Raw genomic sequence first — 41,604 nt, 5'->3', positions numbered from 1 at the left:
AATCACACCAAAACGGAATCCCATACGATTCATTCATCGCGCCTGATGCTCTAGGCGATGTCTTCAAGCATCAGCATCATTTAAACCTTGCAAACTATTTTTTCTCTTAGAGAAAAAATCTCTGGCGGCTGTTCGGGAAAAGCAGCAGTTTAGCTGTACGGTACCTGTATTGTTGCTATTTTCGCCGTGGGAGACGTTCCGCCTGCCCAACGATACCAGCGAAAATTGGCCTCTCATTGGTGGAGAGTGGGGAAAACCCCGATATTTTTTCGATCTAAAAGGAAAAAATACCTTTTTATGCGACAGAGTATAAGCACTGCTCTATAAATATGGGTGCGCCGGAACTGATAATCCCGTCGTGCGTACCTAATCGAAAGTCTTGAAGCTAAAAAAGAGGCCTTCTCTTATGAACCTAATGGCTTACGTTACGGGTCTGTTATTGAAGTTGCAGCTTCAGTGGCAAATTTAGAGCCCGGTGCGCAGAGGAACACTCTGTATGAATATGATCATCGTTTTACTTATGGTTGCGCAGCTTGCTGTTGCTATCTACGCAATTCAAAAGTCCCGATAAAGGGGCTTAAGCTCCTTTAGGAGGAACGAGGGACGTTGGAAGGCCTGACGTCCCTCAATTCTATAAAAAATCGGCCTCAGTTTTGCAGAACTGAGGCCGATTGGATTCAAAGTACACTCCTTTGATAAGAGTGACCCTCTGTATGTATGATCACCCTAGATATATATATAGAATTTGGGCCCGGTCAACCATTTCCGGTCGTTTTGGCGCAGTTTGGCGCAGTTTGCATCATCGTTCTCTTCGAAGCAAGCATGACTGGTGGCGGCAAATAAATCGCAATAGTTTTGGTTGGTTCTGTGGCGAGTGACCAAAAATAAGTTTAGCGGATTGGCGGGCCCGCCAACCCGATTTCCGCCCCTCCGCAGGGCTTTTCCTTGACAAAATGGCCCCGTCATGCGCTTTTCCGCGCGAATTCATGATACGGGGCCGTTCCGCGCGCCCGAAAACCCGTTACGGAAAAGATTATGCACCGCTACCGCAGCCATACCTGTGCCGCCCTCAACAAGTCCGACGTTGGCCAGACCGCCCGCCTTTCCGGCTGGGTGCACCGCGTGCGCGACCATGGCGGCGTGCTCTTCATCGACCTGCGCGACCACTACGGCATGACCCAGGTGGTCGCCGATCCGGATTCGCCCGCCTTCGCCACCGCCGAGAAGGTGCGCGGCGAATGGGTGATTCGCGTCGACGGCAAGGTCCGCGCCCGCACCGAAGACACCGTCAACAAGAACATGGCGACCGGCGAGATCGAACTCTATGCCGAAGAAATCGAGGTGCTGTCGGCGGCGAAGGAACTGCCGGTTCCGGTGTTCGGCGAGCCGGACTATCCGGAAGACGTCCGCCTGAAATACCGCTTCCTCGACCTGCGCCGCGAGACGCTGCACGCCAACATCGTCAAGCGCACCAAGATCGTCGCCTCGATGCGGTCGGCCATGGCCGATGCCGGCTTCGGCGAATATTCGACGCCGATCCTGACGGCCTCTTCGCCTGAAGGCGCGCGCGACTTCCTGGTGCCGAGCCGAATCCATCAGGGCAAGTTTTACGCGCTCCCGCAGGCCCCGCAGCAGTACAAGCAGCTTCTGATGGTCGCCGGTTTCGACCGCTATTTCCAGATCGCGCCGTGTTTCCGCGACGAGGACCCGCGCGCCGACCGGCTGCCGGGCGAGTTCTACCAGCTCGATGTCGAGATGAGCTTCGTGACCCAGGAAGATGTCTGGGAAACGATGGAACCGGTGATGACCGGCGTCTTCGAGAAATTCGCCGATGGCAAGCCGGTCACCAAAAAGTGGCCGCGCATTCCCTATGACGAGGCGATCCGCAAATACGGCTCCGACAAGCCGGACCTCAGGAACCCGATCGTCATGGAAGCGGTCACCGAGCATTTCGCCGGCTCTGGCTTCAAGGTGTTCGCCGGCATGATCGAAAAGAACCCGAAGGTCGAAGTCTGGGCGATCCCGGCCAAGACCGGCGGCAGCCGCGCCTTCTGCGACCGGATGAACTCCTGGGCGCAGGGCCAGGGCCAGCCGGGGCTGGGCTATATCTTCTGGCGCAAGGAAGGCGAAGACCTGACGGGTGCCGGCCCGCTTGCCAAGAATATCGGACCGGAGCGCACCGAGGCAATCCGCGCGCAGCTTGGCCTCGACGAGGGCGATGCCTGCTTCTTCGTCGCGGGCGAACCGTCGAAGTTCTACAAGTTCGCCGGCGAAGCCCGCACGCGCGTCGGGGACGAACTGGGGCTGACCGACAAGGATCGCTTCGAGCTCTGCTGGATCGTCGACTTCCCGTTCTACGAATGGCTGGAAGACGAGAAGAAGGTCGATTTCTCGCACAACCCGTTCTCGATGCCGCAGGGCGGTCTCGAGGCGCTGGAAAACCAGGATCCGCTGACGATCAAGGCCTACCAGTATGACGCCGTCTGCAACGGCTACGAGATCGCCTCGGGCTCGATCCGTAACCAGCTGCCGGAAGTCATGGTCAAGGCGTTCGAGATCACCGGCAAGAGTGCGGCTGACGTGGAAGAGCAGTTCGGCGGCCTCTACCGCGCCTTCCAGTATGGTGCGCCGCCCCATGGCGGCTGTGCCTTCGGCATCGACCGCATCGTGATGCTGCTTGCCGGCGCCAAGACCGTGCGCGAGGTCGCGCTGTTCCCGATGAACCAGCAGGCCCAGGACCTTCTGATGGGCGGCCCGTCCGAGGCCGAACCGGCCCAGCTCCGCGAACTCGGCCTGCGGCTGATACCGCAGAAGAAGGACTGAGGCCTTCAGGTAGCGCAATTTTTGAGAAGCCCCGGCGAGCGATCGCCGGGGTTTTTTCGTTTTTGGGCGAAAGGTCTCGCGTCCGTGTTGGCGGGGCGAAGCGCGCCCTGTCTTTCCGCGCCCGCCGGATGAGCTTGTTATACTTTATGCTAATGCCCACCCGTGCAAAGCATAAAATGGCAAATAAATATTGAAGTGAAAAAGAATGGAATATAAATTCTTTTTCATGCGGCACGGGGAGCGGGCCGCGTTTGGGAAAAAGCCGGTCGGCCGTGAGGAGATGGCCCCGGTTTTGAACGGGAGGAATCCATGAAGAAGCAATTACTGGCCCTTGCGGCCACAGCGCTGGCGTTTGGCGCCATGCTGCCCGCCGCGGCCCAGGCCGAAGGCGAGCGTTTCGTGCTGATCTCGCACGCGCCGGACAGCGACAGCTGGTGGAACACCATCAAGAACGCCATCAATGTGGCGGGCGATCAGATGGACGTCGAAGTGGAATACCGCAACCCGGCCACCGGCGACCTTGCCGACATGGCGCGCATCGTCCAGCAGGCAACCGCCTCGAACCCGGACGGCATCATCGTCACCATCGCCGATTATGACGTGCTGTCCGGCCCGGTATCGGACGCCGTCGCCAAGGGCATTCCGGTGATCACGATCAATTCGGGCACCGAGGAGCAGTCCAAGGAACTCGGCGCGATGATGCATATCGGCCAGCCGGAATATACCGCCGGCAAGCTTGCGGGCGAGCGCGCCAAGAAGGAATCGGGCGCGGAAAGTTTCGTCTGCGTCAACCACTACATCACCAACCCGGCCTCGGTTGAGCGTTGCCAGGGCTTTGCCGATGGTCTCGGCGTTGAGCTCGGCGACCAGATGATCGACAGCGGCATGGACCCGTCCGAAGTCAAATCGAAGGTGATGGCCTATCTGAACGCGCATCCCGATACCGGCGCCATCCTGACGCTCGGCCCGAACTCCGCCGAGCCGACGCTCGCAGCGCTTGAAGAAATGGGCCAGTCCGGCGAAATCTATTTCGGCACGTTCGACCTGTCGACTGCGATCGCCGATGCCATCAAGGCCGGTACGATCAACTTCGCGATCGACCAGCAGCCCTATCTGCAGGGCTATCTGCCGGTGGTTCTTCTGACGAACTACGCCCGCTACGGCGTCATGCCGTCCAACTCGATCAATTCGGGTCCCGGTTTCACCACCAAGGACAATATCGAGCTGGTTGAGAAATACGCCGGTCAGTACCGCTAAATGACAGGCGCCGCGGGCCCCTTGCGGGCGCGCGGCGTTTTCCTGCCAACACGCAATGAGGGTCGCGCGCCGTCGCGTTGCCGCCTGTTTGCCTGCCAGAAGGAATGATCGAGCCCATGTCCGAAACACCCAAGCCGATCGAGGAAATGGTCGCCGAGGAGCGTATGCGCGCCGTCCCGCGCTGGCGCAAGGCGTTGGTGCGCCCGGAACTCGGCAGCATCTGCGGCACCATTCTGGTGTTCGTGCTGTTCATCTTCATTGCCGGCGACAGCGGCATGTTTTCCGCAGAGGGGTTCATAAACTGGGGCACGGTCTCGGCCCAGTTCGCGATCCTCGCCGTCGGCGCATGCCTGCTGATGATCGCCGGCGAGTTCGATCTCTCCATCGGCTCGATGATCGGCTTTTCCGGCATCATCATTGCGCTTTTGACGGTGCAGCTCGGCGTGCCCGCCTGGCTCGCGATCCTCGCCGCCTTCGCGCTGGCGCTCGCGATCGGCGCGCTCAACGGCTATCTGGTGATCAGCACCGGACTTCCCTCCTTCATCGTCACGCTCGCCTTCCTGTTCATTTTGAGGGGGCTGACGATCTATATCGCGATCGCCACCACCTCGAAGACCATCATCGGCGGCGTGCGCGAGGCGGCCGAGGGCGACTGGCTGGCCGCGCTTTTCGGCGGCACGGTGCTGAAGGGGTTGTTTTCCTGGTTGGCCGAGCACGACATGATCGGCACCTTCGTCGCCGGCCCCCGCGCCGGCCAGCCGGTGGTCGAGGGCATTCCGATGCTGATGGTCTGGGCGCTGGCGCTGATCATCATCGGCCATTTCATTCTGGTGCGCACCAAGTTCGGCAACTGGATCTTTGCCGCCGGCGGCGATGCCCAGGCGGCGCGCTATGTCGGCGTGCCGGTGAACCGGGTGAAGATCCTGATGTTCATGCTCACCGCCTTCTGCGCCACCGTGTTCGCCACCTGCCAGGTGATGGAATTCGGCTCGGCTGCGGCCGACCGAGGCCTTCTGAAGGAATTCGAGGCGATCATTTCGGTGGTCATCGGCGGCGCGTTGCTGACCGGCGGCTATGGCTCCGTCATCGGGGCGGCGCTCGGCGCGCTGATCTTCGGCGTGGTCCAGCAGGGCCTGTTCTTCGCCGGCGTCGAAAGCTCGCTTTTCAGGGTGTTCCTCGGCGTCATCCTGCTTCTGGCGGTGATCCTCAACACCTATATCCGCCGCCGCATCACGGGAGAACGCTGAGATGAGCGAACCGCTGATCGAACTCGTCGATATCGAAAAACATTTCGGCCCCGTCATAGCGCTTTCCGGCGTGTCGCTCTCGGTCTTCGCCGGAGAGTGCCATTGCCTTCTCGGCGATAACGGCGCTGGCAAGTCGACCTTCATCAAGACCATGTCCGGCGTCCACAAGCCGAGCGCCGGGCGCATTCTCGTCGATGGCAAGGAGCGCAGCTTCAACGATCCGCGCGATGCGATGGCGGCGGGCATCGCGACCGTCTACCAGGACCTCGCCATGATCCCGCTGATGTCGGTGACCCGCAATTTCTGGATGGGCCGGGAGCCGGAGAAACGCTTCGGCCCGGTCAAGGTCTTCGATCACAAGAAGGCCGGCGCGATCACCGTCGAGGAAATGGCGAAGATGGGCATCCACCTGCGCTCGGCCGATCAGGCCGTCGGCACGTTGTCGGGCGGCGAGCGGCAGACCGTGGCGATCGCCCGCGCTGTCTATTTCGGCGCGCGGGTGCTGATCCTCGACGAGCCGACCTCGGCGCTCGGCGTGCGCCAGACCGCCAATGTACTCTCCACCATCGACCGGGTGCGCAAGGCCGGCGTCGGCGTGATCTTCATCACTCACAACGTCCGCCACGCGCTCGCCGTGGGCGACCGCTTCACCGTCATCAATCACGGCCACACGCTCGGCACCGCCAAACGCGGCGAGATCGGCACGGAGGAGCTACAGGACATGATGGCCGGCGGCCGCGAGATGGTCGAGCTGGAAAGCTCGCTCGGCGGCACTGTGTGAGCTCCGGCCACGCATCAATCGTGCCCGGTTCGCCGCCGCAAAGCCCCCAATCTTCTCGCCCCGGCGGGGAGAGATGTCGCGAAAGCGACAGTGAGGGGAGTCTATCCCCGCGAAAGCCCTCACGAGACGAAAAGCCGCGCCACCCTCACTGCCCCTGTCGGGGCATCTCTCCCGCCAGCGGGAGAGAGTATTGGGGGGCTATGCGGTGAGACCATGCGCGATGGCCTTGCCCGCAATGTTCCAACCTGATGCCGTCAGATACGCTCGCCGGTCTCGGCGTCGAACAGATGGATCTTGTCGAGATCCGGTCTGATGACGAGGCGGTCGTGGGAGCCGACGGTCAGCCACTCGCGCTGGGCCACCATGATTTCGTCCTCGCCGATGCGGCAGATGATCTGGGTTTCGGCGCCGGTCGGCTCGACCACGACCACCTCGACATCGATCCCGCTTTGGTCGAGCAGGATGTGCTCCGGACGAATGCCGTAGATCACCTTCCGACCGCGTTCGACCGTGCAATCTGCTGGCAAGGGCAGCCGTCCGCCGCCATTGCCGACAAACTCAAGCGGACCGTCCGCGTTGATGCGGCCCTCGATAAGGTTCATGCCCGGCGAGCCGATGAAACCGGCCACGAACACGTTCTTCGGGGTCGCGTAGAGTTCGAGCGGCGTACCGTACTGTTCGACATAGCCATCGCGCATCACCACGATCCGGTCGGCCATGGTCATGGCCTCGATCTGGTCGTGGGTCACGTAGACGATGGTGGTCTTGAGCCGCTGGTGGAGCTGCTTGATCTCCGAGCGCATCTGCACGCGCAGCTTGGCGTCGAGATTGGACAGCGGCTCGTCGAACAGGAACACCTGAGGCTGGCGCACGATCGCGCGGCCCATGGCGACGCGCTGGCGCTGGCCGCCGGAGAGGTTGCGGGGATAGCGGTCGAGCAGATTTTCCAGCCCGAGAATCTGGGCGGCCTCGCCGACCCGGCGCTTGATCTCATCCTTCGGCGCCTTGGCCAGCCTGAGCGAGAAGCCCATATTGGCCTCAACCGTCATATGCGGATAGAGCGCATAGGACTGGAACACCATGGCGATATCGCGCAGCTTCGGCGCGACATCGTTGACGACCTTGCCGCCGATTGCGACCTCGCCGCCGCTGATTTCCTCAAGCCCCGCGATCATGCGCAGGAGCGTCGATTTTCCGCATCCGGACGGGCCGACAAGAATGACGAACTCGCCTTCCTGAATGTCGATATCCACGCCATGCAGGACTTCCACATGTCCGTAGCTCTTGCGGACCTGTCTTACGTCTACTGAAGCCATATCGGTTTCTCACTTGCCAGTTTGCGGCGCGTAGCACCTGTCATGTTCATGCCGCCTGCCTCGCCTGGGCCCCGGTGGCGCGCGAATAGGGCAGCAGCGCCGCGTCGATTGCGGCAAGGCACAGATCGCGCGCGCGCGGCGCGACCCTGCCGTTCACCACGTTCGGATAGATCCGCGCCATGTGCTGGCTGATCAGCGTTTCGGGAATGTCGCCATCAAGGCGCGCAAACAGCGTATCGATCGCGGTCGCCGCTTCCTTTTCCGGCCAGTAGTAGCGGATCCGGTCGCTGTAGCTGAAATGGCGCTGCAGCCGCTGCTCCGCATCCGAGCCGGTATAGTGGGAGCGCCAGTGGCCGGGTTTTTCCAGCATCAGGCTCTCCATGGCGGTAAACAGCGAGCCGTGGCCATCCGTGCCCGCAAGCGTGGCGGCTATCGCGTCGAGGCCGTAAAGCGCCTCGCGGAGCGCAAAGGTCAGGCCGGGACCGACCTTGAGGATCGCGAAGCCGTCATCGACGAGTTGCGTCAGCGCCTCCACCGGCTGGTAGTCGGTGGAGTGGGCCTCGTAGACCAGGCCGGGCAGGTCACTGAGCGCCCCGACCAGCGCGCGGGCCCGCTCGGGCTTGTAGATCGCCACATTGGCGTTGCCGAACTCGACGCCCGGCTGAACGACGATGCCCACCACGCGGTCCAGCGCTTCGGCAATGCCGGCGCCGGCGAAAGCATCGCGGTGAACGGCATAGGTGTTCTTCACGGCCTCGGCATCGGTCGGCTCGATGTCGTCAAGGGCGTGGGTCGCCCCGCCCGGCGGCGGCACCTCTGTGCCGATGATATAGACCGGCGGCCGGTGGCCGGCGTCTTTGGCTGCCTGTTCGGCGACCTTCGCCAACCTCGCGGCGCGTTTCGCCGTCAGCTCGTCGGCAAGGGCTGTCGGTTCTCCGGCGCAACCCATCGAGGTGTCGAGGTGGAGCTTTTCGAAACCCGCCGCAGCGTAGGCGGCGATCATGGTTTCGGCCCGCGACATTGCCTCTTCGGCGGGGAGGGTTTTCCACGGATTGGGACCAAGATGATCGCCGCCGAAAATGATGCGCTCGACCGGAAAACCGATCGTGCCGGCGATCTTTTCGACAAAGGCGCGGAAATCCGCCGGCGTCATGCCGGTATAGCCGCCGTCCTGATTGACCTGGTTGCAGGTGGCTTCGATCAGCGCGACCGCGCCATCGGCAGCGGCGCGCCTGAGTGCTGCCTCGATCACCAGCGCGTGGGCGGAACAGACCGAGGTGATGCCGCGCGGGAGGTTGCCGCTGCGCTCGCCGAAAAGACGGGCGAGCGCAGCATGGCGGTTTTGTTCGCGAGGCTCGGTCATGCGAGCTTCACCACCTTGGTGAGATGGCGCGGGGAGACGGTGTCGAGACCTTTCATCTGCGCCACCCGCTCACCGAGGATCTGCAGCGCCGGCAGCACGGCAAGCCCCGCAAGCGAAAGCCCGGTGTCGAGATCGAGCGAGAGATCGCCCGGACCGCCAAGGCCGATCACGACCGCGCCCTTGTCCTGAAGCTCCTTGACCACCTTGGCCTCCTCGGCCTTCTGGTCGGAATAGAGCATGACGACGGCGGTTTCCTCGCTGACGAGGCTGATCGGGCCATGGCGGTATTCCAGCGGGTGGAAGGCCTGGGTCACGGTCTGGCTCATCTCCATCAGCTTCAGCGCGCCTTCAAGCGCGATGCCGTAAAGCGGCCCGCCGCCGAGGAAGACGAAATGCGAGCGGTTCTCGATGAGCTGCGGAAGCGCTGCGTCGAGGTCGTCCATCAGCTTGCGGGCGGTGTCGATGATGCCCGTGGTCATGTCCTGGCCGATCATGCGCTGGCCGAGCAGCAGCATGAGGCTGGCGGACACCGACATCACGATGCCTTCGTCGGGATGGGATGGCGAGACCACCAGCGTATCGCAGTTCTTCGCAAGCGGGCTTTCCGGCTCGACGGTGATCGCCGTGACATGGGCACCGGCGGCGCGGCTCGCCTTGGCGGCGGCGACCGTCTCGGTGCTTTCGCCGCTGCGCGACAGGGCGATGACATGGGTATTCTTCCAGTCGGGATAAAAAGCGTCCGGGCGGCTCAGCCATTCGGCGCCCGGAACCGCGATGGCGGCGCGGCCGGCGAGGTTGAAATAGGCCGCAAGCGACAGTGCCAGGTTATAGGATGTGCCGCAGCCGACGATGACGGTAAGCGCTGCGTAATGCGAACCGGGTTTCCAAGTGATCGCCTTTTCCCAATAGGGGAATTGCTCGAAAATCACTTTTTCAGTCGTGTTCATGTTGTCTCCGGTTTATTTGACCGAGCCTGCCAGCAGACCGCTGACGAGGTACCGGTTCAGGAAAATGACGACGAGGGCGGGGATGATGATGGCAACGGAACCGCTTGCCGTGATCAGGCCGTAGTCGACGAAGTTTTTTGTGACGAATTCAGGGATCAGCACCGTCAGCGGCTTGGTTTGCGCCGGCGAGAAGATCAACGGAATGAGGTACTGGCCCCATGCGCCGAGGAAGGTGAGGATGGCGGTTGCCGTCAGGCCCGGTCCCGCCAGCGGCAGCACGATGTTGAAGAAGATATAGAGCCGTCCCGCGCCATCGAGCTGGGCCGCTTCCTCGAGCGCGATCGGAAGCGACTCGAACACGCTTCGAAGCAGCCAGAGCGACAGCGGCAGATAGGCCGACACGTAGATCAGCGCGATGCCGGTATAAGTGTCGATCATGTGCAGGCTGATCAGGATCCGGTAAAGCGGGATCAGCACCGCATAGGCCGGGATCGCAAGCGTCGCCACCACCAGGATGAACAGGGTCTTGCGGCCGGGAAATTCAAGCCGGGTGAAGGCATAGGCGCCGAGCGCGGAGATCGCCACGCACAGCACCGTCGCCAGCGCCGAGGTGACGATGGAGTTGAACAGCGCCGCGCGGAACTGCGCCCAGATCTCGACGCCGCCGATGCGATCGATGCCGATGCCGAAAATGCGGGCGAAGTGATCGAAGGTGATGTTTTGCGGGAAGAAATGGATCGGGCGGGCCGAGAAATCCTCGGTCGGCGTCAGTGCGCTGGCGAAGGTCCAGTAGACCGGTCCCAGCGACCAGATCAGCAGCACGGCCAGGCCGACCCAGATCATCATACGATAGGCAAGAGACTGTTTCATCAATCATACCGTGTGTTGCGATAGACGCGGAGGACATAGACCAGCGACACCAGAAGGGAGACGAAGGTGATCGTCAGCGAAAGCGCCATGCCGTAGGAGAAGCGCAGGTTCTGGAAGGTCTCGAGATAGATCTGCACCAGCACGGGCCGGGTTTCGAGGCTCGCCCCGGCCAGCACCCAGGCCTCGTCGAAAAGGTTGAAGGCCTGCACCGTCGCGTTGGTCATGGAGACCGCGATCGCGCTGCGCACCAGAGGAAGCGTTACCAGCGTCAGCATCTGAAAATTGGTCGCACCGTCGATGCGGGCGGCCTGATAGAGGTGGTCGGGAATGCTCTGCATGGCGGCGAGAACGATCACGATGGTGAGCGGCATCATCCGCCAGACATGGACCACGGTGACCGCCATGATCGCGCTGGTGCGGTCGTTGAACCAGATGTGGTTTTCGAAGGGCAGGCCGAGGGAGGTGAGGATGCCGTTCAAAAGGCCGGCGCCCGGCTGGTAGATCCAGAGCCAGATCACCGCGTTGACCACGCCGGGCAGCGCCCAGGGCAGGATGACGGCGGCAAGGATCCACTGACGTCCGACCTTGACCTGATTGATCAGGGCAGCGGCCAGCACGCCGAAGACGGTCTCTGCCAGCACGGCGAGGATCACGTAGGAAAATGTGTTCATCCAGCTCATGCCGAGCTGTTTGTCGGAGAGCATGCGGGTGTAGTTGGCAAGGCCGACGAACGGGGTCCCCGGCTGCATCGGATTGACCCGGTGCAGGCTGTCCCAGCTCGTGACCAGCATTGGGTAGAAGACCAGCGACGCCATGGTGATCAGGATCGGCGCGGCCAGCAGCAGGCCGAGCATGGTATCGGCATTGAAGCCGATACCGCGCTTGCCTCGCATTGTGGAGGCGGCAGATGTCATTGGGCCATGGCCTGCTCGGCGGCGTCGGCAATGTTCTGCATTGCTTCCTCAACCGTGATCTGGCCCTTGGCGGCGCTGTTGATCGATGTGTTCACGGCGCTGGAGAACTCCGGATACCACTGCGGCGTGCCCTGCGGGAACAGTGGTTCGACCGTGGTCGACTGTTCCACGAGCACGTCGCCCGAATGCATTACGCCGGTCTCGTTGACGGCGGCGAGCACCGAGGTGCGGGTCGGCAGGAAGCCGTTCGTGTAGTTTTCTTCCTGGAAGTCCTTGGAGGTGAACCACTTGATGAACTCGACAGCGGCTTCCTTGTTCTGCGAACTTGCGGGAATGCCGAGCGCTTCCGGCAGGCCGAAGCTGCGGGTGTCGCCGCTTTCCGTAGGCACCAGAATGGCCTCGACCTCGCCGGCGACCTTGGACTGATCCGGATCGTTCATCTGGCCGAGGCGGCCAGGCTCGCCCGAAATCATAACGCTGGTCTGGCCCTGGGAGAACATGCTGTCATTGATCTGGCTGTCGGTGAGACTGACCGATGCGGGATCGACGAGGCCTTCCTCCAGCAGCATCAGTTCGAATGCCAGCGCCTTGTAACCGGCCGAATCCGGCGATGTGAACAGCGGCTTGAAATCGGCATCGAACAGCTCGCCGCCAAAGGCCTTGGTCAGCAGATACCAGCTCGTGGATGCGCCTTCGGTTGCCGAAAGCGGCAGGCCGATCGGGTATTCGACGATGCCGGCGTCCTTGATCTTCTTGGCGTCGGCGACAAGTTCGTCCAGCGTCGTCGGCGCTTCGGTGATGCCGGCTTCCTCGAACTGCGCCTTGTTGATCAGCATGACGCGGAAGTCGTTGGTATAGGGAATGCCGAGGACTTCGCCATCAACGGTGAAAATCTTGGAAACGCCGATATCTTCAATCGTTTCGGCGTCAATCACGTCGTTCAGCGGTGTGTACCAGCCGGCGGCGGCGAACTGGCCGGTCCAGGACCAGTCGAATTCGGTCACATCGGCGGGCGCGGTGCCGGCAACGAGGCCGGTAACGAGCTTCAGGCGGATATCGTCCCACGAGAGCGTCTGCAGGTCGACATGGATGCCGGTGTCTTCCTCGAAATCGGCGGCGATATTGGCGCCCTGCGGGGAGGGCAGAAGCACAGTGATGGATTCGCCGGCAAGCGGCTTGGCGTCATCGGCCATCGCCGGAATGGCGAGCAGCATGGCTGTCGAGGTTGCGAGTGATAAAAGCAGTCTGTTCATGTTCCCGTCCTGTCTGGTTTTTGGAGAGTTCAATCCGTCCCGTTTCGGGCGGAGGCGATTTGCCCGACAAAGCCATCTTCGAGCGGCCAGCCGAGACATTGGGCGGCCGCCAGCAGCGCGCCGCCAATGGGGAGAAGTCGGGGTGGAACCGGCGCGCGGCCGATCCGGCGCGTCAGCGCTTCAAGCAGCACCGGGCTTGCGAATGTGCCGCCGGCATAGGTCCAGTCGGCATCGAGCGCGCAATGCGGGGCGATGGCCGTGAAATGCCGCGCAAGATCGTCGGCGGCCTGTTCCATCAGCGCATTTGCGCCGGTATCGCCGGTCCGGGCGACGCGGTCGACTACTTCGGCAAGGGCCGCGATTCCGGCGCGCGGACGTTCAAGGCCGGTCACCCAGCCGCCGAGTGCGTTCATGGGGTCGGTTCTGTCGAGCGAAAGGGCATCGAACACCGCGTCGGTAAGCGCGGTCGGCTGCCGTCGACCATCGATCGCCTGGCTGACGAGGCTGAGCGCGGCGCGGCCGATGGCATAGGCGCTGCCTTCGTCGCCAATCATGTCGCCCCAGCCGCCGACGCGGGCGGAGCGGCCTTCGCCATCGCGCGCCCAGGCCATGGAGCCGGTGCCGGAAAGGATGAGGATGCCCGGACGACCGGACAGCGCGCCGAAATGGGCGGCTTCCACGTCGTTCAGCACATGTCGTTTCGCAGCCGGGAAGGTCTCGGCAATCGCCTGTTCCTGAAGGGCGGAGAGGCGGGCCACCTCGCCATAGGCCGGCAGCGCTGCCGCCACCGCCTTGATATCGGCGATCTCGGTGAAGGGCTGCAGCACGGTGTCGAGCATCGCGCGCCAGCCGGGGTTGTCCATCGGATTGACGCCGCCGCCGCGGGCCTTCTTCACGATTCGCCCCGTCCTGTCGGCAAGCGCCGCCAGCACCTTGGTGCCGCCGCCGTCAATGCCGAGGATCAGGCCGTCGGTCATCCGTTCGCTCCCGCCTCGACGATCGTGTTCTCGATCCCGTTGTCGCCGAAATGCGCGCGCCACTTCTGCGAAATGGCGGAATCGGTGATGACGTGGGCTTCGGTGAGGGGGGAAACCTTGTAGGTCGCCATCGTGTCGAACTTGGTGGCGTCGGCCAGCACGAAGCAGCGCGCCGAGCGGGTCAGCATGCGCCGGTTGAGGTGGGCCTCGCCATTGTCGATGCTGTAGATCGCGCCATCGGAGCCGATCGCGCTCGCGCCCAGGAAAAGCTGATCGAACCAGATAAGATCGAGCATGGCTTCCGCCTGCGGGCCGACCAGCGAGGCGTTTTCGCTGCGCAACTGGCCGCCGAGCAGCGTGACTTCAAGGTTCGGAATGTTCAGGAATTCCTGGGCGACAATCAGCCCATTGGTGAAGATGCGCAGCGGGATCGGGCTGATGCGGATCAGCCGGGCAAGCTGCAGAACCGTGGTGCCGGCATCGAGAAAGATCGCGGAACGGGGCTGCAGCGTCTCATAGGCCGCCGTGGCAATCGCCCGCTTGGCGGCGAGATTGCGCTTCTCGCGGGCCTGGAACGCCATTTCGACCGAGGACCCTTCGGCGATCCGCGCGCCGCCATGGACCCTGACGATCGAGCCTTCCTGCTCAAGAATCTGCAGATCGCGGCGGACGGTGGCGAGCGAGGCGCCGATCGCATCGGCCAAGTCCTGGATCGCGGAAAACCCGTTCACATAAAGATGGCTGCGTATCGCTTCGAGACGATCGACCTTGACGCCCTGTGGCTGTGACATCCGCATTCCCCTGTTATTTTCGATCACAATGATGATCGAAACGATCATTGTCAATCAATTTTGTGATTTATTATGATCGAAAAAGCCGGCGACATTGCTGTCGCCGGCTCAGACTGCTGACAAAGCCCCAAGCTTTGACCATCGTCTGTCATCGGCCCTTCGTTCTTGGGTCATGCTCGGACTTGATCCGAGCATCCAGGCGGTTAAGCTACTGAATTTGCTAAACTCTATAACCAGCCCTTGCCGGGCGGCCTGGATCCTCGGGTCAAGCCCGAGGATGACCCGGACTATGGGAGACGTTTCTCAAGAAGCTGAGCCGGCGACATTGCTGTCGTCGGCTGCGGGAACCGAATGGAATGGTCGTGAATAGCGATATCGCGGCATCGCCTCCCACTCTGCCGTCATCCCGGCTCAAGGCCGGCATGACGGAGGTGAGGAGGGCGCAGCCAGTGTGCACGAGTCTAGCTATAAGCCGGCAGCAGGTCCCCGTGCCGCTCGATCAGCCCATCCACCAGCTTCCAGATTTCATCCGGGGAAAGCTCGGCCGATGTGTGCGGGTCGAGGAGGGCGGCCTGGTAGATGCGGTCGCGGCTTTTGGTCAGCGCGGCCTCGACCGTCAGTTCCTGCACCGAAATGCTGAGTTTCATCACCGCCGCGAGCGGGGTCGGAATCCGGCCGATCCGGATCGGCTGAATGCCGTTATGGTCGACATGGCAGGGCACTTCGACGATGCATTCGTCCGGCAGGTTGGAGATCAGGCCGTTATTGGGCACGTTGCCGTAGATCAGCGCCGGCTTGCCGGTGACGGCGGCGTGGATGATGCCGGCGGCATATTCATTGCTGCGGCACACCTCGATCGGCTTGTCGCCCTCAAGCTCCTTGCGCAGCGCATGCCATTCGGCGATCTGCTCCTTGCAGCGGCGAATATATTCGTCCAGCGGAATATTGAAACGATCGATCAGGTCGTCGCGGCCATCCTTGATGTACCAGGAGGTATATTCCGAGAAATGCTCGCTGGACTCGGTGACGAAATGACCGAGCCGTTTCAGCGCGTCGAAGCGCACCCGGTCGTCGGCGGGCACCTTGCCGTCGGCGAGAAGCTTGCGCAGGCGCGGATAGAGGTCTTCGCGCGAACCGTCCGCATGCAGCTTTTCATACTTCAGGAAGAACGCGATGTGGTTGATGCCGGCCGAGAGGTAGTTGATGTTCGCAACATCCTCGCCGAGATAGGAGGCGAGCTGGCCGGCGGTGTGCTGCACGCTGTGGCAAAGGCCGACCGTGCGGATTTCCGGCGCGATCTCCTTGATCGCCCAGCAATTGATCGCCATCGGGTTCACATATTGCATCAGAAGCGCGTTCGGGCAGACATCCTCCATGTCGCGGCAGATCGCCTCCAGCACGGGTATGGTGCGCAACCCCCGGAAAATGCCGCCGATGCCGAGCGTATCGGCGATCGTCTGGCGCAGGCCGAACTGTTTCGGCACGTCGAAATCGGTGACGGTCGCCGGCTCATAACCGCCGACCTGCATCATCAGGATCACGAAATCGGACCCCTTCAGCGCCTGGCGCCGGTCCAGCGTCGCCTCGACGCGGATATCGGCAAGGCCGAGCGCCGCGCAGATGCGGCGGGTGACGATTTCGGAGGTCTTCAGCCGCTCGGAATCGATGTCGAACAGGCTGATGGCGATTTCGCCGGGGAGATCGGAGGACAGTACATCGCCGAGAATGTTCTGGGCGAAGACAGTGCTGCCGGCGCCGACAAGGCAGATTTTGGTCATGGTGGGTTCCTTTCTTTCCCGCGAAGCTATATCTCCAAAACAAGATTTTCCTCCGGTGTTCATATCGATTAATCCGGGATTGGAGTGGCGAGCGATGAGCGCGGACAATAATGAGGTGGATGACCTGACGCTGGCGCGCGGCGATTTCCTGATCGAGCGCCATATCGCGACCGCCATGCCGGCGGCCCACTGGCACGATCACGTCGAGCTCAACCTGCTGCTTGAAGGTGAGATGACCTACCTCTTCAACGGGCGGCGTGAGGAGGTGGAGGCCGGCAGGCTGGTGTTGTTCTGGGCCGCGATCCCGCATCAGACCATTGCGGTCACCGACAATGCCGCCCTGATCGTCATCTACCTGCCGCTTGCCGATTTTCTGGCGCTGCCGGTTGATCGCGACGCGCGGCGCTTCACCATGCAGGGCGGCTTTCTGTCCGATCCGACGTCAACGCGCCATGACGGCTTCGTCGCCGCGCGCTGGGTGGAGGAGTGGAACAGGGGCGGGCCGCAGCGCCGGAGCCTGCTGCGAGAGGAAATCGCGCTGAGGGTGCGCCGCTTCATCCTCGATTGCGTCGAAACCGGCCGGCTTTCAGGCGGGGAGGCGGGGACGGCAGCGGTCGCTGCCGCCGTCCGCCATGTCGAGGCGCTGACCGATCTGGTCAACAGTCATTACGGCGAGCCCGTTTCGATGCCGGATCTCGCCGCCCGCGCCGGCATCCATCCGAGCACCGCCAACAAGGCCTTCCGCGACGTGCTCGGCCTTTCGGTGAACGAATATCTCACCCGCTACCGGGTGGCGCGCGCCATGCAGAGGCTGGTCGACACCGAGGACCCGATCCTCACGATCGCCTATGATTGCGGGTTCGGATCGAGCAGCCGGTTTTACGAATTGTTCAAGGCGCGCACCGGCCAGACCCCGCTTGCCTTCCGCAGGGCGCTGTCGCGCAAGGGGTGAGACAGGCGTTGAAAAGCCCCGGCAGACGTTCCGCCGGGGCCAGTTACGAAGGTCTTGTCTTACTGATTGGCCTTGATCTCGAGATTGAGAAGCTGGGGGATGGCCTTGGGCGCGGCGGCGCCCGCCATCACGACGGCCAGCACCGGCATCTGCATCTGCGGTTTGATGCTGATGGAGAAGTTCTGCGGATCGGCCAGATAGGCATCGACCGCGGACGAGACGGAGGCGGCTAGGTCGGGCATTTCCAGCCCGGCGAGGCCCGCCGTCATCTGCCCCTTCCACTCGGAAATCAGCGCATCGGACGAGATGTTCTTTTCCTTCGCGATCGTCTGGATCAGTCGGTTGGTGATGCTGTCATCGGTGAACTTGATCGACAGTCCGCTGACGCCGATGGTCTGGCCGAGCTGCATCAATTCAGCTTGGTAGGGATTTTCCTGTTCCGATGAGGTGCCGTCCGCAGGGGCCTCCTCCATCTCCTCGCTTTGGGCGATCTCTGAAATCTTCTGCAGCGTTTCCAGCGTTTCCAGCGTGACGCCGGTCAGTCCCATGCCGAAGTCGAGCGTGCCGACATTTTCCGTGGCGAGGCTGTAGGTGGCGACATTGAGATCGCCCGTTTCCAGATCCCAGTTCCCGCTGATCGTGAATGTGGATGTGGTCTGCAGCAGATCGAGCTCTTCCAGCGTCGCGCGGGCGTCGGGCTTCAGGTCGTCGACCTGCGAAAGGTCGAGCGAAATCCCGGTGACATCCGCGAGATAATCGGCCTGGGTCCGCGCGTCGTTGAAATGCTGCTTGGCGGAAGCATCATCGATCGTCAGCAGCTTGTTGCCGTCGAAGGTGACGGTGATGTTCTTGACCTCGGTGTTCTCGCCATAACCCCAGCCGGAAAGAACCGCGAGATCGGCGCCGGCGGGCACATGGATATTGGTCTCGGTGATCGAGGCGATGGCGATTTCCGCGTCTTCCATCATGAAGGCCATGTCGGACGCCATCGACTTGCCAATCAGGTAGCTGCCGTCGGCATTTTCCTGAACGTCCTGAAGGTTGAGCGTGATCGGCGCCTTCTGCTTGAACTCGTCCATCTCCTCGCCCGCTCCAGGCAAGGGCGAAAATTCCATGCCCGAGATCGTCACGCTGCCGTCCGAGCCTTCCTCGACGCTGTCATAGGTGAAGGTCATTTGCGACTGTTTTTCGGTGACGGCTTTCAGCTTGGCCATCAGATCGTCGGTATCGAGGGCAAACGCGGGAGCGCCCGATGCGGCCATAAAACTGCCTGCGAGAAGAAGCTGCGTGAGACGTGATGTGGGCATGAAGTGCTCCCTGAAAATGAGATGTTGCGCTACGGTTTATTGGCCATATAAGGCCGAATTGCAATTTTGCTATGAATGCCCGGTGAATGCGGCGCGTTTTCCCTTGTTTTCAGGGGATTGCGGGCGTCCCCGCCTTGCGGGCGAGGGTTGTATCCTCTAACAGAAACCCATGGGAAAAGAAATTACGCCGCCTGAAAATGGCGATGGACATACGGATGCCGTGGACCTGCGCAAGGCCCTTGAGGAACGCTACCTCGCCTATGCGCTGTCAACGATCATGCACCGGGCGCTGCCGGATGTACGCGACGGGCTGAAGCCCGTGCACCGCCGCATCATCCACGGCATGAGCGAGATCGGGGTGCGCCCGAACGCCGCCTACAAGAAATGCGCCCGCATCGTCGGCGATGTCATGGGTAAGTTCCACCCCCATGGCGACGGCTCGATCTACGATGCGCTGGTGCGCCTGTCGCAGGATTTCGCCCAGCGTTATCCGATGGTCGACGGACAGGGCAATTTCGGCAATATCGACGGCGATAGCGCGGCCGCCATGCGCTACACCGAGGCGCGCATGACGGATGTCGCCGCGCTGATGCTGGAAGGCATCGGCGAGGATGCCGTCGATTTCCGCCCGACCTATAACGAGGAGGACGAGGAGCCGGTGGTGATGCCCGGAGCCTTCCCGAACCTGCTCGCCAACGGCTCAACCGGCATCGCCGTCGGCATGGCGACCTCGATCCCGCCGCACAATGCCCATGAGCTGTGCGAGGCGGCGATCTACCTGATCAAGCATCCCGACGCCACCGTCGAGGACATCATGACGCTGCCGGACGCCGACGGGTCGAAGGCGAACATGATCCAGGGGCCGGACTTCCCGACCGGCGGGATCATCGTCGAGGATTTCGCCTCGATGGTCGAGACCTACAAGACCGGCCGCGGCGGCTTCAGGCTGCGCTCGCGCTGGGAGAAGGAAGACCTCGGACGCGGCAACTATCAGATCGTCGTTACCGAAATTCCCTATGGCGTGCAGAAATCGCGGCTGATCGAGAAGATCGCCGAACTCCTGATCGCCCGCCGCCTGCCGCTTCTGGAGGATATCCAGGACGAATCGGCCGAGGACATCCGCGTCGTTCTGGTGCCGAAATCGCGCGCGGTCGACCCGGCGCTGCTGATGGAATCGCTGTTCAAGCTCACCGATCTCGAACAGCGCTTCTCGATGAACATGAATGTCCTGTCGCAGGGCAAGGTGCCGAAGGTGATGGGCCTTGTCGACGTGCTGAAGGAATGGCTCGGCCACCGCCGCGAAGTGCTGCAACGCCGTTCCCGCCATCGTCTTGCCGCGATCGACCGCCGGCTTGAAATTCTCGGCGGCCTGCTGGTCGCCTATCTGAACCTCGACGAGGTGATCAAGATCATCCGCGAGGAGGATGAGCCGAAGCAGGTGATGATCGCCCGGTTCGAGATCACCGATGTGCAGGCCGAAGCGATCCTCAACATGCGGCTGCGCGCTCTGCGCAAGCTGGAGGAAATCGAAATCCGCAAGGAATTCGATGCGCTGACGGCGGAAAAGGCGGAGATCGAGGCGCTGCTCGCCTCCGAGGAAAAGCAGTGGCAGACGGTCGCCTGGGAAATCGGCGAGGTCAAGAAGACCTTCGCCAAGGCCACCGAACTCGGCCGCCGCCGCTCGACCTTCGATATCGCGCCCGATACCGATGTCGAGGCGATCCAGCAGGCGATGATCGAGAAGGAGCCGATCACTGTCGTCATCTCCGAAAAGGGCTGGATCCGGGCGCTGAAGGGCCATGTCGACACCTCCGGCGTCTCGTTCAAGGAGGGCGATGGCCTGAAGCTCGCCTTCCCGGCCCAGACCACGGACAAGCTTTTGATCATCACCACCGGCGGGCGGGCCTTCACGCTCGGCGCGGACAAGCTGCCCGGCGGGCGCGGCCATGGCGAGCCGCTCAGGATCATGGTCGATATCGATGCCGACCAGGACGTCGTCACCGCCTTCGTGCATGAGGCCGGCCGCAAGCAGCTGATCGCTTCCACCGCCGGCAACGGCTTCATCATCGAGGAAGACCAGATGGTCGCCAACACCCGCAAGGGCAAGCAGGTGATGAATGTGTCGGCCAAGGACGAAGTCAAGCTTTTGACGCCGGCAGCGGGCGACCACATCGCCGTCATCGGCGAAAACCGCAAGCTGATCGTGTTTCCGATGTCGCAGGTCGCCGAGATGGCCCGCGGCAAGGGCGTGCGCCTGCAGCGCTACAAGGATGGTGGCCTGTCGGATGCCAAATGCTTCGCCATCGCCGACGGCCTTAGCTGGACCGACAGCGCCGGCCGCACCCATATGCGCACCGCCGATGAACTGCTGGAATGGCGCGGCGACCGCGCCATGGCCGGCCGCATCGCGCCCAAGGGCTTTCCGAGGAACGGCAAGTTCAGGGGGTAGGGGCCGTCACACCTTCGCCGTCAGCAGTTTCACGCCGGCGAATACGAAGAAGCCGCCAAGCGCGGCTTCCACCACGCGGCGGAAGCGGGTGAGGCCGGCGCGGACCATGGCGCTGGAGAGCAGCAACGCATAGGCGCCGTGGCCGGTGAAGGACATGAGGAATGATCCGGCGACGAACAGCACGACGATATGGGCGGGGGCATCGCCAACGCCGCCGACGCCGGCGATTGCCAGCCAGAACATGATGGCCTTCGGGTTGGAGACCTGCAGCAGATAGCCGCCGGCGACCTGCCGCCGGAACGAGCGCAGCCCTGGCGTGAGCGGCGCAAGCGGCGGCGGATTGAGCATCTTGCCGAAGGATTTGAACGCCAGGAAGAACAGATAGCCAGCGCCCACAAAGCGCACGATCTCCATCGCATGGGCGAGCTCTGCGAAAATGATCGACAGGCCGAGCACGGTGGCGATCGAAAGCGTCATGCTGCCGCAGGCGACCCCCAGCGCCGTCGCCACCGCAGCGCCGCGCCCCTGGCCCATGGCGACACCCAGGATCAGCATTACGCTCGGCCCCGGCGAAAACACGCCGACGAGCAGGATGGACCATGCGAGCATGAGTTGTGGCAGATATTCACTGAGCATGAGACGACGCTTTCAGCTTGCTGCGCCGGCACGGAGGGCGGATCGAGACCTCATGCCGTCCTGCGGTTGAAGACGGGGTTAAGTGTATGAACAAATCAAGAACAAGGCAAGCACGAATTTTCGTCAGCTTGCCACGCGTGGTTGCTTCTTCACATCCGCTCGAACTGACCCGGCACGCCATCCACGGAAAACAGCTCAATCTCGAGCATCTCGGCCTCGCCACCACCGCCGGTGAACGTTGCCATCGAGCGAGAGGCGATCGCGGCGTTTTCCGTTTCGATGTCGAAGACGAAGGTGCTGCCGTCCCAGTGTTTCAGGGGGAAGGCCATGTCTTCAGGGCCTGCGTAGAGAGTGAGCTGGCCGCTCGTTTCGCGGATTTCGACCGTGCCGAAATAGGCGTTGCCATAGGTCCCGGTCAGGGTTTCGAAGGCCGGGGCGGGCGCGGCGGCTTCCGGGAAGGGCATGCCCGCGGTATGGCCGAGCGGTTCGTAAAAGCTCATGAACAGCGGGTTATACCCCGAAAACCAGTCGCGCTCGATTGCGCCGGTCTGGGCGATATCGGCGAAGGCGGCGTTGATCGATTCCGGCACGCCGACCGGCGAGGCGTTGGTGAGCGTGATGATGCCGAGATCGAGCGAAGGGATCAGGGTGAAGGCCGTGGCCGCGCCCATGATGAAGGCGCCGGAATGGCTGAGCACCACCCGGCCGCTGGAGGAGACGCCGGTATTGAAGCCGTAGCCGTAAAAACCCGGGCGTTCATCGGCCACATGTGGTCTGCCGGAAAAGGCCTGCGGGCTGAGCGCCGGCATCAGCGCGTCGGGGTCGATCAGGTCGCCGCCTTCGTTAAGCACCATCTTCATCCATTTCGCCATGTCTTCCACCGAGGCGCTCATGCCGCCCGCAGGCGACTGCGCATCCGGGTTGCGCTGGAACAGCGGCGCGAAGCTGCCCGAGGGCTGCAGCGCCTGCGGCACGGCCCGGTTGTCGCGGGCCATGAAGTCATCGAACCGCGCGCTGGCGGTCGCCATGCCGAGCGGTTCGAGAAGCGACTGTGATACGAGGTCGCTCCACGCCATGCCGGAAGCCTGCGCCACGCCCTCGGCCGCTGCCGTCAGGCCGAAATTGGTATAGGCGTAGCTGGTGCGGAAAGGGGTGAGCGGCAACTGGGCGAGGCGCTCCAGAATGATCTCCCGGCCGAAGCCGAGATCCTCGAGATCGTCGCCGGCATGGTCCGGCAGGCCGGAGCGGTGGGAAAACAGGTCGCCAACTGTTACCCGCGCGGTGATTGCGGGATCGGAAAGCCTGAACCAGGGCAGCAGGTCCTGCATCCGGCTGTCCCAGGAGACCACGCCCTCGCTCACCTGCCTGGCGACGACGGTGGCTGCGATCGATTTCGACACGGAAGCGATCTGGAACACGGTTTCGGCGGTCACCGGCGCATCGCCCTCGCCACGAAGCCCAAAGCCCTTGGCATAGAGGGTCTCGCCATCATGAACGACGGCGACCGCGATGCCGGGAACGCCGCTGCGCTCCTGGATCTCCGCGACGATGCCATCCAGCGACTCCACGGCCCTGTCGATCTGGCCGGGCGGAACCGGCAGTGCTGAAGTGCGCGAGGGCGGCAGGTCATCCGCTCCGGCGGCAAGCGGCAGGAGGGCGAAAACGGTCGCCGTTGCGACGAGGCGGAAGGTGGACATGCGGCTTTCCCATTGCGGGGAGCAACCAAGGCACCGCGGCGGTCGTCCCCCTCGACCGCGCGACGAAAGCCGCTTTCGCGGCCTTCATTCAATAAGCAATAGCTTATATTCTCGGAAACGGACTGCGTTTGCAAGCCGCGCCTTTGGCGCGAAACCGCGTTTCACGATGCGGTATTGGCGTCCCGCTTTCTCAGCTCGTCGCGGATTTCGAGCAGGACCTGGAGTTCGCTCGGGCCGGGCGGCGGGTCGGCCACGGCGGCCTGCTCCTCGGCGGCCTTCCTGTGGGCCTCGGCGGCCGCGCGCATGCGGTTGATCGCCTTGACCAGCATGAACACGACGAAGGCGATGATCATGAAGTTGATGACCGCGGTGATGAAGGCGCCATAGGCGAAGATCGCAGCTCCTTCCTCGCGCGCGGCCGCAAGGCTCGCGCCGTCCGGCACGCTGCCGCTCAGAACCACATACATGTCCGAGAAATCGATGCCGCCGATAATCAGGCCGATGACCGGGTCGATCAGGTCGGAGACTACCGAACGGACGATCGCGGTAAAGGCGGCCCCCACGATAATGCCGACCGCCATATCGACGACATTGCCTCTTGCGATGAAATCACGGAACTCTTTCAGCATGCGTTCTGACCCCTGTTCGGCGATGCGCTGGCGCATCGCATTGATAATCGTCAGGGAATTTAGCGCAGGGACGCGCCGGCTTCTACATGGGGCGGGCGAAAAATACGGAACGGCGTGACGGGCTAGGCTTCGAAATCGCCCGGGTCGGCGCGTTCCCAGCCTTGGCCGGTCAGATGTTCCTGCGGCTGGAAGCGTTTCTTGTAGTCCATCTTCCGGGAACCCTTCACCCAATAGCCGAGATAGACGTAAGGCAGACCCATCGTCTGGGCGCGTTCCACATGGTCGACGATCATGTAGCTGCCGAGCGAGCGTTTCACATAGGCCGGGTTGAAGAAGGAATAGACCATGGACAGCCCGTCGACCATGAAATCGGAAAGCGCGACGGCCACCAGCTCGCCTTCCTCCTCCAGCAGGCCGGTCGCCACGCGATACTCGATAAGGCGGGTCTCCACATGGGTTTCCTCGACCATCACCTTGTAATCATCGAGGCTCATGTCGGCCATGCCGCCGCGCTGGTGGCGGCTGTCGAGATAGGTGCGAAACAGGTCGAACTGCTCGGCGGTGGCAAAGGCAGGCCGCTCGGTGCCGACGAGATCGGCGTTTCTGGCCTGGGTCTTGCGCAGCGAGCGGCCGGGGACGAATTCACCGGCGACGATGCGCACGGAAACGCAGGCGCGACAGTGTTCGCAGGCCGGGCGATAGGCGATGTTCTGCGAGCGGCGGAACCCGCCCTGGGTCAGAAGGTCGTTCATCTCGCCGGCGCGCGGGCCGACGAGATGGGTGAACACCTTGCGCTCGCGCTCCGCCTCGAGATAGGGGCATTGCGCCGGCGCGGTCAGATAGAACTGTGGCGACTGAGTGGTTTGCGTATTCATGCCCGGCGCACCATGCAACGAAACTTAATCACAGGATGGCGCAATTCGCGGGAACGTCAACCTTTCTGATTTGCGGGATGAGCGTTTCCCGCAGTTCAATAGCGCGCTTCCTCGCGCACCACGACGGCGCCGATCAGGAAATCATGCAGCAGACGCTTGCGGTCGGTGAAGAGACCGACCAGCAGGATCAGCGGCGTCAGCAGCGAGTTGAACAGCCAGAACAGCGCCAGATGCACCAGCGCGGTCAGGAAATCGATCTTCAGCCCATCAGTGCGCAGCATCCTGAGGCCCATCGCCCGCATGCCGGGCGAAGCCTGGGCCGAGCCGCCGAGGCTGAAGCCGAAATAAAGCCCTGCCACGATGAAATAGAGCACCGGATAGAGAAAGAAGGCGAGGCCGAGTGTCGCGATGCCGACGAAGAACAACACCACCGCAGCCGGCACCCAGAGGATGGCAATGATGATGTAGTCGCAGATGAACGCCAGAACGCGCCGCGACAGCACGCCGGAATAGGCGTCGCTGGCCGGCGGGGCCGAATAGGTCATGTCGCGTTCGAGGCTCATCGATGTCTCCGTTGTCAATCGTGGTTCCAGACCCGATGTGGGGATTGGCCGGGGGAATGCAATAATTCAGCCCCTCGAGACTATGATTTCGCCAGCTTTTCCGCGACCTCGATCGCGAAATAGGTCAAAATTCCGTCGCAGCCGGCGCGCTTGAACGACAGCAGCGTTTCCATCATCACCCGGTCGCCGTCGATCGCACCGCGCTCGGCGGCCATCTTGATCATCGCGTATTCGCCGGAGACCTGATAGGCGAATACCGGCAGGCCGAAGGCCTCCTTGATGCGCCAGCAGATGTCGAGATAGGGCAGGCCTGGCTTCACCATCAGCATGTCCGCGCCTTCCTCGACGTCGAGCGCTGCATCGCGCAGCGCCTCTGTGCCGTTGGCGGTGTCGATGTAATAGCTCGCCTTGTCGCCCTTCAACAGTCCCTTGGTCGAGATTGCCTCGCGGTAGGGGCCGTAGAAGCCGGAGGAGAATTTCGTCGCATAGGACATGATTCCTACGTTCTGAAATCCCGCCATGTCGAGGCGCTCGCGGATCGCGCCGATGCGGCCGTCCATCATTTCCGAAGGCGCGATGATATCGGCGCCGGCCTCGGCCTGGGCGACGGCTGCCTCGCAGATATGGTCGACGGTCGCGTCGTTGACGATCTCGTCGCCGGTGAGGATGCCGTCATGGCCGTGGCTGGTGAACGGGTCGAGCGCGACGTCGGTGATCACGCCGAGAGAAGGAGCGGCCTTCTTCAGCGCCCGCGTGGCGCGGTTGATCAGATTGTCGGGGTTGAGGATTTCCGACCCCGACATGTCGCGCTTTTCAAGCTCGATATTGGGGAAGGTGGCGATTGCCGGAATACCGAGACCCTCGGCCCTCTTCGCCGCCTCCGCCAGCCGGTCGACGCTCATGCGGGAAACCCCCGGCATGGCCGGGATCGGTTCCTCGATATTGTCGCCCGGAATGACGAAGACCGGCCAGATCAGATCATCCACCGTGAGCCTGTTTTCGCGCACCAGCCGGCGGGTCCAGTCGGCCTTGCGGATGCGGCGCATGCGGCGGTGACCGGTGATCCTGTCCACGAGATGGGTCTTGTCGTTCGGCTCGCTCATTGTCTTCTCCGGCGCTTTCCTGTTCAGGTCCGGCTTGTAGCATGTCGCACCGCCCGGACAAACACGCCATTTTGTCGCTTCACGGTGCTACGTCAGGGTTTGTAACTTCGATTTTTGAAGCGTATAAGGCGGCGATGAATTCCGAGCAGAACCGTCCGCCACAACCCAGTTTTTCGCAGATGGCCTTCATGGTCTTCAAGCGCTGCGTGGCCGCGTTCTTGATGGCGATCGCGCTTTACAACTGGGCGGAGCTGATCGGCCTTGCCGGCACGGGCCGGTTCGATCTCGTCAGTTCCAACGAGCGCATCGTCGAGGTCGTGCTCGCGGTCGCCTATCCCGCCGCCGCGGCTGGGCTCTGGTTCGGCGTCGGTTGGGGGCTGGTGCTCTGGGCCATCGGAGCGGCCGTCGAAATGTTCCTGGTCGGGACCGCCGCCGCGCTCATCGGCATTCACGTTTTGTTGTTTGGCCTCTACGCCGCTTTCTGGATTTACCTTGCCTTCATTCGTCGGCGCTAGAATCTGCCGAAAATGCCGTCGGGATCGATTTGAAACCCGACAACAATTGGCCATATTGATGTGCAAGGCACATCCATAGAGGCGTCCTCGACGCCCGCGGGACAGAAGAGAACTGGATTCTATGACAAAAGACCTGAACAAGACCGTCAGGACCGTGTCGCGACGCGGTTTCATCGCCGCCGCTGCGGGCGCTGTGGCGCTGCCGAAGCTTGCCGCCGCGCAATCGGCCGTCGACGCTTTGATCAACACGCCCGGTCGCGGCAAATGGGACGAGCAGTTTGACGCCGTCACCTCGCGCGCGCAGGCCGCCGTCAGCTCCAACCAGCCGATCCTCAGCCCCAACGCGCCGATGAACATCATGCAGGCGATGGCGGAATATCAGCGGATCAACGCCAATGGCGGCTGGCCGGAAGTGCATCCCAATGTGCCGCTTCAGTTCGGCGTCTATGATCCGTCGGTGCGCCAGTTGCGCCAGCGCCTGATCGTCTCCGGCGACCTGCCGCAGGAAGCGGGCATTTCCGATTCCTACGATTCCTATGTGCAGGGCGCGGTGAAGCGGTTCCAGGCCCGTCACGGCCTCGCCGAAACCGGCTATATCGACGAGTACACGCTGAAGGCGCTCAACGTCAGCGCCGCCGTGCGTCTCGCCCAGCTTGAAACCAATCTGGCGCGCGTCGAGGATCTCGGTTCCGATCTCGGCCAGCGCTACGTTCTGGTCAATATTCCGGCAGCCTATTGCGAAGCGGTGGAAAACAATGTCGTGGCGCTGCGCAATGTCGCCATTGTCGGACGTCCGTCGCGACCGACGCCGCTTCTGAATTCGAAGATCTTCGAAATCATCTTCAACCCGCCCTGGACCGTGCCGCGCTCGATCATCCAGAAGGATATCATGCCGCTGATGCGCGAGGACCCGAACTATCTGGTCGACAACAAGATCCGGCTCTATGACAACAAGGGCCAGGAAGTCGATCCGCTGACGGTGGACTGGAATGCCGAAAAGGCGCCCAACCTGACCTTCCGTCAGGATCCGGGTCCCAACAGCGCCATGGCCTCGACCAAGATCAACTTCCACAACAAGCATGCCGTCTACATGCATGATACGCCGAGCCAGTCGCTGTTCAACGACATACTGCGCTTCGAATCATCGGGCTGCGTCCGCATCGAGAACGTTCGCGACCTCGACGTCTGGCTGTTGAAGAACACGCCCGGCTGGAACCGCCAGAAGATCGAGGAAACGATCCATGCCGGCATTTCCACGCCGGTGAACCTTGCCGATCCGGTGCCGAACCATTTCGTCTACATCACCGCATGGTCGACCAAGGACGGGATCGTGCAGTTCCGCGACGATATCTACAATCTCGACGGCGCGCCGGAACTGGCGCTGCAGACCACGACCGGCATCGAATAAACCGTTCCGGCCTATCCGACGTATTCGGTTACGAAAATGCCGCCGCTGAGCGATGCTTGGCGGCGGCATTCGTCTATTGCACGTTTTGAAGGCCGGCGTTAGAACGCAAGCGCCTTTACGGAATGCTTCCGCGATAAACCCTGAGGAGCCCGCGATGACCAGTCAGACCGCGTTTACCGAGAACTTCTTCAACCGTTCGCTTGCCGACACCGATCCCGATATCTTTGATGCGATCGGCAAGGAACTCGGTCGTCAGCGTCACGAGATCGAGCTGATCGCGTCGGAAAACATCGTTTCGCGCGCCGTGCTCGAGGCTCAGGGCTCGATCATGACCAACAAATATGCCGAGGGCTATCCGGGCAAGCGCTATTACGGCGGCTGCCAGTTCGTCGATATCGCCGAGGAACTGGCGATCGAGCGCGCCAAGAAGCTGTTCGGCGTCGAATATGTCAACGTCCAGCCGAATTCCGGCTCGCAGATGAACCAGGCCGTGTTCCTGGCGCTGTTGCAGCCGGGTGACACCTTCATGGGTCTCGACCTCAATTCGGGCGGGCACCTGACCCATGGTTCGCCGGTCAACATGTCGGGCAAATGGTTCAACGTGGTCTCCTACGGCGTTTCCAGGGAAGACAACCGCATCGATATGGATGAGGTCGCTGCCAAGGCGGAAGAGCATCGTCCGAAGCTGATCATAGCAGGCGGCACGGCCTATTCGCGTATCTGGGACTGGAAGCGTTTCCGCGAGATCGCCGATTCGATCGGCGCCTATTTGATGGTCGACATGGCCCATATCGCTGGTCTGGTCGCAGGCGGCGTGCATCCGTCTCCGTGTCCGCATGCCCATGTGGTTACCACCACAACCCACAAATCGCTGCGCGGCCCCCGCGGCGGCGTTGTGCTGACCAATGACGCCGATATCGCCAAGAAGGTCAATTCGGCCGTGTTCCCCGGCCTGCAGGGCGGCCCGCTGATGCACATCATCGCCGCGAAGGCCGTTGCCTTCGGCGAGGCGCTGCAGCCGGAATTCAAGCAGTATGCCGAGCAGGTGGTGAAGAACGCCCGGGCGCTCGCCGCCTCGCTGATGGAAGGCGGGCTTGATGTCGTCTCCGGCGGCACCGACAACCATTCCATGCTTGTCGACCTGCGCAAGAAGAACGCTACCGGCAAGCGCGCCGAGGCCGCCCTTGGCCGCGCCTACATCACCTGCAACAAGAATGGCATTCCCTTTGACCCGGAAAAGCCGTTCGTGACCTCCGGCGTCCGTCTCGGCACCCCGGCCGGCACCACGCGCGGCTTCACCGAGAAGGAATTCGCCGAGATCGGTTCGCTGATCGTCGAGGTGCTCGACGGTCTGAAGCAGGTCAACTCCGACGAGGGCAATGCCGCCGTCGAGGCTGCGGTGCGCGACAAGGTGGTGAACCTCACCGCGCGCTTCCCGATGTATGGCTATATGGGCTGATGCGCTGCCCGTTCTGCAATTCGCCTGATACCCAGGTCAAGGATTCGCGCCCGGCGGAGGACAACACGTCCATCCGCCGCAGGCGCGTCTGTCCGGATTGCGGCGGGCGCTTCACCACGTTCGAGCGCGTGCAGTTGCGCGAGCTCGTCGTGGTCAAGAAGAATGGCCGCAAGGTGCCGTTTGACCGCGACAAGCTGGTGCGCTCCTTCGAGATCGCGCTGCGCAAGCGCCCGGTCGAGCGCGAACGCATCGAGCGGGCCGTCTCCGGCATCGTCCGGCGTCTGGAAAGCTCGGGCGAGCCGGAGGTGCAGTCGGAGGAAATCGGTCTTCTGGTGCTGGAAGCGCTGAAGAACCTCGACGATGTCGCCTTCGTCCGCTTCGCCTCGGTCTACCGCGATTTCTCCACCACGGAGGATTTCGAGGAGATCATTACCGAGTTTTCGGCGAAGATCGCCCGCGAAACTGGCGTCCAGCACGACTGAAATTTGCCAAAACACTTGCAAGCCGCTTGCGCCCATGGTTTAGCGGCACAACGAGCGCTGTCGCGCGAAAATACTGACCGCATCCTGACAGGATTGCGAGGAGCATCATGACCACGGAAAAGACCGCCAATCAGCGGGGCGCAGCACGCCTCGCCGCCGTTCAGGCCCTCTATCAGATGGATATCGGCGGAACCGCGCTTGCCGATGTGCTGGCCGAGTATGAGGTCTACCGTCTCGGCAAGGAAGTCGACGGCGATACCTATCTGAAGGCCGACCCGGCCTGGTTCCGTTCGATCGTCACCGGCGTCGTGAAGGACCAGAAGAAGCTCGACCCGATGATCGCCGGCGCGATCTCGGAAGGCTGGACCCTGTCGCGCCTCGATTCGACGCTGCGCGCCATCCTGCGGGCCGGCGTGTTCGAGATCGTTTCCAAGCCCGACGTCCCGACCGCCGTCATCGTCACCGAATATGTCGAGATCGCCACCGCCTTTTTCGAGGGCGAGGAGGGCAAGCTTGTTCACGCCGTGCTGGACCGCATAGCCCGCCGCGAACGCGGCCAGCCCAACGCCAACTGATCCTGACAGACTGCGTATCATCTCCGCAAGCGGCGCCGCAAAGCCCCCCAATCTTCTCGCCCCGGAGGGGAGAGATGTCGCGAAAGCGACAGTGAGGGGGGAGACTATCTCCTCGAACGCCCTCACGGCTTGAAATGCCGCGCCACCCTCACTGCCCCTGTCGGGGCATCTCTCCCGCCAGCGGGAGAGAGTATTGGGAGCAAGGTTCGGGGGCACGTATTCAATCGTCGACGCCGGCTGGCAGGGCGTCGCTGTTACTCCCCGAGCGCGATGCCCTCGCGTCGTGGGTCGGCGCCGCCGTAAAGCATGCCGTTCTCGATCGCAATCGCCTGCAGGCCGGACGTCTGCGGCCCGATCTTCACCTCATATCCCATCGCCTCTAGCGGCCCTGCCATCGCCTCCGCATCGGTTCCGGCCTCGATGTCGTAAGTTCCGAAGCGGTTGAGGAGGTGCGGCATGGCGGTGGCTTCCTGCACGTTCATGTCCCAGTCGAGATAGGCGATGACGGCCTGGGCCACATAGCCGATGATCGAGCTGCCGCCCGGCGAGCCGATCACCAGCGCCGGCTTGCCGTCCTTCATCACGATGGTCGGCGCCATCGACGAGCGCGGCCGCTTGCCGGGTTCGACGCGGTTGGCGATCGGGTAGCCGGCATCGTCGTGTGTGGCGAAGGAGAAATCGGTAAGCTCGTTGTTGAGAAGAAAGCCCGACTTGGTCATCAGCCGGCTGCCGAAGCCGTTTTCGATGGTGGAAGTCATCGAAAGCGCGTTGCCATCGGCATCGACAATCACGATCTGGGTGGTGGAGGGGAGTTCGATGGCGGTGCCATCGCCATAGCGGATCATGGCATGGTCCCAGGCGGGCAGGCCGGGCTCGACCGTCTCCAGCGCGCGGTCGCTGTCGAGTAGTTTGGAACGCATCCTCAGATAATCCGGCGCGACCAGGCCCTTCAACGGCATCGGCACGAAATCGGTGTCGGCCATGTAGCGACCGCGATCGGCGAAGGCGAGGCGCGAGGCATCGCCGATCAGCCGCCAGCTTTCCGGGTTGTCAGGCCCCAGCGATGCGAGGTCCTTGTCGGCGGTGAGGCCGAGGATCTGGCCGACGGTGAGCGCGCCGGAGGAGGGCGGACCCATGCCGCAGACGTCATAGTCGTGATAGGCCACGCACACCGGGTCGCGTTCGATCACCCGATAGGCGGCAAGATCCTCCAGCGCGAGAAGCCCCGGATTGCCTTCGGCCCCTTGCACGCTCTCGACGATATCTTCGGCGATCGAACCGGAATAGAAGGCCTCGGCGCCATTTGCCGCGAGCGCCGTCAGCGTCTCGGCATAGGCCGGGTTCTGGAGTTGATCGCCGGCGGCAAGCGGCTCTCCGCCCGGCAGGAAATAATCGGCGGTGGTGGTGAAGCGGCCGAGGCGTTCGCTGTCATCGGCGATTTGGCCGGCAAGGCGGGGCGAAACGGCGAAGCCGTCTTCGGCAAGCGCGATCGCATCATCGAACAGGCCCTGCCATTCGAGTTTGCCCCAGCGCTCATGCGCCGCTTCCATCAGCATCGGGGTGCCGGGCGTGCCGACCGAGAGACCGCCGACCACGGCATCATAGAACTGAAGCGGTTCGCCATTGTCGTCGAGAAACAGTTTCGGCGTTGCCGCGCGCGGCGCGGTCTCGCGGCCGTCCAGCGTCGTCAGCCGGTCGGTTGCGGCGTCGTACCAGACCAGAAACGCGCCCCCGCCCATGCCGGAGGATTGCGGCTCGACAAGGCCGAGAACCGCCTGCACGGCTACCATCGCATCGGCGGCGCTGCCGCCCTCGGCAAGCACGCGCGCGCCGGCTTCCACGGCCAGCGGATTGGCGGCGGCGACCATCCATTTCTCGGCCTCGACGGGCCTGCCCTCAGCCTTGGCGGCAAGGGCCGCTTCGACCTCGGGCGAGACGGCGGAAAAGCCGGCCTCCGTCGTGCCGATTTCCGGGGCAACCGAGTCGGCGGCCTGCTGGGCCGCGACCGGAACAGTCAACAGCGCCACCAAAGCGCTGCCCGCGATCAATCTCACCATTCCCCTGTCTCCTCTTTTGCCCCGCTAGCGCGCGAGCTTGAGCAGAGTGCGCCAGAAATACTCGGCCGCGTCAAGGAAAGGCAGTGGCATTGTGACAAAACTGATGGGCGGCTCCGCGGCGACAAGATCGACTTACTGTCCCTAGACAGCCCGCTTTACCGCCGCATCGATAAGCTCGATCCCGCGCGGGATATCGGACGAATCGATCGAGCCGTAGCCGAGCCGGAACAGCGGGCAGGGCTCGGGCGGGTTTTCGAAGAACACCGCGCCGGGTTCGATCAGCACGCCGTCCGCTTTCAGCTCCTCGGCGAGCCTTGCGCTGTCGAGCCCGTCCGGGCCTCTCAGCCACACGCTCGCCCCGCCGGCCACCGCAGCGCTTTCAAGCGTCAGGCAGCTTTTTGCAAGCGCCTGGTCCAGCACCGCGCGCCGCTTCACCATCGCGCCACGCAGCCGCACGATGTGGGCGTCATAATGTCCGAGTGCGAGGAAATAGGCGGTGATGCGCTGCAGGTGGCCGGGCGGATGGCGCAGCAGCATGGTTCTCAGCGCCCGCGCCTTGGCGATCAGCGGGGCGGGCGCCACCAGATAGCCGATCCTGAGGCCGGGAAACAGCGACTTCGAGAAACTGCCGATATAGAGAACGCGGCCCTCGGTATCGAGCGATTTCAGCGCCGGGGCGGAGGGGCCGAGATAGGACATCTCGAAATCGTAGTCATCCTCGACGATCACGAAATCCTGGGCGGCCGCGCGGTTGAGCAGATCCTGGCGGCGGCCGAGCGGCATGGTCGAGCCGGTCGGAATGTGGTGGCTGGGCGTGATCATCACCAACCGCGTATCCTCCGGCAGCGTTTCCGGGTTCAGGCCGAGCCCGTCGACCGGCAGAAAGGTGACCGGGCTTTGCGAGCGGCGCAGCGTTTCGGCGATATCGGGATAACCCGGCTCCTCGGTGACGGCCGGCCGATCGGGCCGGCACAGGAGTTCGACCACGATATAGAGCGCGTTCTGCGCGCCGAGCGTGACCAGAACCTCGTCCGGCCGGGCATGAATGCCGCGCCGCGGCAGGGTGTTGGAGCAGATATAGTCGATCAGCAGGGGGTCGTCGTTGCCGTAGCGATCGGTGGAAAGATCGCCGAAATCGCGGCTGCCAAGCGCGCGGCGGGCGCAATCGCGCCAGGCGTAGTGATCGAAGAGCCGCGGATCGGGCTGGCCGTAGATGAAGGGGTAGCGATAGCTGCGCCAATCCGCCGGCTTGCGGATCACCCGCCGTGGCGGCGGATGGTCGGCAAGCCATTGCGACCAGTCGAGCGAAGTGTCGCCCGCCGTCGCGCCGGCGACCTTCAATCCGCGATGGGGCGCGGTGGCGGCGACCGCGACGCCCGAGCGCGGCAGGGTTTCGAGATAACCCTGGCCGACCAGCTCCTGATAGACCAGCGTTACCGTCATGCGCGACAGGCCAAGCGCTTCGGCAAGTTTGCGGCTCGACGGCAGGCGGGTGCCGGGCCGCGCGCCGCCTTCCAGGATCGCGCGCACAAGGGCGGCCGCGAGCCGCCCCTGCAGGGTCGAGGCGTCGGCGGCGCGCAGGAATATGCTCTCGGCTGCGATCGTGTTTTTCATCTGGACCTAACGAAGCTGCAAACTGGACATATCGCGGAACCGCGCTTGCTGCAATCTTGACGGCCGTCAAGCGACCGCGATCTCAATCAAGCGGCGTACCAATCCAAAAGTAGGGGACTACACATGACCATTCTCACCCGTTTTGTGACCGGCGCCGTGGCCGCGCTCGCGCTGAGCCTGCCGGCTGCCGCCACCGAATACCGCATTGCCGTGGGCGACGGCGCGGGCGGCACCCAGGAAGCGCTCGGCAAGGCCTTCATCGCGGCGCTGGAGCAGGAGTCCGGCGGCGAAATGACCGGCAAACTGTTCCTCAACGGCCAGCTCGGCGACGAGCAGGACACCGTGACGGCCGCCGCCACCGGCACGCTCGATTTCTCGATCCTGGCGATCAACAACATCACCCCGTTCTCGCCATCGGTCGGCACGCTGACGCTGCCTTATGTGATCCTCAGCCAGGAAGATGCCGAACAGCTTACCCAGGGCGAGATCGGCCAGCAGATGATCGAGCAGACCATCGAGGATGCCGGCGTGCGGATCATCGGCTGGGCCTATTCCGGCTTCCGCGTGCTGACCAACTCCAAGCGGCCGGTCTCCACCGTGGAGGACCTGCAGGGCCTGGTGATCCGCGTTCCCAAGAACGAGATCATGATCGAGACCTACAAGAGCTGGGGCGTGAACCCGACCCCGATGGCCTGGGGCGAAACCTTCGCGGCCCTTCAGCAGAAGGTCGTCGACGGCCAGGACAATCCCTACATGACCGTCTATGCTATGAAGTTCGACGAGGTGCAGAAATATATCACCAACCTGCACTACATCTTCTCGATCGAGCCGCTGATCATCTCCGAGGCGCTGTTTGAAAGCCTGTCGGAGGAAGAGCAGAAGCAGGTGCTGGCAGCGGGCGAAGCCGCGACCAAGGCCTCGTCGGAATTCCTGAGGGCCGAAGAGTCCAAGATCAAGGAAGAACTCGTCAGCCGCGGCATGGAGATCACCGATCCGGCCAATGACGAGCAGGAATTCATCGACCTCGCCACCACCGCGGTCTGGCCGAAATTCTACGACCAGATCGGCGGCAAAGAAGTGCTCGACAACGTGCTGACCTCGCTCGGCCGCGAACCGGCGAAGTAATGGGTGAGGGGCGCCGGGCGCTGTCCGTCGCCTCCAAGGCTCGCCTTCCTCTCCGCGTCATGCTCGGGCTTGACCCGAGCATCCAGGCCACTCGGAAAGCATTGCCTGGACCCTCGGGTCAAGCCCGAGGGTGACCCGAGGAGGGGGATGCGCCTGAGCAACTGCCGCTGTCATGCCTCGCGCCCCTCCCGCCATCGCCGTCCACGCCAATCCTCCCGAGGTTGCCATGTCCGCATTCTGGTCATTTGTCGACAAGTTCGAAAGCCATGTGTGCCGTGTGCTGCTGGCCGTGTTCGTGACGCTTCTGTTCGTCCAGATCGTCGCCCGCCAGTTGTTCGGTTTCTCGATCACCTGGATCGAGGAACTGTCGGTCATCCTGTTCGTCTGGTTCGCCTATTTCGGCGCGTCCTATGCGGCGCGGATCGCCGCGCATAACCGTGTCACCTTCCAGTTGAACGCGATGTCGCGCAAGAAGGCCCGCATTGTCGAGGCGATCGGCGATGCGTTCTGGATCGCCTTCAACATTGTTTTCATCATCGAATCGATCGATTTCATTGGCCGTCTGAAGCCGTTCGTGAAGGCCCAGACGCTGGGCTGGGAGATGCGCTACATCTATTTGGCGCTGCCGATCGCCTTCACGCTGATGACGATCCGCATCCTGCAGGTCAACTACATGAAACTGGTCATGGGCATCGACCCGGCCGATCCGGACAAGGCGAGCGTCGAGGCCACGATGGAATTCGCCGCCGACGAGCAGCGCGCCTATGCGCGGAGGCACCCCTGATGGACGGCCTGCTGATTGAAATACTGTTCGGTTCGTTCTTCGGACTTCTGATCCTCGGTGCGCCGATCACCGTGGCGCTTGGCGTTGCCTCGCTCGCCGCCATGCTCTATCTCGGCGATAACCCGATCAAGATGGTGCAGATGGCGTGGTCGTCGGTGGGCTCCTTCCCGCTGATGGCGCTGCCCGCCTTCATTCTGGCCGGTGCGCTGATGGAGGCGGCGGGTCTTTCGCGCAGGCTGATCGCCTTTGCCGAAAGCCTTGCCGGTCCGTTTACCGGCGGGCTGGGGGCTGCGACCATCATGGCCTGCCTGTTCTTCGGCGCGATCTCGGGCTCCGGCCCCGCAACCACGGCCGCCGTCGGCATGCTGATGATCCCGGCGATGGCGCGCCAGGGCTACGGCCCGGGCTATGCGGCCTCCGTCACGGCGGCGGCGGGCGGCCTCGGCATCATCATTCCGCCCTCGATCCCGATGGTGATCTTCGGCATTTCGGCAATGGGCATGCAGCCGCCGCCGGAAGCGATCGAGGCGCATGGCGTGTTCCAATCCGTGTCGATCTCGAAGCTGTTCATCGCCGGCGTTCTGCCCGGCGTGGTGATGGCGGGCGGTCTTTTGACCATGAACTATATCCGCTGCCGGATCCGCGGTTTCCACGGTTCCGACGAGCCGTTCTCGCTGCGCCGCGTCTTGAGCGCCGGCTATCACGGCTTCTGGGCGCTGCTTGCGCCGGTGGTGATCCTCGGCGGCATCTATTCGGGCTATTTCACGCCGACCGAGGCGGCAATCGTGGCGATCTTCTACACGCTGTTCGTGGGCGCGGTGATCTATCGCGAACTCGATGTCCGTCAGGTGATCAAGGCGCTCGACACCACGACCTGGCTTGCCGGTCGCGTGTTGCTGGTGCTGTTCGCGGCCACGATCTTCGGCCGGATTCTGGTCGAAAACGACGTGCCGGGCGTGATTGCCGGCGGTATCCTGTCGCTGACCGACAATCTTTATGTGATCTGGGCCATGGTCATCGGCCTGCTGCTGATCATCGGCATGTTCATGGAAACGCTGGCGGCGATCATGATCCTGGTGCCGGTCATGCTGCCGGTCGCCTACATGATGGGCATCGACCCGGTCCATTTCGGCATCGTGATGATTTGCACGCTGTCGGTCGGCTTCCAGACCCCGCCGCTTGGCGAGAACCTGTTCATCGCATCCGGCATTTCCGGGATCTCGATCGAGCGGATCAGCCTGCGCGCAATACCGTTCGCGATCGCCTCGGTCATCGCAATCTTCATCATCGCAAGCTTCCCGGCAATCTCTCTCTGGCTGCCGAGGATGATGGGCTACTAGGGCAAGGAAAACTCCCATGACTGCAAATAACAAGAAACTGTCCGCCGACGATCTGAAGGCCACGTTCGACGCCTTCAACCGCCACGACATCGACGGCGTGATGACCCATTTCGCCGATGACTGCGTGTTCTTCACCGTCGCCGGCGATCATGAATACGGCAACCGGATCGAGGGCAAGGAGGCGATCGCCAAGGCCTTTGTCGGCGTCTGGACCGCGATGCCGGATGTCCAGTGGGCCGATCACAGCCATTTCCTGTCGGAGGACGGCACCCGCGGCGTCAGCCAGTGGACCTTCCGCGCCACCAATCCCGACGGCACCCGGACCGAGGTTCAGGGCGTCGACCTGTTCCGGATCAGGGACGGCCAGATTGTCGAAAAGCAGGCGATCCGCAAACAGCGCCCTGCCATACCCGCCAAGTGATGTGAGACGATCATGCAGGTCAATGCAAAACGCCTGGGATCGAAGCCCTTCGATCCGCATTATGATCCCCTGACCGACCGCACGCTCGGCCCGGGCAGCGATTACGCGCCGACCTACTGGATCGGCACGGCCGGTGATTTGCCCGAGGACGACGGACCCGTGACCTCCGACATGGATGTCGACGCGGTGGTGATCGGCTCCGGCTATACCGGGCTTTCGACCGCGATCCACCTTGCCAAGATGCACGGCATCAAGGCGACCGTGCTGGAGGCCAACGGCGTGGCCTATGGCTGCTCCACCCGTAATGGCGGGCAGGCGCAGATCAGCGCCGGTCGGCTGAAGCGCAGCCAGTGGATCGAGCGCTGGGACCTTCCGACCGCACGCGCGCTGCATGACGAGATGGTCGAGGCCTTCGACCTGTTTCGCGGGCTGGTGCGCGACCACGCAATCGCCTGCGAGCCGCAGGATGGCGGTCATTACTATATCGCCCACAAGGCATCCGCCATGCCGTCGCTGGAGGCCGAGACGCGGCTTTTGAACGACAAGTTCGGCTATGGCGCGCGGATGCTCTCCCGCGAGGAACTGCATGAGATGGTCGCCCGTGACATGGAGGCCCATGGCGCGATGTGGGAGCCGGATGGCACCGGCATCCATGCCGCCAGGCTCGCCTTCGGCTATCTGCGGGTTGCCCGCGAACTGGGCGCCAAGGTGCATACCGACAGCCCGGTTCAGGTGTGGGAGTACAAGGATGGTGTCCACCATCTGAAGACCCCGCGCGGCACGGTGCGCACGAAGCGCGTGGCGGTCGCCACCGCCGCCTATGCACCGCGCGGCTTGCATCCACGGGTCAAGGACCGGCTGCTGCCGATCATGTCCAACAGCGTCGTCACGCGGGTTCTGTCCGAGGACGAGTTGCAGTCCGTGGGCATCAAGAAGCTTTCGCCGCTGACCGACACCCGCACGCTGCGCAACTATTACCGCCTGCTGCCGGACAACCGGCTGCAGATCGGTTCGCGCGCCGCGATCACCGGGCGCGATGCCTCCAACCCGGCGCATCTCAAGGGGCTCTGCGACGCTATTGCGCGCAAGTTCCCGGCGCTGGCCGATGTCGAGCTCGACTATAGCTGGTGGGGCTGGGTCGATGTCTCCCACGACATGATGCCGCGCATCACCGGCATGCCGGACCTGCCGGGTGCCTATTATTCGCTCGGCTATGGCGGCAACGGGGTGATGTATTCAGCCATGGCCGGCCGTCGCATGGCGCAGCTTGTCGCCGGCGAGCCGATCCCCGATCTGCCGATCTACGGCAACGAACTGAAACACGAGGGCTGGAAGACGCCCTTCCGCCGGCTCGGACAATGGGGCCTCTATCAACTCTATCATTACCGTGACGAGCGGAAATAAGGAAGAATACCGATGAAAATGACGACCGAGGAAGCCTTCGTAAAAGTTCTGCAGATGCATGGCATCGAGCATGCCTTCGGCATTATCGGCTCTGCCATGATGCCTGTCAGCGACCTGTTTCCGAAAGCCGGCATCACCTTCTGGGACTGCGCCCACGAGACCAATGCCGGCCTCATGGCCGACGGCTTCACCCGCTCCACCGGCAAGATGTCGATGGCGATCGCCCAGAACGGCCCCGGCGTCACCGGTTTCGTGACCCCGGTCAAGACCGCCTACTGGAACCACACCCCGCTGCTGCTGGTGACCCCGCAGGCTGCCAACAAGACCATCGGGCAGGGCGGTTTCCAGGAAATGGAGCAGATGCGGCTGTTCGCCGATTGCGTCAGCTATCAGGAAGAGGTCCGCGACCCCTCGCGCATTCCCGAAGTGCTGAACCGGGTGATCATGGAAGCCTGGCGCAATTCCGCGCCCGCGCAGATGAATATTCCGCGCGACATGTGGACCCAGGTGATCGATGTCGATCTGCCGCAGGTTGTCGCCTTCGAACGACCGGCGGGCGGCGAACAGGCGGTTGCCGAGGCTGCGAAACTGCTTTCGGAAGCGAAGTTCCCGGTGATCCTGTCGGGCGCTGGCGTCGTGCTTTCCGGCGCGATCCCGGATCTGATCCAGCTTGCCGAGCGGCTCGATGCGCCGGTCTGCAGCAATTACCAGCACAATGACAGCTTCCCCGGCTCGCACCCGCTGGCCATGGGCCCGCTCGGCTATAACGGCTCCAAGGCCGGCATGGAGATCATCGCCAAGGCCGATGTGGTGCTGGCGCTCGGCACCCGCCTCAACCCGTTCTCGACCCTGCCGGGTTACGGCATCGATTACTGGCCGAAGGATGCGAAGATCATCCAGGTCGACATCAATGCCTCGCGCATCGGGCTCACCAAGAAGGTGACCGTCGGCATTCAGGGCGATGCCGGCAAGGTGGCGCGCGGCATTCTGGCCGGACTTTCCGCCAATGCCGGAGATGCCGGGCGTGAGGACCGCAAGCATCTCGTGTCCCAGACCAAGTCGCGCTGGGCGCAGGAACTGACGAGCCTCGATCATGAAGACGACGATCCGGGCACGGAATGGAACGCGGGCGCGCGCGAACGCGATCACGATCTGATGTCGCCGCGTCAGGCCTGGCGCGCGATCATGCAGGCGGTGCCGAAAGAGGCAATCGTTTCCTCTGACATCGGCAACAACTGCGCGATCGGCAATGCCTATCCGACCTTCGAGAAGGGCCGGAAATATCTCGCACCCGGCCTGTTCGGCCCCTGCGGCTACGGTTTCCCCGCGATCCTCGGCGCCAAGATCGGCAATCCGGATACGCCGGTGATCGGCTTTGCGGGTGACGGCGCGTTCGGGATTTCCATGAACGAGATGACCGCCTGCGGGCGCGAGCACTGGCCGGCGATCACCATGGTGATCTTCCGCAACTATCAGTGGGGCGCGGAAAAGCGCAACACGACGCTGTGGTACGACAACAACTTCGTCGGCACCGAGCTCGACCGCGACACCTCCTATGCCGCAATCGCAAAGGCCTGCGGCGCGCACGGCGTCCAGGTCCGCAGCCAGCAGGAGCTCACCGAGGCGCTTGCAGCAGCCGTGGAGCGCCAGCTTGCCAACAAGGAAACCACCTTCATCGAGGTGCTCCTCAACCAGGAACTCGGCGAACCCTTCCGCCGCGACGCGATGAAAAAGCCCGTCGTCGTCGCCGGCATTGACGCCAGCGACATGCGCCCGCAGAAAGGCGCTGCGTAAGCGGCAGGCTGAGGCCAAGCAGAAAACAATCTCTCCCCTCAAGGGGCAGGGGAATCGCGTATGGCTTTTAAGCTATTGAATATTTGACGCAAATCGAT

At 62.9% G+C, this 41,604-nt stretch carries 35 protein-coding genes; 17 read left to right on the top strand and 18 right to left on the bottom strand.

Annotated features, from left to right (window positions below; genetic code table 11):
- Positions 1-1,035: 1,035 nt before the first annotated feature.
- The 4 genes from aspS to V6766_RS23215 all read left to right on the top strand — a co-directional run bounded on the left by aspS (position 1,036) and on the right by V6766_RS23215 (position 6,108).
- A complete protein-coding gene (gene aspS / locus V6766_RS23230) occupies positions 1,036-2,823 on the top strand; it encodes an aspartate--tRNA ligase (protein WP_448470647.1) in 1,788 nt (595 codons plus the stop codon).
- A 309-nt stretch (positions 2,824-3,132) separates the two neighbouring features.
- A complete protein-coding gene (locus V6766_RS23225; RefSeq protein ID WP_448470646.1) occupies positions 3,133-4,080 on the top strand; it encodes a sugar ABC transporter substrate-binding protein in 948 nt (315 codons plus the stop codon).
- Between the two features lie 146 nt (positions 4,081-4,226).
- A complete protein-coding gene (locus V6766_RS23220) occupies positions 4,227-5,327 on the top strand; it encodes an ABC transporter permease (RefSeq protein WP_448470649.1) in 1,101 nt (366 codons plus the stop codon).
- 1 nt (position 5,328) lies between these two features.
- Positions 5,329-6,108, top strand: a complete 780-nt coding sequence (locus V6766_RS23215) for an ATP-binding cassette domain-containing protein (protein ID WP_448470645.1) — start codon at positions 5,329-5,331, stop codon at positions 6,106-6,108.
- 254 nt (positions 6,109-6,362) lie between these two features.
- On the opposite strand, the gene V6766_RS23210 is transcribed toward V6766_RS23215, so the two are convergent.
- The 9 genes from V6766_RS23210 to melA all read right to left on the bottom strand — a co-directional run bounded on the left by V6766_RS23210 (position 6,363) and on the right by melA (position 16,317).
- On the bottom strand, positions 6,363-7,424 hold the full coding sequence (locus V6766_RS23210; protein ID WP_448470644.1) for an ABC transporter ATP-binding protein: 1,062 nt from the start codon (positions 7,422-7,424) through the stop codon (positions 6,363-6,365).
- 46 nt (positions 7,425-7,470) lie between these two features.
- Positions 7,471-8,787, bottom strand: a complete 1,317-nt coding sequence (locus V6766_RS23205) for a D-tagatose-bisphosphate aldolase, class II, non-catalytic subunit (RefSeq protein ID WP_448470643.1) — start codon at positions 8,785-8,787, stop codon at positions 7,471-7,473.
- The gene (locus tag V6766_RS23200) at positions 8,784-9,734 is read right to left on the bottom strand and encodes an SIS domain-containing protein (RefSeq protein ID WP_448470642.1); all 951 of its coding nucleotides are present in this window, start codon (positions 9,732-9,734) and stop codon (positions 8,784-8,786) included. The genes V6766_RS23205 and V6766_RS23200 overlap by 4 nt, the downstream gene beginning before the upstream one ends.
- Positions 9,735-9,746: 12 nt before the next feature.
- Positions 9,747-10,580, bottom strand: a complete 834-nt coding sequence (locus tag V6766_RS23195; RefSeq protein WP_448470648.1) for a carbohydrate ABC transporter permease — start codon at positions 10,578-10,580, stop codon at positions 9,747-9,749.
- Positions 10,581-10,603: 23 nt separating this feature from the next.
- Positions 10,604-11,518, bottom strand: coding sequence for a carbohydrate ABC transporter permease (locus V6766_RS23190; RefSeq protein WP_018067625.1), 915 nt, complete (start codon positions 11,516-11,518; stop codon positions 10,604-10,606).
- Complete coding sequence (locus V6766_RS23185; protein ID WP_448470641.1) at positions 11,515-12,771, bottom strand: ABC transporter substrate-binding protein; 1,257 nt, start codon at positions 12,769-12,771, stop codon at positions 11,515-11,517. Before V6766_RS23185 ends, V6766_RS23190 begins: the two co-directional genes overlap by 4 nt.
- 29 nt (positions 12,772-12,800) lie before the next feature.
- Positions 12,801-13,748, bottom strand: coding sequence for an N-acetylglucosamine kinase (locus tag V6766_RS23180; RefSeq protein WP_448470640.1), 948 nt, complete (start codon positions 13,746-13,748; stop codon positions 12,801-12,803).
- Positions 13,745-14,539: a DeoR/GlpR family DNA-binding transcription regulator gene (locus V6766_RS23175; RefSeq protein WP_448470639.1), complete on the bottom strand. Its 795-nt coding sequence runs from the start codon at positions 14,537-14,539 to the stop codon at positions 13,745-13,747. The genes V6766_RS23180 and V6766_RS23175 overlap by 4 nt, the downstream gene beginning before the upstream one ends.
- Before the next feature lie 461 nt (positions 14,540-15,000).
- Positions 15,001-16,317, bottom strand: a complete 1,317-nt coding sequence (melA, locus tag V6766_RS23170; protein ID WP_448470638.1) for an alpha-galactosidase — start codon at positions 16,315-16,317, stop codon at positions 15,001-15,003.
- Positions 16,318-16,411: 94 nt separating this feature from the next.
- On the opposite strand from melA, the gene V6766_RS23165 reads away from it, so the two are divergent.
- A complete protein-coding gene (locus V6766_RS23165; protein WP_448470637.1) occupies positions 16,412-17,269 on the top strand; it encodes a helix-turn-helix domain-containing protein in 858 nt (285 codons plus the stop codon).
- 59 nt (positions 17,270-17,328) lie between these two features.
- Here the strand turns inward: V6766_RS23165 and V6766_RS23160 are convergent, their stop codons facing one another.
- Positions 17,329-18,576 carry a hypothetical protein gene (locus tag V6766_RS23160; RefSeq protein ID WP_448470635.1) on the bottom strand — a complete coding sequence of 416 codons (1,248 nt, stop codon included), beginning with the start codon at positions 18,574-18,576 and terminating at the stop codon, positions 17,329-17,331.
- 169 nt (positions 18,577-18,745) lie between these two features.
- On the opposite strand from V6766_RS23160, the gene parC reads away from it, so the two are divergent.
- Complete coding sequence (parC, locus tag V6766_RS23155; protein ID WP_448470633.1) at positions 18,746-21,025, top strand: DNA topoisomerase IV subunit A; 2,280 nt, start codon at positions 18,746-18,748, stop codon at positions 21,023-21,025.
- Positions 21,026-21,031: 6 nt separating this feature from the next.
- Here the strand turns inward: parC and V6766_RS23150 are convergent, their stop codons facing one another.
- The 6 genes from V6766_RS23150 to hemB all read right to left on the bottom strand — a co-directional run bounded on the left by V6766_RS23150 (position 21,032) and on the right by hemB (position 26,528).
- Positions 21,032-21,661 (bottom strand): LysE family translocator, encoded by a 630-nt coding sequence (locus V6766_RS23150; RefSeq protein ID WP_448470631.1) that lies wholly within the window; start codon positions 21,659-21,661, stop codon positions 21,032-21,034.
- 149 nt (positions 21,662-21,810) lie between these two features.
- Positions 21,811-23,358, bottom strand: coding sequence for a serine hydrolase (locus V6766_RS23145; protein ID WP_448470629.1), 1,548 nt, complete (start codon positions 23,356-23,358; stop codon positions 21,811-21,813).
- Positions 23,359-23,519: 161 nt separating this feature from the next.
- Positions 23,520-23,987 (bottom strand): large conductance mechanosensitive channel protein MscL, encoded by a 468-nt coding sequence (gene mscL / locus V6766_RS23140; protein ID WP_448470627.1) that lies wholly within the window; start codon positions 23,985-23,987, stop codon positions 23,520-23,522.
- A 122-nt stretch (positions 23,988-24,109) separates the two neighbouring features.
- Complete coding sequence (locus V6766_RS23135; RefSeq protein ID WP_448470625.1) at positions 24,110-24,862, bottom strand: arginyltransferase; 753 nt, start codon at positions 24,860-24,862, stop codon at positions 24,110-24,112.
- Between the two features lie 95 nt (positions 24,863-24,957).
- Positions 24,958-25,425: an RDD family protein gene (locus V6766_RS23130; protein WP_448470623.1), complete on the bottom strand. Its 468-nt coding sequence runs from the start codon at positions 25,423-25,425 to the stop codon at positions 24,958-24,960.
- Positions 25,426-25,505: 80 nt separating this feature from the next.
- Positions 25,506-26,528: a porphobilinogen synthase gene (gene hemB, locus V6766_RS23125; protein ID WP_448470621.1), complete on the bottom strand. Its 1,023-nt coding sequence runs from the start codon at positions 26,526-26,528 to the stop codon at positions 25,506-25,508.
- A 134-nt stretch (positions 26,529-26,662) separates the two neighbouring features.
- Between hemB and V6766_RS23120 the strand changes: the two genes are divergently transcribed.
- The 5 genes from V6766_RS23120 (at position 26,663) to nusB (ending at position 30,967) form a co-directional block, all read left to right on the top strand.
- Positions 26,663-27,043 (top strand): DUF6163 family protein, encoded by a 381-nt coding sequence (locus tag V6766_RS23120; RefSeq protein ID WP_448430966.1) that lies wholly within the window; start codon positions 26,663-26,665, stop codon positions 27,041-27,043.
- A gap of 121 nt (positions 27,044-27,164) precedes the next feature.
- Positions 27,165-28,451, top strand: a complete 1,287-nt coding sequence (locus tag V6766_RS23115) for a L,D-transpeptidase family protein (protein WP_448430964.1) — start codon at positions 27,165-27,167, stop codon at positions 28,449-28,451.
- 154 nt (positions 28,452-28,605) lie between these two features.
- On the top strand, positions 28,606-29,910 hold the full coding sequence (glyA, locus tag V6766_RS23110) for a serine hydroxymethyltransferase (RefSeq protein ID WP_448470619.1): 1,305 nt from the start codon (positions 28,606-28,608) through the stop codon (positions 29,908-29,910).
- Entirely contained in the window at positions 29,910-30,392 is a 483-nt protein-coding gene (gene nrdR / locus V6766_RS23105; protein WP_018067664.1) for a transcriptional regulator NrdR, read from the top strand. Before glyA ends, nrdR begins: the two co-directional genes overlap by 1 nt.
- A 107-nt stretch (positions 30,393-30,499) precedes the next feature.
- Positions 30,500-30,967, top strand: a complete 468-nt coding sequence (gene nusB, locus V6766_RS23100) for a transcription antitermination factor NusB (RefSeq protein ID WP_448470617.1) — start codon at positions 30,500-30,502, stop codon at positions 30,965-30,967.
- 254 nt (positions 30,968-31,221) lie between these two features.
- Here nusB and ggt read toward each other — a convergent pair whose 3' ends face one another.
- Together ggt and pdxR are read right to left on the bottom strand one after the other, a co-directional pair.
- Entirely contained in the window at positions 31,222-33,024 is a 1,803-nt protein-coding gene (gene ggt / locus V6766_RS23095) for a gamma-glutamyltransferase (protein WP_448470615.1), read from the bottom strand.
- A gap of 141 nt (positions 33,025-33,165) precedes the next feature.
- The gene (gene pdxR, locus V6766_RS23090) at positions 33,166-34,638 is read right to left on the bottom strand and encodes a MocR-like pyridoxine biosynthesis transcription factor PdxR (protein ID WP_448470613.1); all 1,473 of its coding nucleotides are present in this window, start codon (positions 34,636-34,638) and stop codon (positions 33,166-33,168) included.
- Between the two features lie 123 nt (positions 34,639-34,761).
- On the opposite strand from pdxR, the gene V6766_RS23085 reads away from it, so the two are divergent.
- The 6 genes from V6766_RS23085 (at position 34,762) to xsc (ending at position 41,506) form a co-directional block, all read left to right on the top strand.
- Positions 34,762-35,763: a TRAP transporter substrate-binding protein gene (locus V6766_RS23085; RefSeq protein WP_448470611.1), complete on the top strand. Its 1,002-nt coding sequence runs from the start codon at positions 34,762-34,764 to the stop codon at positions 35,761-35,763.
- Between the two features lie 226 nt (positions 35,764-35,989).
- Entirely contained in the window at positions 35,990-36,547 is a 558-nt protein-coding gene (locus tag V6766_RS23080) for a TRAP transporter small permease (RefSeq protein ID WP_448470609.1), read from the top strand.
- Positions 36,547-37,887, top strand: coding sequence for a TRAP transporter large permease (locus tag V6766_RS23075; protein ID WP_448470607.1), 1,341 nt, complete (start codon positions 36,547-36,549; stop codon positions 37,885-37,887). The genes V6766_RS23080 and V6766_RS23075 overlap by 1 nt, the downstream gene beginning before the upstream one ends.
- A gap of 37 nt (positions 37,888-37,924) precedes the next feature.
- Complete coding sequence (locus tag V6766_RS23070; protein ID WP_448431503.1) at positions 37,925-38,308, top strand: nuclear transport factor 2 family protein; 384 nt, start codon at positions 37,925-37,927, stop codon at positions 38,306-38,308.
- A 12-nt stretch (positions 38,309-38,320) separates the two neighbouring features.
- Positions 38,321-39,712 (top strand): NAD(P)/FAD-dependent oxidoreductase, encoded by a 1,392-nt coding sequence (locus tag V6766_RS23065; protein ID WP_448470605.1) that lies wholly within the window; start codon positions 38,321-38,323, stop codon positions 39,710-39,712.
- 12 nt (positions 39,713-39,724) lie between these two features.
- Positions 39,725-41,506 carry a sulfoacetaldehyde acetyltransferase gene (gene xsc / locus V6766_RS23060; protein WP_448470603.1) on the top strand — a complete coding sequence of 594 codons (1,782 nt, stop codon included), beginning with the start codon at positions 39,725-39,727 and terminating at the stop codon, positions 41,504-41,506.
- Positions 41,507-41,604 lie beyond the last annotated feature (98 nt).

The organism is Martelella sp. AMO21009 (assembly GCF_053484295.1).
The sequence above is the reverse complement of the archived record's forward strand: the minus strand, read 5'-3'. Positions and strand labels throughout refer to the sequence as shown.

Coding starts and splice junctions, on each gene's coding strand:
- aspS (WP_448470647.1), top strand. CDS start 1,036: ATGCACCGCTACCGCAGCCATACCTGTGCCGCCCTCAACAAGTCCGAC.
- V6766_RS23225 (WP_448470646.1), top strand. CDS start 3,133: ATGAAGAAGCAATTACTGGCCCTTGCGGCCACAGCGCTGGCGTTTGGC.
- V6766_RS23220 (WP_448470649.1), top strand. CDS start 4,227: ATGGTCGCCGAGGAGCGTATGCGCGCCGTCCCGCGCTGGCGCAAGGCG.
- V6766_RS23215 (WP_448470645.1), top strand. CDS start 5,329: ATGAGCGAACCGCTGATCGAACTCGTCGATATCGAAAAACATTTCGGC.
- V6766_RS23210 (WP_448470644.1), bottom strand. CDS start 7,424: ATGGCTTCAGTAGACGTAAGACAGGTCCGCAAGAGCTACGGACATGTG.
- V6766_RS23205 (WP_448470643.1), bottom strand. CDS start 8,787: ATGACCGAGCCTCGCGAACAAAACCGCCATGCTGCGCTCGCCCGTCTT.
- V6766_RS23200 (WP_448470642.1), bottom strand. CDS start 9,734: ATGAACACGACTGAAAAAGTGATTTTCGAGCAATTCCCCTATTGGGAA.
- V6766_RS23195 (WP_448470648.1), bottom strand. CDS start 10,580: ATGATGATCTGGGTCGGCCTGGCCGTGCTGCTGATCTGGTCGCTGGGA.
- V6766_RS23190 (WP_018067625.1), bottom strand. CDS start 11,518: ATGACATCTGCCGCCTCCACAATGCGAGGCAAGCGCGGTATCGGCTTC.
- V6766_RS23185 (WP_448470641.1), bottom strand. CDS start 12,771: ATGAACAGACTGCTTTTATCACTCGCAACCTCGACAGCCATGCTGCTC.
- V6766_RS23180 (WP_448470640.1), bottom strand. CDS start 13,748: ATGACCGACGGCCTGATCCTCGGCATTGACGGCGGCGGCACCAAGGTG.
- V6766_RS23175 (WP_448470639.1), bottom strand. CDS start 14,539: ATGTCACAGCCACAGGGCGTCAAGGTCGATCGTCTCGAAGCGATACGC.
- melA (WP_448470638.1), bottom strand. CDS start 16,317: ATGACCAAAATCTGCCTTGTCGGCGCCGGCAGCACTGTCTTCGCCCAG.
- V6766_RS23165 (WP_448470637.1), top strand. CDS start 16,412: ATGAGCGCGGACAATAATGAGGTGGATGACCTGACGCTGGCGCGCGGC.
- V6766_RS23160 (WP_448470635.1), bottom strand. CDS start 18,576: ATGCCCACATCACGTCTCACGCAGCTTCTTCTCGCAGGCAGTTTTATG.
- parC (WP_448470633.1), top strand. CDS start 18,746: ATGGGAAAAGAAATTACGCCGCCTGAAAATGGCGATGGACATACGGAT.
- V6766_RS23150 (WP_448470631.1), bottom strand. CDS start 21,661: ATGCTCAGTGAATATCTGCCACAACTCATGCTCGCATGGTCCATCCTG.
- V6766_RS23145 (WP_448470629.1), bottom strand. CDS start 23,358: ATGTCCACCTTCCGCCTCGTCGCAACGGCGACCGTTTTCGCCCTCCTG.
- mscL (WP_448470627.1), bottom strand. CDS start 23,987: ATGCTGAAAGAGTTCCGTGATTTCATCGCAAGAGGCAATGTCGTCGAT.
- V6766_RS23135 (WP_448470625.1), bottom strand. CDS start 24,862: ATGAATACGCAAACCACTCAGTCGCCACAGTTCTATCTGACCGCGCCG.
- V6766_RS23130 (WP_448470623.1), bottom strand. CDS start 25,425: ATGAGCCTCGAACGCGACATGACCTATTCGGCCCCGCCGGCCAGCGAC.
- hemB (WP_448470621.1), bottom strand. CDS start 26,528: ATGAGCGAGCCGAACGACAAGACCCATCTCGTGGACAGGATCACCGGT.
- V6766_RS23120 (WP_448430966.1), top strand. CDS start 26,663: ATGAATTCCGAGCAGAACCGTCCGCCACAACCCAGTTTTTCGCAGATG.
- V6766_RS23115 (WP_448430964.1), top strand. CDS start 27,165: ATGACAAAAGACCTGAACAAGACCGTCAGGACCGTGTCGCGACGCGGT.
- glyA (WP_448470619.1), top strand. CDS start 28,606: ATGACCAGTCAGACCGCGTTTACCGAGAACTTCTTCAACCGTTCGCTT.
- nrdR (WP_018067664.1), top strand. CDS start 29,910: ATGCGCTGCCCGTTCTGCAATTCGCCTGATACCCAGGTCAAGGATTCG.
- nusB (WP_448470617.1), top strand. CDS start 30,500: ATGACCACGGAAAAGACCGCCAATCAGCGGGGCGCAGCACGCCTCGCC.
- ggt (WP_448470615.1), bottom strand. CDS start 33,024: ATGGTGAGATTGATCGCGGGCAGCGCTTTGGTGGCGCTGTTGACTGTT.
- pdxR (WP_448470613.1), bottom strand. CDS start 34,638: ATGAAAAACACGATCGCAGCCGAGAGCATATTCCTGCGCGCCGCCGAC.
- V6766_RS23085 (WP_448470611.1), top strand. CDS start 34,762: ATGACCATTCTCACCCGTTTTGTGACCGGCGCCGTGGCCGCGCTCGCG.
- V6766_RS23080 (WP_448470609.1), top strand. CDS start 35,990: ATGTCCGCATTCTGGTCATTTGTCGACAAGTTCGAAAGCCATGTGTGC.
- V6766_RS23075 (WP_448470607.1), top strand. CDS start 36,547: ATGGACGGCCTGCTGATTGAAATACTGTTCGGTTCGTTCTTCGGACTT.
- V6766_RS23065 (WP_448470605.1), top strand. CDS start 38,321: ATGCAGGTCAATGCAAAACGCCTGGGATCGAAGCCCTTCGATCCGCAT.
- xsc (WP_448470603.1), top strand. CDS start 39,725: ATGAAAATGACGACCGAGGAAGCCTTCGTAAAAGTTCTGCAGATGCAT.